Here is a 44,044-nt window from a genome sequence, read left to right on the forward strand (position 1 = left end):
ACAGCTTAAGCGTAGCATAATAAGATTAAGAGATTATTATCTTAGTTGGATTTATTAACGGTCGTAGCTAAGTGATGTTTTAATTTAAACGATCTGAATGCAATAAGTATGGGCATTTTGTTTATTTAGTAGATCGAAATGGGCAATTTATGTTAAATTGATGGGCAATTTTTGACATTAATTAGATCCAGGAGAAGAAATGCCAAACTTACAATTGGAACAGCAGCTTCAGCTTGAATGGGCTGGCCAAAATGGGCTTATAAAAGATTGGAAAGCAATACCAAAAGCGGAACGAATCTTGTTGATTGAACTTGCTGCCAGTACGTTAATTTCATTAAATGCCCCCGCTTTGGGTTTACTGGCTTTAGTGGCATCGTTGGCTCATTACGGTTATGTTTTGAAACCGAGTCAGGATGCCCTGGTCAGGGAATACAAAGAATATATGAATAGAAATATAAATAACCTGGCCTTCTTTAACCAAAATCCAAGATATCAGGAAATTGTTAAAGAAGTTGGTGGTACGCCTGCTGCTTTGCATAATGCGTGCATCTTGCAAATGAATTAGATTTGTTATTGAGTTCCTCTGTACATGACAGGTTTTTTTGTTATGTACAGAGATTGAGTTCAAATCTTTCTGAGAACATAGAGCATCACTTCTAACGGATGCTGATTGTGTAGACGTGCCGGTACTTTTTCTTGTTTGATGAGTTCAAGCTGGCATTCATTAGCCAGGTCTTTTATATAATCAGGATGATGGTTGAAGCGAGCACTGGTTTGCAGTGTCCAGGGCTCTTTTTCACTGAGTTCTGCAGAAAAGATAAAATATCCTTGTGGGTTGAGATGAGCTCTGATTAACTGGAATAGGCTACTCAAATCTCCAAAATAAGGTAATACATCTGCGGCAACTATTAAATCATAGGGTTGTTTGTTTTGATTAAGAAATTCAATGACTTCCGAATGAACCAGTGAGTCATAGATCCCTTTTTCCCTGGCATGGGCGAGCATTTTTTCTGCAATATCAATTCCTGTTAATCGCTTGCTGATTTCACGCAGTACTATGCCCGATAATCCGGTTCCGCAACCTATATCCAAAGTGTTGTTGACCTGGAGTAACTCCAGTTCATGTACGGTTCTGCCAATGTGCTGCGGCAGCGAATAATTGAGTTGGTCCTTCATGTGCTGTTCGTAATATAGAGCGTAATTATTAAACAAATTTTTGGCGTAATCCGGTGTCGTGTCTGCATCTGTTGCGCCATTAAGGGCATTGAGCATGTGTCTGCTAATGGTATCCTGGGGATTAATGGCTAAAGCCCTTTGTAAATATTCTCGTGATGTTTCTCGCATATCCATTTTTAAATAAATAGCGGCCATATTATTCAGCGAGGGGGTGTGGGTGTGGTTTAAATTCAGGATCTGTTCAAAAAAAATAATCGCCTCATTCAAATGGCCCAGAGCCATTTGAGCCACGCCTGAGTTATATAAATACTCTATATTATCAGGTTCCTTTTTTAGTAAGACATCGTAATGCATCAATGCGTTTTCAAAACGGTCATGATGCATGAAGGTCGCGGCCAGATTGTTACGAGCATCTATGTTTTCATTGTCCAGAGCTAATGCTTTGGTGAAGTAATCGACAGCAATCTGGTTTTGATCTTTTTTGAGAGCAATAACCCCGAGATTGACCAATGTTTGAACTTGTTCGTGATCCTGTTCCAGCACTTTTTGAAATGCCTGCTCTGCTTCTGTCAGCATATTATCCTCCAGATATAAGATCCCCAAATAAAAATAGGCTTCTGTATGAGCAGGATTGAGCGTAATGACATTATTAAATTGAGTTTTAGCAGCAGTTAATTGATTATTCTGAAGCAACAGCAACCCCAGATTAAAATGGGCTGCGCTAAAATCCGGTTCTGCATTCACTGCTTTTCCATAATGGATTAGTGCTTGTTGGTAGTTATTTTGTAAAGCATATACTGTCGCCAGATTATTATGTGCCTGTGCATATTCTGGTTTTAGTTGAATTGCCTTGAGGTAAAATTGAATGGCTTTATCCAGTTGATTGGACTTTTTATACGCATTGGCAAGATTATTTAATAATGCGGGATCACCAGAGTTTACTTCTTGTGCCTGTAACAAATATAAAATCGCATTATCCATGTCGCCTAACTGAGCATAAGTTAAACCCAGAAAATGCAGAGTGTTGTTATGTTTAGGGTTTATGGACAGGATGTGTTCGTAAAGGCTGATCGCTTGAGGGAGTTGGCCTTCATATTGAAATTTATAGGCTTCGGCAAAGAGATTTTCGAGTTCAACGTTCATTTTAAACTGGGAATAAATTCGCGTAAATGGAGTAATGCTTTTGCGCGATGACTGATGGTATTTTTAATTTTAGCAGGTAATTCTGCTGCTGTGCATTGATATTCTTTTATAAAAAACACAGGATCATAGCCAAATCCACCAGAGCCTGTTGCTACCAGACTGATAGTTCCATGGCAAATGCCTGTGGAAATAACTGGAGCAGGATCATGTGCGTGTTGAACCAGGGCTATAGCACAGTAAAAATAGGCCTGCCGTTGTTCATCGGGTAAATGCGCCATATTGTTTAATAAACGTTGGATATTCTCTTGATCAGTAGCTCGCTCTCCTGCATAGCGTGCGGAGTAGATACCGGGTTCGCCATTAAGAGCGGGTACTACCAATCCTGAGTCATCTGCCAATGCCGGTCTATTGGCAAGTAAGCTGGCATGTCGTGCTTTTATTATGGCATTTTCTACAAAACTTAATCCGGTTTCTTCAGCACTGTCTATACCTAAAGAGGATTGGGAAATACAGTGAATGGGTGCTAGTAAATCACATAATTCTCTGATTTTTCCAGAATTACTGGTGGCAAGAATAATTTCGTTCATTTTTTTATCTTTAGAATTTTTTGTCATTGTAACGTGAGAGAGGCAAGAACTGAACTACAGAATTACTAAATAATTTTATGGCATCAAAGAAATAATAAGGCCGGAAGTCTTGCAACTTCCGGCTTTTTAAGGAGATATCCTAAGAATAGGGTGTGTCAACACCGTTCTCAGTGAGCAGTAATCAGCTCATCTGAGCTTGAGGTTCGGATGATGGAACATCTTCTCCAAAATTAATATCGGCTCTGAATTGTTGTGACTCAATTAAGCCAGCAACTTCCTGGAGGTCTTCCGCCTCTTGCTGGGTGATTTCCATAGAATGAGCTGGAGCAAGATAATTGATTTTGATCTCTTCAGGAATGCATATTTGGGGATGAGCCTGGATGTATCGGTCTGAGCGCTCGAGATATTCGTTAATATATCCTTCATAAACAGACTTGCCATTAAGCATCTCCAATTCGCACAAATCAGCGAAATGAGCATTCACATTACCAAATTTATCTCTGCCAAATTTATTGCCCAATCGTTCTTTTGCTGCTTCACTAACTCGAACAATATGTTTACCGTCCAGTTCGTCGCGATCCTGCTTGTACTCTTCGGGACAATTATCAACCATAGGTTCTCTTTTCTCAGATTTGGTTTTACCTGATTTCATTTCTCCATGATATTTGCTGACTTTACCGGATAACGATGCGGATATCAGTGTTTGATCGCCATTGTGCTGAATGTGACATTGGTAGGGATTGGACTGAATATAATCTTTACCGGGTGTAATATGCCATCCAGTAAATTGCAATAGTGTTTTAACTATTGATTTTAATGCGTTAGGTATCCAGGTTGATTGGGTAATCATGTCGTACACTGCGGCTTTAAATGATTTAAATGCATTATTCATGACCACGCGTAGCTTGATATGGGCTTGATCTTCGAATTGCTTTTTTACTTCCAGGGCAATACCCGCTCCATAACAGTCACCTTGTAAAATGATGTCATCAGGATGAACGCCCTGTTTTAGTAAGGATTTGACGACAGAGATACCGGCATTGGTTAAGTCATTTGCTTCTCGAACCTGTCCAGTACTTTTTCCTGTGCCTGGAAAATTGAATGCATGAACTGTGGCGCCAGTTTGCTTGGCAGCAGCAGTAATATCGCGGAAGCAGGCTTGATAGTATGTATTTGCTCCAGGAAAATAAACGATGTGTTTGCCCGTTCCTGGCTTTTGTTCTGCGCCTACTGGCGGTGCGCATTTAAGAACTTCCAGTTGGCAATCTTTACCCGTGGTTAATTTTGAATCAACCATCGTTAAGTTAAAATTCAAACCTTTAAACGCTTTGTGGTATAGCGCGTTTTCATCTGTTTTTTGTTGTTGAAGAAAATCATCAAATGCTGCATTTTCTCCTGGATTAACTGTTTTGGTTCCATACCCTTTTTCTTTATACCAATCACCTTTGCCTACAGGAAACAATGCGCCTGCGACCAAAAGTTGTAAGCGGCTATGAAAAAAAGAGTCTTTTTTCACTAGATTAGCAGACCTGTCTGTCTTTGTCTTCGCCATGGGTTTCTCCAAATACAATTAGAAAATGTGAAGTTAAATTGTAGCAAGGGATCCTTAAGGGAGTATTAATTATCTTCACGTAGGTTAAATATTTATCATTATTTAAAAATTAAGGATATTTTATCAAATTTAGTAATAAAGGTGATCTAATATGAAGCAAAAATTTTTAATACTTAGCAATTGTCCAATTTTTAAGTTAAAATGGAGGGGTATTTTATTCAAAAGAACTCACCATGCCTATATCTCATATATTGTTAGCCCTGTTGGTAGTGCTAGTTTGGGGAATTAATTTTATATTCGTCAAGTGGGGTCTTGATGAAATGTCTCCCTTACTGCTTTGTGCTCTACGATTCTTGATGGCAAGTGTTCCTGCGGTATTTTTTATAAAACCACCTGCAGTCCCTTTTCGTATTATTGCAGCGTATGGGTTGGTGATGTTTGCTTTACAATTTGCTCTGCTGTTTATTGGCATGCAGGTCGGTATGACTCCTGGAATGGCCTCTTTATTGATGCAGGTGCAAGTATTTTTCAGTATCTTTTTTGCCATAATTTTTATTGGGGAAGCCCCAACTGCCGGTCAACTCGTTGGTGCTCTGGTTTCATTTTCAGGTATAGGGCTGGTGGCCATGCATTTTGATTCCAATGTATCGTTACCGGGATTTTTATTTATCATGGGAGCCGCAGCTACCTGGGGTATTGGAAACCTGATAACCAAACAGATTAAAACGAATAATTTAATTTCAGTCATTGTATGGGGCAGTTTTGTTGCGTGTTTTCCCATGTTTCTTCTTGCTTTACTATTCGAAGGGCCTGGAAGTTTCAGTTATACCTATGAGCATTTAAGCTGGAAGGGTTGTGCTTCATTGGCTTATATTGTCTATGTCTCAACGTGGATTGGTTATGGGGTCTGGAATTGGCTGATTAGTCGATATCCTGTCGGAATGATTGTTCCGTTTACTTTATTAGTTCCTGTAGTCGGAATGCTTGGTTCTATTTTGATATTGGGTGAGCCTTTTCAATTATGGAAGCTGGAGGCTGGTTTGTTAGTTATCAGTGGGCTTTGTATCAATATATTAAGTACTCGCTTCTTAATGGCAAAAACACTTCCCAAGACGGCATAAATTCTGATGAGCTCAATTAAAAACATTATGTTATGTGCGGATGATTTTGGCCTGAATCAAGGGATTTCTCTGGGTATTTTAAAGCTGGTGCGAATGAACCGATTGTCTGCAGTAAGCTGCATGGTGAACGAACCGGATTTTCCCATATATGCCAAAGACTTGCTAAGTCTGAAACAACAGATTCATACAGGCCTGCATTTCAATCTCACTGAGGGTGCATTTTTATCAAATCCCGAAATACCTTGTTATCGTTTAAAGGAGTTGATTCTAAGAACTCATACCCGAATGATTCACAAAGCACAGATTCTTAATGAATTGAATGCTCAGCTCGATCATTATGTGGGGGTGATGGGAGAATATCCTGAATTCATAGACGGCCATCAACACGTCCATCAGTTTCCAGTAATACGAGAAGTCCTGCTTGATCTGTATCATCAAAGAAACTTAAAGGAAAAAGGAATATTCATTCGATCCACGTATCCGGCAATTGCGCTTCCCCAATTTAAAGTGAAGTCAGTACTCTTGGCGAGAACTGGAGGGAAAAAATTCCATACTCAGCTGCAGCAATGGAATATCCCTCACAACAGTTGTTTTTCTGGGGTGTATGATTTTGCACCTGATTCAGATTATAGAGCCTTGTTTCGACAATGGTTGATTCAGGTGCCTCATGGTACCCTAATCATGTGTCATCCAGGAGAGGGTGACGATGCTGATGATGTGATTTCAATTACTCGAAAACAAGAACTGAATTATTTTATGAGTAATGAATTTTTGCGTGATTGTGAGGAGCATCAAATTAATTTGAGTTTAACGACAAGCCCAGAATCTTGAGAGTAAATAGCTGTATACGGCGACTAACCCTAAAACCAGGATCAAAGCAATCAAATAGTTTAAATGGGTGAAACGCAACAAGAGAAAATAAAGTGATTCATTCAGTAGTCCAGCAGAGGCTGCGACCAGAAAAAAATGCGGTAAACTTAATTGTTTTTGATCTTGAAGTTTGGAAAATGTCAGGTATTTGTGACCCATAAAACTGATGTTAAATGCTATTAAAAAAGCAATAATATTGGCAATCAGCGGGCTGATAGCGAAACTGGTGACCAAACAAAGTACGCTCATAATGTGTACAAAAGCGGATGTTGCACCAATACCTGTGTAGTAAACCAGCCGATGAGATAGTTTAAGTTCTGCTGTCATCAAAGCTGGAATCCTCATCAATAATATAATGTGGCCTGTATTTAACTTCATCAAATATACGCCCGATGTATTCTCCTACCACGCCTATAGCAAAGAGCTGCAATCCACCAAAGAAGCTTATGGCTGTGACTATGGTTGCCCAACCGGGAGTCTGTATACCAAATATCAGGGTGCTGATAATGATCCATGCCGCATAGAATAAGGCTGCTGTGGCGACCCCTATTCCTCCTAAAGCGATCATTCTTAAGGGAAAGGCGGTAAATGAGGTAATGCCTGTGATTGCCAGATCCAGCAAAGAATAAAAACTCCATTGTGACGTGCCTGATTTTCTAGGTTGCACTTCAAAAGGAATGGCAATTTGTTTGAAACCAACCCAACTGTATAACCCTTTCATAAAGCGATTGCGTTCCGGCAATTGTTGCAGGGCATTCACAATTTTTCGATCAAGTAATCTAAAATCTCCAGCATTTGCAGGGATATTGATGTGGTTTATTTTAGAAGTAAATTGATAAAAAGCTTTTGCACAGGTTCTTTTTAGCCAGGACTCGTCGGATCTGTTTTGACGAACGGCATAAACCATGTCATAGCCTTGCTCCCATTGACGCACAAATTCACTTAATAATTCAAGTGGATGCTGAAAGTCGCTGTCCATCAGAATAACTGCATCTCCACGAGCATGATCCAATCCGGCACTTATTGCTTTTTCTTTTCCAAAGTTACGGCTAAAACGAAGGTATCTAATGGGAAATTGCGTTCTTAATTGCTGAATAATCGTGAACGTATTGTCCTGACTGCCATCATCGATCAGGAGCATTTCATAAGGGTAGTTTAACCCTTTGAGCGTTTTATCCAGTGCGGCAACGAATTCTGCAATGACTTCTTCCTCATTAAATACAGGAACGACACAGGAAATCAGTTTTTTGTTTTGTGTAGTTTTTGACATAATGATTTTAATGGGCTTACCACTGATATTAAGACTGCGCATATTAACCTAATTTAGGAAGTTGCGTCTATGCCAGCAATAAAAAGGAATGCAGGTTTAGTAGTATCTTCTGTTTCTGTACGGTACTTCCCATAATAGGTGGTGATGGAGTACTCTAGAGCGAAATATCGTTTCATTGAACAGGGAACTGGTGATGCATGAATTATGGTTGTGCAAGAGTATCCTTGAGCTTGTTACTCAACAAGCAGTTGCGAAACAATATGCGCAAGTTAAAACAATTGTTTTGGAACTTGGCCAGTTAAGTGCTGTTGACCTGGAATCATTGAATTTTAGTTTTAAGGTGATAGCGCAGGGCTCTGTCGCTCAAAATGCCGAGCTGCAAGTTATTGAAGTTCCCGGTGAAGCTCTGTGTCATGCCTGTCATGCAAAGGTACCTGTTAAACAATACTACGATGATTGTCCTAAGTGTGGCAGTCATGCATTAAGTATTATACAGGGTGAAGAGTTACGAATTAAATCCATGATGGTTGAATAATGTGTGGAATTTGCGGATGTACTGAAGAATCGAATCATAGTATAGATCACGAGCATCATCATGATCATCAGGAGCATGAAGGGCATTTGATTCAGGTTGAACAAAATATTTTGGCAAAAAATAATCAGTACGCTAAGGACAATGAACGTTATTTTTTGCAAAAAAATATTTTGGCATTAAACATGATGTCCAGCCCCGGTTCAGGAAAAACGACTTTGCTTGCCAAAACAATAAGCGATCTAAACACGATCATTGATATAGCGGTAGTTGTTGGTGATCAACAAACTGATTTTGATGCCAGTGCAATTAAAGACAGTGGAGGAACTGCCATCCAAATTAATACGGGAAAAGTCTGTCATTTGGATGCTCACCGAGTGGGGCATGTGTTAGAAGGACTCCCGTTGAAGGATCGGTCGATATTAATCATTGAAAACATAGGTAATCTGGTCTGTCCCGCTTTATTTGATTTGGGTGAACTTTATAAAATCGTCATGTTATCCGTTACCGAAGGGGATAATAAACCCCTTAAATATCCCGATATGTTCCATGCCGCAGATTTATTAGTGATCACTAAAACGGATCTTCTCCCCTACGTTGATTTTGATCTGGATCAATGTAAAGAGTACGCCCATAGAATCAATCCGGAACTTGAAATCCTGCCACTTTCTACAAAGAGTGGTGAAGGGTTGCAAGAATGGTATGAATGGTTGAACACTCAATTAACGAGGCTTTCTGACTTAAAGAAGTTGTAAATGAAGCACAACAGGCTGCAGATTAAGATTCAGGGGCAAGTTCAGGGGGTCGGTTTCAGGCCTTGTGCCTACAGGATTGCGAAAAAACTGGATTTAACGGGATGGATTCAGAATAATGGCGCGGGGGTGCTTATTGAGATTCAGGGAAGTCAAAGTGCTCGGTTTTTGGATGAGCTGAAGAATAATTTGCCTCCATTGGCAAAATTGAGCCATACCCACTCACAGATCCTTCCATTAGTATCAGCAGAAACCGGATTTGACATTCGAGAGAGTACACCTGGAACCGTAAGTACGATAATTAGTCCGGATACCTGTGTTTGCCCTCAATGCCTGAACGAATTATTTGATCCAAAAAGCCATTATCTTTTATACCCCTTTCTCAATTGTACTCATTGCGGCCCAAGATATTCAATAACACGTGGTTTGCCTTATGATCGGTGTCAAACTTCAATGGATGCATTTCCGCTGTGTAAAAGGTGTCGTGCTGATTATTTAAATCCTGAAAACAGACGTTATCATGCCCAACCTACAGCTTGTAGTGATTGCGGTCCGCACCTTTTTTCATCTATTCATGATGTAGCGCAACGGATACTGCGTGGAGAAGTGATTGCATTAAAAAGCCTGGGTGGATATCAGTTAATTTGCGACGCGCGAAATGAAGCCAGTATTTTAAAGCTCAGAGAACGCAAAAACAGAGAAGCAAAGCCATTGGCATTGATGGTGGCAAACCTTGTCAGTGCGAAAGCTCTCGTTCACGTGACGGAGCAAGGTAAAATCGTATTGGAGAGTCGAGAGAGACCTATAGTTTTGTTGGAAAAAAAAGATCGAACCCTACCTGATGCGTTGGCTCCGGGATTAAATCATCTTGGAGTGATGTTGCCTTACACACCAATTCATTATTTATTGTTTCATGCATTGGCAGGAGAACCTGAGGGGAGCCAATGGCTTGATGAATTTCAAGCAATGATTTTGGTGGTAACCAGCGCTAACTTTGGTGGTGAGCCTTTAATTATCGACGATAATGAAGCGCGAGACAAACTGTCCTCTATAGCGGAACAAACGGTATCCTACAATCGTCAGATAGTCACCCGAGCTGATGATTCGGTTGTCCATATGGTGAATGATGCCCCGCTTTTTATACGTCGCTCCCGAGGATACGTTCCTCAGCCTATTCAATTGCCCCGAGCCATTCCTTCCGTTTTGGCAGTAGGGGGCCATTTAAAAAATACCTTGTGCATTACTCGCGGAGATGAAGCTTTTGTGTCACAACACATAGGGAGCTTAACCAACAAGGCAACGATTGAGTTTTTTCATGAGACTCTGGAGCATTTAAAGCGCTTTTTGGATGTTGAACCAGAACGAATTGCCCATGACATGCATCCAGATTTTTATACTACCCGATTCGCAGAAAATTATGGGGTTTCATCTTATGCCATTCAGCATCATCACGCTCATCTTGCATCAGTAGCTGCAGAATATCATATTGATTACCCCGTTATCGGTCTGGCTTTGGATGGTTATGGATATGGAATAGATGGTTCAGCATGGGGAGGCGAGTTGTTGTTATTGGACGAGGCGCGATTCACACGATTAGGGCATTTAGCCTGTATTCCGCAACCCGGCGGAGAGATTGCTGCTCGAGAGCCTTGGCGCATGGCGGCAGGTGTGTTGCACCATTTAGGCAGAAGCCATGAAATAGAAGCGCGGTTTGCCGATCACCCCTCCGCACAAGCACTACACCTTTTATTGAAACAAGGTATTAATTGTCCTCAGACCTCAAGTTGTGGGCGTTTATTTGATGCAGCAAGCGCTTTGTTGGGTGTTCAAACGCTGTCTTTTTATGAGGGGCAAGCGCCAATGAAGTTGGAAAGTCTGGTTACCAAGCCTGAAGTATTGAAACAGGGCTGGCGGATAAAGGATAATGTTTTTGATATCATGCCTGTTTTTGATTATTTATCGGATCTTGCCGATCCGGTAAGAGGAGCCAATGTGTTCCACGGGACCTTAATTGCTGGGCTTGCTGAATGGATCACCGAAGTTTGTCGAGAGAAAGCTCTCGATAGGGTGCTGTTAAGCGGTGGTTGTTTTTTAAATCAGGTCGTGGCCGAAGGATTAAGCAAGGCATTAATTCAATCCGGAATCACACCGTTGTTGCCTCGAACTCTGCCGCCTAATGATGGTGGAATTTCATTGGGACAGGCATGGATTACTGGAATAATGTAAGGACAGATGATGTGTTTAGCAATGCCGGCACAAATTACTCAAATTCTTGAAAACGATAGAGCCATTATTCAATTGGGCGGTATCACTAAAGATATTTCAATAGCTCTGGTACAAGAGATTAGCGTCGGTGATTACGTCATTATTCATGCCGGCTATGCATTAACGCGTTTGAACGAAGGTGAGGCTCAAAAAACTTTGAGCCTGTTTGCTGAAATGCTAAAGGAACAGAGCGAATGAAATACATTGAAGAGTTCCGAAATGCCGATTATGCAAAAGCTCTTGCTCATGAAATCAAAGTATTGGCCGATCCCAATCGTCAGTATCAACTGATGGAGTTTTGTGGTGGTCATACTCATGCGATTCATCGTTACGGTATCCCGGATTTATTGCCGGATAATGTAGAGCTGATCCATGGTCCTGGTTGCCCTGTTTGTGTTTTACCTATGGCAAGAACCGATAAAGCAATCAGTCTTGCCAGGATGCCGAATGTGATTTTGTGCAGTTACGCGGATATGTTGCGAGTCCCCGGTTCTGGTCGACAAAGTCTTTTAACAGCCAAGGCCTCGGGTGCTGATGTCCGGATGATCTACTCCGTGGATGATGCGCTAAGAATTGCCCAGGAAAACCCGCTTAAGGAAGTGGTGTTTTTTGCCATTGGCTTTGAAACTACAACCCCTCCAACAGCCTTGGTGATTCAACAGGCGAAACAATTAAACATCAGCAATTTTAGTGTTTTTTGTAATCATGTCCTTACTCCTGTTGCCATGGACAGCTTGTTGCAATCCGGGGAAGTAAAACTGGATGGATTCGTAGGGCCTGCTCATGTCAGTATTATTATAGGAAGTCAGCCCTATGAGGCGGTTTGCTCTACTTATAAGAAACCCATTGTCATTTCCGGATTTGAACCTTTGGATGTCTTGCATTCGATTTCGATGCTGCTTCGGCAAATTAATGAGGGTCGATGTGAGGTAGAGATTCAGTACGTACGAGCAGTGAATCGAGAGGGAAACCAGCGCTCTCAACAAATCATGGCGGAGGTTTTGGAATTACGTGAGCGATTTGAGTGGAGAGGTCTGGGGTATATCCCCCGTAGTGCTTTACAAATTAAAGCCCAGTATGCAGAGTTTGATGCGGAACGGCGTTTTGACTTACCTGAAACTGAGGGAGAAGAACACAAGCAATGCCTTTGTGGTGATGTATTGCGTGGAATAAAAAAACCGAAGGAGTGTTCGTTGTTTGCTAAAGCCTGTGTGCCAGAAAATCCCTTGGGTTCCTGCATGGTTTCATCGGAAGGAGCCTGTGCCGCTGTGTATGCATACGGACGGGTGAATGCACTATGACAGAAGCCGTGCTTAGCCGAACCCATAAGGGCCCCAAACTGAATTTTAAGGATGGCTTAGTCAATTTAACCCATGGAAGTGGCGGTCGTGCCATGGCTCAGTTAATTGACCAACTGTTTTTACCTGCTTTTAATAATGAATGGTTAGGGCAAAAAAATGATCAAGCCTGTTTTGCGGTCTCATCAGGGCGTATGGTGATGACTACTGATGCCCATGTCATTTCCCCATTATTTTTCCCCGGAGGTGATATTGGTTCATTATCCGTGCATGGCACGATTAATGACATTGCAATGTCCGGCGCAAAACCGTTGTACTTGACTGCCAGCTTTATTCTTGAAGAAGGTTTCCCTCTGGTTGATCTAAAAAAAATAGTAGAGTCTATGGCCAGAGCTGCTAAAGAGGCGCAGGTCGCCATCATTGCTGGTGACACCAAAGTCGTTGAGCGAGGGAAGGGGGATGGTGTTTTTATTACCACGACCGGGATTGGGGTACTGCCTGAGGGAATTCATATCTCCGGTGATCGTGCCAGGCCAGGTGATCGCGTTATTGTGAGTGGCTATATAGGCGATCATGGGGTTGCCATCATGGCGCATCGCAATAATTTGCAATTTCAAACTCAGGTTCAATCGGATACGGCTTCATTACATGGCCTGGTTTCACATATGGTACACGCCGTGCCTGACATTCATTGTCTCCGCGATCCTACCCGTGGCGGGCTTGCTACGACTTTAAATGAGTTGGCACTTCAATCTGGTGTTGGATTGCTGATTGATGAATCGAGCATTCCAGTTCGAACAGAAGTAGCCAGTGCCTGCGAACTGTTGGGTTTGGATGCATTGTATGCGGCCAATGAAGGAAAACTGGTGATGATTTGCTCTTCGGAGCATGCCGAATTATTATTGACTGTAATGCGTTCCCATCCTCTGGGGACCCATGCGGCAATCATCGGTGAGGTTATTGAAGATCCACGACATTTTGTTCAGTTAAAAACAAAGTTAGGGGGAATGAGGACTATAGATTGGTTGATGGGTGAACAATTACCGAGGATTTGCTAGGTCGACTTATAAGGATTTTCCGCATGCACGATAAAAGCAGTTATTTTTTACCCCATAACCGGTTGCAAGAATTATTGGATGCTTTGAATGGTGCAGGCTATTCCTGTATCGGTCCGCAAGTACGTGATCATGCCATAGTCTATGATGTCCTGACTCATGCAGATCAATTGCCCTGGAGTCTTCGCGATCATCAAGCTCCCGGAGAATATCGGCTGGAACAAATCGCAGAACGCAAAGCCTTTGCTTTTGCCAACGGCCCTCAAGCCATCAAACCGGTTTTATTTAAACCACAGGAAACTTTATGGACTGTTGTTCGTAATGACGAGGGCAAATTACAGTTTAAATCACACCATCCGGATGAACCACCGGTTGCGATTATTGGCGCCCGTTCCTGTGATTTAGCCGCGATGCGCATTCAGGACAAAGTATTTGTTGAAAGCAGTAAACCGGATCCACGATATACGAAGAGAAGAGAACAATTATTCGTTGTTGCAGTCAACTGTACCTATTCTTCTGCGAATTGTTTTTGCGTTTCGGCAGGTACTGGACCAGAAGTTAAGGATCCTTTTGATATTCTTATGACCGAAGTTGATGATGGCTTTGTGGTAAGAACGGGCAGTAAGCGAGGTCAAGAAATTATTGATGATTTAGCCTTGATTCAGGCACAAAAAGCACAATGCGCGAATGCGGCTGCTCAAGTCAAAAATGCCGGGGACATGCAAACCAAAAAGATACCTTTGGACAACCAAAAAGGGTTACGCGATTTATTGTTTGCCAATTTAAATCATTCTCGTTGGGAAGATGTTGCCGAGCGTTGTTTGTCCTGTGGTAATTGCACCTCGGTTTGCCCAACCTGTTTTTGTCACAGTGAAGTCGAAAAACCCGAGTTGGATGGTTCGAGCAGCGAACATCAAAGAGAATGGGATTCCTGTTTCACTACAGGACACAGCAATATAAACGGAACTGTTATCCGTAATGACACGCAAAAACAATATCGTCAATGGCTCACGCATAAAGTAGGAAGCTGGTTTGATCAGTTTGGAACCAGCGGATGTGTGGGGTGTGGACGATGTGCTACCTGGTGTCCTGTAGGTATTGATATTACAGAAGAACTGGCTGCCATCTCCGGGGAATCCAATGTGAGGATTAAAAAAAGTGATTAATACCTGTCCTGATCCTTATTTGCCTTATGAAGTTGAAATCGTTGATAGAATACAGGAATCAAACTCAATTTTTACATTACATCTGAGATTTACTGATACCGATCTTCATCAACACTACAGCTTTTATCCCGGGCAGTTCAATATGCTGTACCTCTATGGTGTGGGAGAAGTTGCAATATCCATTGTTTCTGATCCCAGAGAACAAAGCGTCCTTACTCATACCATTCGTGCTGTCGGTCGCGTAACACGGGCATTACAGCAATTGCAGATTGGGGATAGACTGGGTATTCGCGGCCCATATGGTCGAGGATGGCCACTTGAAGAAGTAAAAGGAAAAGACGTGGTTGTTCTAACAGGTGGCTTGGGATGTGCTCCTTCCATTTCAATTATTAATTATATTTTAGCGAGAAGAAAACACTACGGTCATCTGAGCATCTTGCAGGGGGTAAAGCATAGCGATGACTTTATCTTTCGAAAGCAATACGCCAAATGGCAGAAATCGCCTCACACTGAAGTACATATTGCCGCGGATCAGGCAGGCCCTAAATGGCCATGGAGTGTGGGTTATGTAACGGATATGATTGATAAAATACCTTTAAATCCAGAGCAGACCGTAGCGATGATGTGCGGGCCAGAGATGATGATGCATACTGCCATTAAAGTGCTTGGCGGAAAAGGGCTTTCCGACGACCAGATGTTTTTGAGTATGGAACGTAATATGGAATGCGGAATTGGGCAATGCGGTCATTGCCAGTACGGCGGACTTTTTGTCTGTAAAGATGGTCCTGTATTTGCTTATTCTCAAATTAAAGCTTTATTTAAAGAACCAGGGTTTTAATTTTTGACTGCTTGAGAATCCTATGAAGCCACGTGTTGCTGTACATAAATTTACATCCTGTGATGGGTGCCAATTGGCCTTTTTAAATGCGGGAGAAGCCTTGCTGGCTTTGGCCGAATTGGTTGATCTGGTACATTTTGCTGAAGCAGGCGCAGTAGATGTTGATGCAAGAGTTGATATTGCCTTTGTTGAGGGCAGTATTTCTACACCACATGAAGAAGAACGAATCAAAAAAATCCGGGAGCAAAGCAAATACATTATTACCATAGGCTCCTGCGCCACTACCGGAGGGATTCAGGCATTACGAAATAGTGCTGATGCGGATGAATGGATGGCCAGCGTTTATGCCTCTCCCGAGTACATCAAGACCCTAAGTACATCCACTGCCATTTCTCAGCATGTGCGTGTTGATTGGGAGCTTTGGGGATGTCCTGTTAATGGAAAGCAGGTATTGGAAGCTATTCGTTTTCTACTGTCGCATTCGACACCCCGGATAAAAAAAGATTCTGAATGTATGGAGTGTAAACGTAAGGGTAATGTGTGTGTTTTAATTACTAAAAAACAACCGTGTATGGGACCGGTAACTCAATTAGGTTGTGGCTCGCTTTGTCCTTCGTTGGGGCGTGCCTGCTATGCCTGTTATGGACCTAAAGAAAACCCTAACACTACTTCTTTAGGAACGCGTTTTGAATCCTGGGGAATCAATAAAGAAGCGGTCTCAAGACAATTTTTACAGATTAATAATCAAGCGCCCGCCTTCAAAAAAGCAGGCAATTATTTTAAGGGAATTCGGATTATCAATGAGTAATAACGTATCGATTAATGTTCCTATACTGGCGCGAGTTGAAGGTGAGGGTGCACTGGAGCTGCATATTCGTGATAGCGAAATCGAAACATTAAAATTAAAAATTTATGAGCCACCACGATTGTTTGAGAAATTTCTGGAAGGGCGTAGTTACACAGAAGTATTGGATATTGTCGCCAGGATTTGCGGTATCTGTCCTGTAGCGTATCAAATGAGCGCAACTCAGGCGATTGAACAGTGTTTTTCGATACAGCCCAGCCCCTGGGTGAGAACCATGCGTCGTTTGTTTTATTGTGGCGAGTGGCTGGAAAGTCATAGCATGCACATTCATTTTTTGGCTTTACCTGATTTTTTGGGATTTAATTCAGTTCCTGAAATGGCTAAACACCATCCTGAAGAAGTGCGCAGAGGAATGCGTTTGCAAGCCTTTGGTAATGATTTAATTAAATTATTGGGTGGACGTTCGGTACATCCGGTAGGTGCTTGTGTCGGTGGCTTTTATAAAGCGCCTCAGCGTACAGAAATCAATTTAATGCTGGAAAAAGCCAGAGAGCGGGTGGCCGATTGTGTTGGATTAATTGAATGGCTTGCAACTCTTAAATTGCCAGATAATTCCCATGAGTTCACCTCGGTGTCTTTGTATCATCCCACTGAATATCCGATGAATGAAGGCCGGATTGTCTCTGATCATGGCTTGAACATCAGGATTGATGAGTTTAACGCGTACTTCACTGAGCATCAGGTTTCTTATTCAACCGCTTTGCATTGTCTGTTACAGAACAAGCCTTATTTGGTTGGCCCCTTGGCCAGGCTTAATAATTGTTTCGGACATCTTCCTGTACCTATTCATCTTTTGTTACAGGATCTGAATATTCATTTTCCTTCTCATAATATGTATCACTGCATTATTGCCCGCGCGGTTGAACTGTATTATGCAGTCCTTGAATCCATACGTATTTTGGAACAGTATGAACTCCCTGAATTGTCACATCCTGAAATAGTACCTCAAGCAGGAGTGGGCTTTGGGTGCACAGAGGCTCCCAGAGGGATGTTATGGCAGAATATAGCCTTGGATCACGAGGGTATAGTCAGTTTCGCGCGTATAGTCCCTCCAACCAGTCAAAACCAGGCACGTATTGAGGAAGATTTGGGCATTTCTTTAAGACAGTTTGGGTTGAATAAAAGGGAAGATGAATTAAGACATTTTAGCGAAATGATCATTCGTAATTACGACCCCTGTATTTCATGCTCGACGCACTTTCTAAAGTTAACCGTAAATCGAACATGACGGATATAAAAGTACTTGGGATAGGCTCTCCTTTTGGTGATGATCAGGCGGGTTGCATAGTTGCTGAACGATTGAAACAGAGTGGGTTGATACCTTACAAGAGCAGTACGATCCTTATAGAAGCGCATGACAGACCTGGTGTACGGTTACTTGAATTAATGAGTCAAGCCAATAGAGTGTATTTGATCGATGCCATTCAATCAGGTAACCCTCCAGGAACGATTCATCGTTTTCACAATGAAGAAATTTTTGAGCTAAACTCGATGCTCTCTACGCATGATATGGGCGTCGCACAGGCGCTTGCTTTGGGCCGTAGCCTTGGAGAATTGCCTGAGGACATCATTCTGTACGGGATAGAGATTGAGGCTGTTGAATATCATACGGAACTTTCAGAACGAGTAGATTGGGCAATCAATGAAACCACTATTTTATTGGAACAGGAACTTTTAAATTGGCTTTAGGAGTACTTGCAATCTCTTTGCTGTAGCAAAGAGATTGTATCGAAGCACCAGTCAGTCATATTCTTCTTTGATAGCTTACTGTATATTCTTTATCATGAATAACATTTCATCAATGTTGATGGCGCTGAACATCAATCCGAGCGCTTGTTTCTTATCTTCTTCTGATTGTGAATTTTTAAATTCATCCATAGCAGACACCAGGATTGGAAGAGGGTTTGCGTCTCGCAATGTGGGCATAATTTGTGTTTCTTCAACAAATAAATGCTGTAGATAATGAGCAATAAACTCATTGAAGTTGAGGTAAAACAGGTTACCTAATTCATGACATAATGATCGGTCTTGACATTCACAGGTTATTCGCAACATTTGTTCGAGTTTTTGAACTTCTTTCTCTAGTTGTTCATGTTCTTGTTCCAAAGATTGATGCCCACTGGATCCTGTCAAGAGTGGATGGATATAGGTGTCTTCATGTAAGGAGTGATTTCTTAGCAAATTCATCAAATCGGAATATTGCTCAATGAACGGTTTTCTTCTGTCTTTATCAAAAAAATCAGTTTGTCCCGCAAGTACAGCAGTTTCAAATAATGCTTTTCTAATGGCTTTATGAATCGTGGTATAAAAACTGAATTGTGGCATTGTCGAGCGTAACGAATAATTATTAATAATCCACGCAGCTAAGGTAAAGCCAATTTCATGAGGGTAATCTTCAGCGTGATTGTATACACCTGGTCCCAAAAGGCAGGGCGTTACTGCACCTGCTTGTTGTACGAATAGTTCAGCCGCTTCTTTTGTGAAAAAGGCGGCAGGATCTGTATAAAAAAATAATTGTGGGATGGTTGTTTGTTTCATCCAGGAATAATTGGCATCAACAAGCCTCACAACATTGGCTGGATTATTCTCTATAGGTAATTCCTGAGGAGCTTTCCAGGCAGCTTTTCGTCGTTCTATTGCTTGAAAAGGACGAATGTAATTGTTTTTCTCTTCAGGGGAAAGTTCGCGCATGGATGCATTGACAAAAATCTGTTCGAGAAACATATTTTGATTCACAATGAGTTCCCAGCCTTCCGTTGAGCGAAATGTCTTAAACAGTTCCTGAGCTGCTGGGTTATTGGGATTAAAATTCTCCCAATTGTTCCAGGATCCCAACATAGGCTCCAGGTAGCTTAATCCTCTAACATTGTGTTCATGCTCTTTGGCGTAAGCGATGCCTAGAGTTGCTCCCCAACTGTGACTGACAATTAAAATATCCTTTAAATCGAGTTGTTCGATAAACTCAGTCAGATAGGCTAAATGTTCTGCAACAGAATATTCTATATCGGGGGAGTCCGATTTCCCATGACCAATAAGATCAAGGGCAATACAGCGTCCATAAGCTTTAAGATGAGGAATAATGTTGCGCCACAGATACGATGAAGACGGCATGCCATGAAGGAACAAAATGGGTCTGCCTTCACCTTCATCAATGTAATGTAAATTTGACTCTTTAATTTTTATAAAATGGGGTGGAAAGGGGGCAAGTGCACTTAACGATTGGTTGTTTTGCATCATCGAGTTTCTCCATAGAGTTGAGTGATATGAATCAGAGAGTTCATAATGTGATAATTGAATAAGTTCGTATTGTAAAAATGCGACAAAATTGACTTTTCTCCTAGATTCCATATTTGTGACCAAGAGCCAGGGCTATGAACGAGGGATCCACTCTTTTAGCTTTGTTATACCCTAGTTATACATAGGGAATTCAAAGCGTAGATCTTGGCCTGGTTTTTGAAGTGATGTAGATGATACCGCGTTGCGCTCGGATTCGAGATGACGTGGTAGGAGAGTTACCTGAGTTTTTATTAAAGGCGTTTGTACCTCACAAGCAAAGCTTCAAAATGCCTCAGGGACGTTGCCTGATTAAATCGGAACTAAATTCGCTAATTGAGTAGTAGGGTGTATAATAATAAATCTATTGGTTATTTTAAGAAGAGTATTTTCCTGAGTCTGTAGATGCAAGTATTACCTCTGTCTGAACTGTTACATCCTGTTTTGTCTTCTCTTGTTAAGAGTATTGTGATTGATTCTGCAGAAGAACAAAATAACATTATACCCTACAGGGTAATGCCTGATTTGTATGTCGTTATGGGTTTTCAATATTCGGGTTCTTTATTGTTACTTCAGGAAGGCAAGCAAATCAAACTGGAGCGGTGTGGTCTGAGTGGACTGCAGACGCAGTATAAAGATTATCAGTATTCAAGTGGTGTTACCCGAACATTGTTGATCACCTTTTATCCATGGGCTGTCCCTTTATTGTTTCATGAGTCTGCAAGCGCTTTGACGAATCAGGCACTTAATGTGGCTGATATTTTCGGTACAATACTTCAAGACATTCTTGAAGAACAGCTTTTGTCTTTGCAAACAGTCGATGAAATTGTGCCAGCACTGGAAGTATTTTTTAGTGCTTTGTGTCCCCATATGAGTAGGCGTGTCGATGAGCGGTTTATTATGCAGACCAAAAAAATAATGACTCTTGGCGTGAACACTAATGTGACAGATTTGGCTTATGATTTTGGGTATACCAAAAGGACTCTGGAACGGCGGTTTAAGGATTATATTGGGATCAGCCCACAAAAATTTTTGCTCATTAAACGATTCCAAAATACCTTAATGCAATTACGATGCGGGATAAGTTGGGAGGCTATTATGGAACGCAGCAATTATTATGATCAGGCTCACTTTATTCATGAATTTAAAGCTTTTTCTGGATTAACTCCCTCACAAAGTTATGATCACACCCTGGATTCACACGATTCATTGTGATGAATTAACGCACGCAGAGAGTCAGTAATAAAAAAACAGGTGTTCCAAATTCGATGAATTTAAATGATAATGATTCTCATTTTCATTTAAGGTGTCATTCATCGTGTCCGTATTATGGCCAAATTCTATTGGATAACCTGGATTAGTGCATTAGTAATGATGTGTAGTTTTATGAATTGCGCTGATTCTGCAAGTCGTTTGTTTGACCATCAAAATGTTTCTTATGATGGGCATCTGTTTTTTAATGCGACTAACTCGGCCGCTCAGGGTGAACGCTATTTGCTCAATCAGCAATTATCCAATATCAAATTAGGCTCTGAATGGCGGGTGACGGACTGGAATAAAGTAAACGCTTTATTGATATACAACACAGTACCTACTCCAATTGCGCCTTCACTTTATTTTGAACAGCTTTTTGACACCTTTACTCTGTATCCTTCTCAACTTTTTTTCGAAGCAGGAAAAAAATGGCTGGTTTTTGGGCGTTATAAAAATGATCTTATTTATAAACCATTAACCAAGGCACTTGGGCAAACCAATGAAGTTACTACAGTATTGAGTTATGAAGATTCGATTTATGCCAATGTTTCGTTTTTTGACCCTTATTCACGAATAAAGTCTTCATCTTTACCTGTATATTATAATTTAAATATTGGAGTGCGTGATGCGCATTATGATGTTGGCGGCAGTTACTTGCGCTCCTTCGCTGAAACTCAATTATCTCAATACAACAAAGGATTCGGAGGATTTTTATCTCAGCGTATTCGCAGTGATGTGCCGGGATTTTCTGGTTATGTGAATCTGTACAATAAAAAATGGAGTGCGTATCTCACTTATGTGATGGCCCTGCGTCCTTTTGCTAAGGAGGATTTGAGTTACAATAATAAAGGGGCTCAGCCTAAAGCATTCAGTATGCAGACTGCTTATGAACTGAAGATTAATACTATCCCGTTTAAAATGATTGGGTTTTATGATCATTCCTCTCAGGCGTTGGCATTAAGACTTCCTAAACAACGAGTTGGGGTTGGTTTTTCATTCAATCCATACCGTTATTTGAGTCTGCAGTTTCAATATTTTAAGGACTATGGCTATCCCGCTAACGCTACAGCATCAGGATTGAATCGATGGGTTGTTGGGAATTCTGTCAAGGTCAATAATTTTGCCGTGCAAGCTGTCGTCAATTTTTAAGTGGATCTTTGGCCTGTACACACAGAGAAAGCAAAGGGTCAACACGCTTTAAATTAGATAAATTAATTGTTGCAAATGAGAATCATTATCATTTATAGTGTATTTAATTCAGTTTATTATGGATAAATACAATGATAGTGAAGGTGAACATGTATCAGGAAATAAATCATCCATTGCATACATTACTCATTGAGAAAGGTCTGCATCACGCGCCAGAAAAGCTGGATACGTTCATTGAAACAGCTTATCAGGATTGTTTTTCAAGACTACAGCATGCCGCTCTAAGTGAGCATTTAATTGATCGTAACTTCCCAGTATGTTCTATTCATCACTATCTGAATGTATTGAAAAATCAGCAAAAAACAGCCAATCAATTGGATTTATTTGATCGCTGGAGTGGCTTGGAGCAAGAACTGGAAGAGAGCATATTAAATGAGGCTTTTGCTCTCGTGTATCGTCATCATTGGCAACAGACTTTAAAGATTCGAGCAAGAAACCATCCCACCTTATGGGCCTGGTTAATGGAGCATTATGACCGACAGGGAGTGATGGATTTTCTGGAGCAGTGGGGTTGTACAGGTCATCCTTATCATCCCAATTTTCGCGTGAAAAAAGGATTCAGCTCCAATGAAGTCATTCGCTATTCGCCTGAATTTAATACCCAGGTAAACATACATTGGGCCGCAATCCATTACTCAGTGGCTTTTACCTCAATAGATGAACTAAACTACCGATTGCTGTTCGCGAATCAATTTCCCAGGGAGTTTCAAAACTGGAATCAGATGCTCCTCTCGATGCAACTAAATCCTGATCATTATTTGCCTTTACCTGTACATCCCTGGCAATGGAATAATAAATTAAAAACATTGTGCTCTTCCTTAATTGACTCAAGGCGATTCATCATTATTCCTGATATTCAAAATACCAGGCCTTCAATGTCGTTTCGTACCATGATGCCAGCAGGAGCGAATAAACCTCATTTAAAATTAGCGGTTGGTGTGCATACGACTTCGGCAATGCGAACCGTTTCTCCTGCGTCAGTATATAATTCTTCAATTCTTTCAACATGGCTTGGTGAGGTATTAGCACAGCATCATAATTTTGGAGGGGCTTTGTACATTGCCAGAGATTTGGCTGGGATTAATGTCTCAGATCAGTCAATTCCTGAGCAGGATAGGAAACATGCAGCTATGTTGGTTCGTGAAAACCCATTGCACCATACGAAGGAATCGCAATACTTGATTCCTTTGGCAGCTCTGTTTGCAACCTCTCCAATCAGTCATGCTCCATTATTAACTGAATTAATTCAAAGCAGTACACTAAATCCCAGAGCATACTTTTCTGTATATTGTCATTGCGTCTTGGCTGGACAATTGTATTTATTATTACGTTATGGAATTGCCCTGGAAGCCCATCAACAAAACACGCTCATTATGATTCAAAACAATCGACCTGCAGGACTGGTCATCAGGGATTTAGGCGGAATAAAAATTTGTCATCATGAACTGTACCATCAAGTAACCAAGCCGGATTTACATCCTGAGTCCACAATTACTTGTTCTGAGTTGAACGGTTTGTCTCAAACATTCATCCATGGAAATTTTTTAAGTAATCTGACCCCCTGGATTAAGAGTTTAAATGCTGCTTATGGCTATCCTGTTGCTCAACTGTGGCTTCAGGTTCGGACAATACTAAAAGGCTTGTTAGAGCATTACCGGGAAGAGATTCACCCCACTGTTTATCGCTGGCATTATCAGCAATTATTGAGCATGCCCTGGCAACATAAAAGCCTGTTGACCATGAGACTGAATCAGGATCAGGATGAGATGAACTACTTTTCTCTAGATAATCCGTTGAGCGCTTTTAATGATTAAGTCAGTACAAAGTACCCTTTTATTGGGGCAGTTTTTTATGATCCTGGCATTGGAAATGACCAACCCATTTCTTCCTCTGTTGATTGCTTCCCAAAGTCATGTGTCTGTGGATGGACCTGTATTCTACAGCACATTGAGTTTTATCCTTCCAATGATGGCCAACATTTTAGCTGCACCTTTCTGGGGTAGGGTCGCTGACCGTTTTGGCTATAAACCGATGCTTCTTCGTGCTTGCTGGGCTTTGGTAGTGACTCAGGCAAGTATGCTCTGTGTTCACTCCGTTGAGTGGATATTGGTGATCCGCATCCTGCAGGGGGCGTTTGCAGGATTTATTGTTGCCATGCAAACCTATGCAGTGAGTCTTTGTGAATGGCATACTAAAGGCAGGCAATTATCCCGATTGCAATCAACTAAAGCAATCGCCACCGCAATTGCCGGTTTTGTTGGTGGAATAATATTGACGTTCGCTGATTATCAAGGCTTGTATGGAATAGCAAGCCTTGTGTGTTTAAGTATAACCTTGCTGATGCAATTTTGTTTACCCCCTTCAACTAAAAATAATGTACCTCATCGACCAGTAACAACCTCTTCACTTTCAGGTTCCAGAAGTATTTTTTATTTATTGTGTTTCTTAATTTCATTGACTCAAATAGCCAAATTCCTGCCAGAACCCGGTTTTTCACTCTATTTGAATCATTCGCTGACTGATAATTTAATGATGATTGGTTTGCTCTACTCAATGCCAGCTGTTGGAATGTTGTTGAGTTCGGAATGGTGTGGTCGTCAGTTTGATCGCTGTCGTAATAATCGGGAACTGGTCAATCGGTATTTGATACATTACAGCGTGTTGGGTATGGTTCTAATGATAATGCAGGCTTTTATCAGCAATTTTGTCCTTTTTGTTGTCCTTCGCATCCTTTGGGGCGTGGTTCTTGCTGCGTTACTGCCTGCTTTGTTTGCTTTGTGCTCCGATCGCGCTGTCTTGCCTGGTTATGCTCTGGGCATTGCTAATTCCTTCGCCAAAACAGGCAACCTGATTGGGTTGTTATTGGGCGGATTGCTAGCCGATTCTATTTCCTATCCGTTAATCTTTTTGGTCATTGCTGCAGTTTATGGGCTATTTGCTCTTTCGGTTCTGCTGTTTCAAGTGGTGTCTCCTGTACCCATCCAGGATAAATCTCGTTCATATGGTGATGCGATGACATGAAAAAAAGTGCTTTATTAATGGTATTATTGACCTGGTTTCTAGGGAATATGGACATTCATTTTCTTACTCCATCACTGCCCGCATTGGCAGACTATTTCTCGGTGGGAGCCCCTATGGCACAACTGACCGTCAGTCTGTTTTTGTTGGGTAAAGCGCTGAGCATGGTGATCTGGGGACTTGTTTCTGATTATTATGGCAGAAAATCAGTATTTATTGGTGGGTTAATTCTTTTTGTTTCCAGTAACTTGATTGCGTCAATTAGTTCGTCCATTTATTTTCTTTTGTTATGTCGTTTTGTTCAAGGTATAGCTGTTGGTGCCACTTTGTTGATGGGGCGGGCTATGATAAATGATACTCAGAATGAGCAAAATGCCACTCGATATTTTGCCTGGTTATTTACTTTGGCAGGTGTGTTTATTTGTTTTCTCCCTATGTTTGGCGGGCTTATAAACAGTTACTGGAGTTGGCGAGTTGCCTTGTTGATTATTGCTGCTTATGGTCTGCTTTTATTGCTCTTAAGTGGGTGTTTAGTAGAAACAAAGCCGCAAAATTTAGTGCCACAGGGTTTAAAAAAGAGCATGCTTCTGGTTTTTAGACATCCTGTCTTTGTCAGCTATTTAATGATTTCCGCGTTGATGATGGCTGGAGAATCTGCTTTTAATACCAGCGCCTCGTTTATTCTCATCAAGGGTGCTCATTTTACCAGTACGGAATATGGATCAATTAAAACAATTATGGCCATTATGCATCTATTAGGTACTGCATGCTGCGGTCTGATGGTAAGTTATTACCAAAGCGTTCAATTGACTGCCCTGGGCGTTCGTTTATTTGCCTTGTCAGCAGTGTTCATGTGGCTATTCTCTTTCACTTCAGACAATATAATCCTCAGTTTTGTTATTCCTATGATGGCCTATTATTTTGGTACAGGATTTATCGTTGCTTCAGCTACTGCATCGGTTGTTCGGCCTTTCCCCAAGCAAATGGCCATGGCTTTGGCGCTTACCTTGTTTTGTCAGTTTAACTGCTCTGCATTATTCAGTTTTATAACGAGTGTGATGGGGGTTGAGCGCGTTGAGTCTTTTATGATGGTACTGAGTTTGATCAGTGTGTTGAGTTTAATATCTTTAAAATGTCTTCGCGTGATGTCTCCACGCCAAAAGTTTGCTTTAAACTAATGGCGCTTGGATATGCTCTCAATTAATTGTCTAATTGCTTGTTCATTTGCGCATTTAGGGTTTCCAGTTCATGATCAAATTGTTCCAGCTTTTTAGCTGAGTTGGTTTTTACTGCTTCTTTTGTATCAAAGAAAGTGCCTTTAAACCCATTAGGAGTTGTAAGACCAATGGCTAAGGCAGGAATAATCGTTATTGCTGAAATGACTCCCAATACTGCTCTGATGAAGAGTGGAAAGTTATGCCAGCCACGATGTTCTGCCAATATGGGTTTGGCATTTTCTAGAGCCTGCTTGCACACTTTATTAAATTTTTGCAGGGATTCGGTTGTAATGTCATTATTAAAAAACTGGTTTCTTGCTTTGTTCAATTTATTGTTTAATTTATAAAGAGTTTGGTATAAGTGTGCATCACCATCGTTTGTTTGAGCAAGTAGAGACGTTTTTGCTTGAAGCTGTTCTAATTTGGCATTAAATTGTTCTTGAAAAGGAAGTACCTGGGCACGTAAATTGTTTTGGGTGAATTGATGTTGGGCTCGGATTGAATCTTCTTCACTAAAATCTTGTTTTAAATCAGGACGATGTTTCAATAAAAGATCAATTAACTCCAAATCCCCATTGTCTATTGCCTGGGTAAGATGATTTTTTGTAAAAATATCTTTGTATGATGGATTTACTGTAAATTGACGATCCAAATTTTGGTAGTAGTTTGCAAATAGTGTTTTAAATAGAGCGGCCTTTTCTGGCTCCTTTGTACTTAACTGTTCTGCCCATTGTCTGGCAGTTCTGCCTCCAAAAGGGATTTCCCCGGTTTTGTAAATATAATTTGGAGGAACAATCGTTCTCGAATGAATATTGGCTCCTGCCGTCATTAACAGTGAAGCTGCCTCAATTTGCCCCGTTCTGCATACCCAAAGAAAGGCAGTTTGTTGCATGGTATCTTTATATTCAAGCAACTCCGGTCGATGTTGCAAGATGAGTCTGATTAGTTTTAAATCACCACTTTGAGCGGCCTTTATTAATGCTTCTCCTTCAATGTATTTGGCATATTCCGGATCTTTTTTGAGAAAAAGCTGAACTAAATGGGTAGGGATAGGGTTTTGTTTTAGAGCGGTTCTAATGGCTTTAGAGGAGCATTCTAGCTGGCTGTGTTCAATGAGGAGCGCAGCTTGTGAGTATTGTTTATTCGTAATCGTTTCAGTGATAAGTTGTATTACCTGAGTATTTGACAGATCGCGAATCAAGGGGGGTAAAACATCGGGTTCTAATTGTTCTTTCAACATTTTGTTGAGTAATTCCCTGACATTTTTAAACGCAACTGCGCGGTTCATATAGTCATGGCGGTTTGTATAAAAGGTTTCAAAATGTAAAGCAGAGGCTTGTTGCTGCTGTTCCGGGCTGTTTAGGTTGCTGTCTTCAGTAATGGGTACTATGCTCCAGCAAAGGCGCCCACCCATGACCAGATAATTAGTGTTGTGAACTGTTTCTGCTGTGCAGGCCAATCGTAATTCGTCATAATGGTCTGCCTCAAGGTGATGAATTGAGATTTCAAATGTGGCTTCAATTATCAATTGATATTCTTCGTCTGAGAGTTGAAACTCTTCTGACATGATTCTTCTGAATTCTTTTTCATTGGTGCAAAGAGTGGTTATCAACTGATTTAATTGTTCTGAATCCTGAATTAGATTGATAAAAGATTTTGCAATTTCTTTATTTTTTAATCTGAGTTCCAGAATACATAAATAGAGAAAGGTCTGTAATATGAATAATTTATAGGTTGATTTTTTATCTTCGCGGTAGTTATGAGGATCTGGATGGTTTTCTTCATATTGATTTACAGCATTTTGGTAGATGGCTTCAAAAGATTTTTGCTGGATTGATGTCGGTTCTTTAAGAATGTTTGCATTGTTAAATACTGATTCTATAGCCTCAGTTATTTCCTTGTCGCTCCATTCATTAAAATCATTATCTATCTCGGTTAGATAGCCGAAATTTTCTTCCATGTTTTCAAATAGTTCTTCATTTTGATTGGCTAAAGAGCTGTCTTTTTTTTGCAGGTACTGGTAAATGTTAATAAACAGTTCTTTGGGGCTTTTGTTTTCATTTCTATTAAGATAATCGCGAATGTTGCTTATTTTTTGTATGGCCTTGGGAATTAAATCGAGTCGATTCTTTTTTGCGGGTGTTTTAGTTTGGGACAGTGCATCAAGATAGTCATTGATTAATATTTTAGGTATGAGTTTGCGGGATGGATTTTCCCCCGAGTTTGTCAGACTCAAAATATTGGGTAAATTTAATGTCCTGTTACCATCAGGTCTTACTTTAACAATAAATTCTCCTTTGGCCACAAAAAGATCTTCTCCGTGCTCGAGAGCGGATTTCATTTCTTCATAACCGGGATTACCCGTTTGAAATGTATCGACTTGTTTACTTAATCCATTCAGGTTTTCTATTAATGTGAATAAAAATTTTTGTTGATTGGGCGAGAGGTTATTATTCGAGATTAATTGGTTTAAATCTTTAATCAAGTTAGGGAATTGGTTGCTGAATGTATTGGAGTTCCATGTGAATATTCCTCCAAAGAATTTTTTTCTCTCCAGATCTGCTTTACAGGTGTTATCGCCAAATAAATGAAGCGCCATTGTTTTATCACCAGTTTTTGACATAGTCCCGGTAATTTTTTGTGCCCCGGTTAATGGAATAATAATGGTGAGCTCACCTGCTTTATCTATGTGGAGAAATGGATATTTTTGGAAAATTCGAAATAAATTATCTTTAAAAGGAATCATTTATCGGACTCTTGAGTTGATATGGTTACATTATAGATAGCGGAGATTAAGGCAAAATTAAGAGCGCTATGTTTTTATATGTAGCAATCGGTTTTAATTAAGATCGGAGCGCTTTAATTAAAACACAATAATGCAATACTGAGCAGTACAATAACAAATACGGTTGTTTTGTTATGTCTATTGCTGCCGGACTCAGCTGAATTGATGTGTTTGGCGATATGATTATGATGTTTCATGAGGATATAAGTCCCTTTCTTGATCACTCTTCTGTTTATTCTAGCTTATTAATGACACTTCATATGAAGCTCTAAGAAATAGCTCATTCGATTTGGTCTATAATTAAAATGAATTGATATTGCGATAGAAACCACGCAGGACAGGACTGACGAAAAACTGCAAGCCGAGATGTACATGATTACTGTATTGGGATATGAACTACATGATAAAATGAGGCACAATCATAATATTGACACTTATCACGCGTTGAGGCTAAAAGATAAGCGTAAAGTTTTATTAAAAATTCCCAATAATAATTTCACTTCTTCAGAAAATCTCGCTATTTTGCAGCATGAATTTCATGTGTTACAAACTGTAAATGCTCCTCCAATAATTAAAGCCTATGATTTTTTACCTAATACGCCCGCTCCCATTTTGATTCTTGAGCATGTAGAAGGGCAGTTATTAAGTTCTTATATTCTGGATCATACTCTCGAGCTTGGTGATTTTTTCGATCTGGCGATCCAATTGGTTGATATTGTTGGAGAATTGCATCAAAGGAATATTATTCATAAGGAAATACGGCCTTTCAATATTGTTATCGATACACAGAATCTGACCCTAAAATTAATCGACTTGAGCGCTTCTACAAAATTGACTGAAGAGTCCTTTGATTCGTCGAGTTTTGAACAATTTAGTGAGGGACTTGCTTATATTTCCCCCGAGCAAACAGGACGAATCAACAGGCCAGTAGATTATCGAACCGATTTTTATTCACTGGGTATTACATTCTATGAGATGCTGACCAATCAGTTGCCCTTTCAAACACGTAACAGCCAAGAGTTAATTGAACAACAGATCACTAAAAAACCGCTGTCTGTATTGGCTGTTCGACGAAACATCCCCAAAATGCTGGCAGCAATTATTGATAAATTATTAGAAAAAATGCCAGAGGATCGGTATTCAAGCTTCATAGGTATAAAGTCGGATATTGTGGATTGCTATAAGCAGTGGGTGGTCAAGCGACATGTCACCGAATACTCACTTGGAACAAAAGACATCAGGGACCATTTGAGTATGTCGCACAATTTATATGGCCGTGAACATGAAGTACAACAACTTTTTGATGCGTATAAAAGAGTAAGTCAGGCTTCATCTGAAATTGTACTTATTGCCGGGTATTCTGGTGTAGGAAAAACCGCTGTTGTCAGGGAAGTAATTAATTCAATAGTTGAGCAGCATGGATATTTTATCCAGGGTAAATACGATCAACTCCGAAGGAGTATGCCTTACAGCGCGATTGTGACTGCGTTTCAAAATCTGGTCAAACAGGTTTTGGCTGAGCATGAGGGAAAACTTGAAGGGCTAAAAAATCAATTATTGCATTCATTGGGAACCATTGGGCAAATTGTTATCGATGTTATTCCTGAGGTGGGGTTAATTATAGGTGAGCAACCTGATGTACCTCAATTAAATCCTGTTGATGCACAAATCCGGTTTAATCTGGTGTTTCAAAATTTTGTGCGCGTGTTTGCAACAGAGGAACATCCCTTGGTGATTTTTTTGGACGATTTGCAATGGGCGGACAATTCATCTCTTAGCTTTATTGAAAATTTACTAAGCGATTCAGACACTCAATATTTGTTGATTATCGGAGCTTATCGGGATAATGAAATCAATGAAAATCATCCGTTGCAACTTTGTTTAAATCATTTAAATACGAGTCATGTACCCCACACTCATTTCACTTTACAGTCATTAAATTTGAACAATGTTCAACAATTATTACAAGATGCATTAGCGAGTTCCATCGAAAGGGTTCAAAGTCTTGCTGACTGCGTTTTTGAAAAAACACAAGGAAATCCATTTTTTATTAATGAATTTTTAAAGCTTATCTATCAGCAACAGCTGCTTACTTTTTCTTATGATCAGGGGATTTGGGAGTGGAATTTAGAGGAGATAAAGCGGCAAAGTGCCGATGATAATGTCATTAATCTGATTACAGCCAAAATTCATCTGCTTTCAAAACCGGGCCAGGAACTGTTAAAACTTGCATCATGCTTTGGTCATCAATTTGATTTAAAAACACTTCTTGTTATCAACGATCATTCCGTCAGTAATACTGCCGAACAATTATGGCAGGCAATAAATGCTAATTTAATTATTCCTCTCGACGAGTCCTATAAGACTTTGGGCTTGGTCGGGTTAAATGAAACTGTTTCGGATTTGGATCTTGGTAATTTACGGTATCGATTTGCTCATGACCGAATTCAACAGGCATCATATGACCTTATTGCGTCACAGGACAGGCCTGCCATTCATTTGAAAATTGGCCGGTTATTATTAAAACAACAACCACTGGATAAATATGAAGATCGATTGTTCACTGTGCTGAAACATTTTAATCAAAGTATTCTTTTAGTTGATGATACTGAAGAGAGACATCTACTGGCTCAATATAATTACTGGGCAGGTCAAAAAGCGAAAATGGAATCCGCTTATGATGCAGCAAACGAACATCTATCAGCAGGTATTGAATTTTTGGAGCCGGTTAATTGGAGTAAAAATTATACTTTAGCATTTCAGTTGTATCAGGAATGTGCGGGTTGTAAATATCTGCTTGGTGACTTTATAGCTGCTGATCTTTATTTTTCTGAACTTTTAAATCATGCACAATGCGCTACAGATCGTCTTGAAGTCTATCGATTGAAAATAGAAATGCTCTCTGTTTTGGGTAAACATACAGAGGCTTTGCATATGGGGTTGGCGGCATTACGCGAATACAATATAAACATCCCGGAAAAGCCGAATATACTGCATTTGTTGATTGCTGTTTATAAAATTAAATTTCAGTTAAGAAATACCAAAATAGAACAAGTTTATTTGCCTCCAATGACTGACGTACAACAAAAGGCCATTGTTAACCTAATCACTCAATTGTTAAATAGCGCCTTTAATATTAATCAAAAACTCTTCGTTATTTTAACGTGTAAAAATATGAGTTTGAGTTTCAAATATGGATATACCGAAAGTACTTCGATGTCCATTCCAGTTTATGCTTTTATTATTATGCATTCACTTAATTTATATGATGAAGCCATCTCTTTTGTTCGTTTATACGACCGGTTGAAGCAAGAGTATGGAGCATCAGATTTTGAAGGAAAAAATCAGTTTGTATTAGGTACTTTTATTCAGCCCTATCAAACTTCCTTTGAAGAGTGTAACCGTACCGTCAATAATGCATTCAGATTATGTTGTGATTCAGGTGATTTGGTTTACAGTAATTACAGCAAATTATTACTGGTTCTTCACGCCATATCAGCTGGACATAATCTGGATGAGGTAAAAAAGAATATCAGTTTGGCTTTGTCGTTTATGAACCGAGTCAAGATCACTGATTTTATTACGGTAGCAAAATTCTGGGAATTTTTAGTGCAATATTTGGAGGATGGGGAATTTGCGGGGATTAACAAGACTGAATTATTTGAAGAAGAGATAAAAAATGGAAAAAGTAAAACGGAGTTAAGTTTTTTTTACAGTACATTGACTCGTTTGAATTTTTTACTAGGTCGTTATGAGGAAGCGGTTCTATCAGGTGAACAGCATGAGGTTTATGCTGAATACGATAAAGGTTTAGTGAGCCATTTGGATGGCAAATTTTTTTTTGCTCTTGCGCTATTTTCTTATCTTCCTCAAATACCTAAAGCTAAAAGAAAGGGATATTTAAAAAAATTAAAACGATTGGCGTTTTTTATTGATAAATACGCCTCCTGGTGTCCTGGTAATTACAAAGTTTATGCATTGCTTATAGCGAGTGAATTGGCTTGTCTGGATAAAGCTCATGATAAAGCACTTGCGCTCTGTGAACAATCAATTAAATTAGCACTTTCCAGTGGATTGATTCTGATTGCAGCGATAGCCAGTGAACGGGCGGCTCTTATTTGCCTTGACATGAAGATTGAACGAGTAGCTAAATTCTATTTATGTAATGCACACCGATATTATAAGGATTGGGGCGCTGTAACCAAAGTTAAATTATTGGAAGAAACCTATCCTGCCTTATTACTCAATTACTGCGGTTCGAGTGATGAGTCGGCTGTATCAAACCCTACTTATGCCTTTGGCGATACAAAAAACCTGGATATGTTGGCCATTTTAAAGTTTTCCCAGTTAATCTCGGGTGAAATTCGTCTGGATCGTCTATTGCAAAGGCTTTTGGTCATTGTTTTGGAATTATCTAATGCTGAGCGTTGTGTTCTTTTAAAGAAAATGGAGGACCGGTGGATTGTACTGGCTGAGGGGAATCTGGTACATCAAGCTATTTATCTAAATGGCCTCGAAGCTGCTGATGCAGTTAACGTATATCCAAAATTCATCCTGAATTATGTGGAACAAACGCAACAGCCGATTATTTTGAATGATGCGGCTCAATCAGAATTCTCCGGTCAGGATCCTTATGTGATGGAAAAAAATCCCAAGGCACTCTTGATGATGCCTCTATTGTTCAAAAGCCAATGTACGAGAATACTGTATTTGGAACATCGGAGTATGAGTAATCTATTTACATCTGATCATTTAAACAGTTTGCATTTATTAATGGCTCAAATCATGAATTCACTGGAAAACAGTCGTATGTTTTATGAAGTGACTCATGATGGGTTAACCGGGCTTTCCAATCGCAATATGCTGTATGAACTGTTCCAGGTATCCACAAAACAATTAACGCGAACTCAAGGTACGGTGGCTTTGATTGTTATAGAGATGAATCATTTCAAATCCATTAATGAGCGCTATGGGTATGAAGTGGGAGATCAGTTATTGATTCATATTGCATCTAAGCTAAAGGTCAATTTGCGCAAGGGGGATATTTTGGCACGCATAGGTGGGGATGAGTTTGTGGTGATGCTTACAAATGCACCATCAAACGCTTTCCTTGCATCTCTTATTGAACAATTGATTCAGGATCTAATAATACCAGTGCACATTATGGAGCAATTAATTCAAATATCAGTAAATGCAGGAGTTAGCCTGTATCCCGTTCATGGAACTGATATTCAATCCTTAATTAAATTGGCTGAAATGGCGATGAATCAATCCAGACAAATAGGAGTAAATCGATTCAAAATTTATACAGCACATCGTGATGATGAATTGAATCCAAGGGATAAAAAGCAATAGCCAACGGCCCATAATCAGCATTAAATCAGATCGAGAACCCTTTAAAATTCCAGGCTGCTAATCCTGAAGCGATGACACAATAGCTCCTGGATTATGATCTATACTTTAGATTATTACTCAATCGATATTATTGTGTATACCCCAAACGAAAAAAAAACAGGATTAGGATACGATGACGTCATCGGTATGGATCAATACCATTTAATTCCTATGATAAATGCCTATTTGGAACATCAAGGGAAAATACAACTAAAAGCGGGAAATGAGGGCATTTGTCATGGTTTGTCCACGGTTTACTGTAAATTTGTTTTAGAAGGAAAACAGGACGAATTTATTCAGATTATCCAGGCCATTATAAAAAAAGCTGGAGCAATTGGTTTGATTAAAAAAGGCCAGGTAGCTGAAGGAACGCAATTATTCAATGAACCGGGTAATATTAGCGACAGTCAGATTAATAAATTCATTGGCGATGCCCTCTTTGCTTTGTTACCTGAGGTATTCGATAAGCGTTATGCTCAGGATGATAGTGTTAATTTATTAGGAGTTTCAATACCAGTGAACGATGCACACGGTCATTTGACAGGTGCTCACGTCTCAAAACCGATGCAAAAGGTATATAATCTTGGGCTGATCGCTAAAACAGAAGAATGGTCCAGGATTTTTGAACAAATGAAGGCTAATGAAACCTCATGGACTGTTTCCTCTTTTCAACACACGATTGCGATTTCAGTACAAGATGGACAATTTCATGTTTATGATCCTAATGATAGAAAAATCAGGATCTGTAAGAACGGTGAGGAACTTGCTAGTCTGTTAGCAAGTGACAGTTTTGGTCCCGATAGAAAGAAACAATCTTTAACTCAAATGCCGTTAACCATCAATGTGATGGCTCATCCAGCGAAACAAATCAGTTATGATTTTCCTGACAAAACACAGTTAGTCAACGGACTGATAAAAGAAGATCCTGATTTCCTCAGTCGAACGATTAATATTCATTTGTCGCATTTTGATTTGTTATCAGTTGCTGCGATGCAAAATGATGTCGAGATGATTAACGTGTTGTTTGAATCAGGAGTAACCGGTTCCGACATGGCTTTGGCTCGAGCAGCGAAGCATAACCGGATGGAAGCAATTGACGTTTTATTGCGGCCAGAATATAAGGATAAAATGGAAGGCCTGGAATCCGGTTTTCTGAATTCTACATACGATAAAGCATGTGAAAATGCGGTAGAGGAAGGAAGGCTGGAAGCCTTGAAAAGACTGTTACAGAATGAAGAAATTGGCACAAGGTTTAATACGTGCATTCAGACTGCTTATATTCAAAAAAGATACATGCAGTTGGCAGCTAAATCCAACAATCCTGAATGCCTGGAATACGTCATTTCTTTGATAGAAAAAAATAATCCGGGCATTGACATTCCTAATCTCATAACTGCCTCTAAGGCACTACCCAAAGCTATTGCATCTGGAAATACTCGTTGTGTTGAGCTGTTAAAAGAGAAAGCAGGCCTTGAGCCATCAGTACAGAGAATTGCCACTTCGGTGAGCAAAGATAGTGCTTTAAATGAAAGGACTCCAATGACATTCCTTGACTCATTCACACCGTTTACTCAGTTTTTAAAAACGATGTTTACTGGTGCTCTGAACGCCTTCACAAAGCTTATCTCAATAAACAGAATTCCTGATGAAACTAAATCTATGAACTCGGAACAGATGGGCACACAAAAAAGATTTAAGGATTCCGTATTGGGTATGAGAGATCCTGAGGTTTCAGAGCCAATTCAGGAAAAAGACACTACAGATACTTCAAATAAAATGAATTGAATTGACAGGGTAACTATCTGGTGGATCAGGCGATTGTATGTCACTTTGAGTCGCTTTAATTCAATTGCCTGATGGCAAGGACGAACGGATTCTTTTTGAAAAATCATCACTATGATTAGCATCCTGAGCCGCTTTGTTAATTTGCGAACGTTGGCGCAAAATTTCAAACGGTACTGAAGTATTTAACCAGCCATTATCATAGAGATAACTGTCAAGCCAACCATTCAGATAGTGGTTCATGTTCACATGGCCAACTCGCCCTGCTTTATTTGCATAGCGTATGATGTTTATGGTGCAACTATTGCTGAGTAAATGGTAGAACTCAGCACGTTCAGCAAGTTCATTGATTCTCGCAAGATATATCATAAAGAGTTTGCGCGCATTCTCTGGAGAAATATTAATGTGATAGAGATACGTTTTCTCACCTCGATAATTCGTACGCACTCGAACCAGGTCTCGTTCATCACCAACAACATATATCAGCTCAAATTGTTTAAAAAGTGAAGCAATAAAAATAGGAAAATAGTTAAGCAAAATAAAGTTCTGAACGGTGTAAATTCACCATTAACCCTTCATCCAGAATATTTAGATGAGTTAGCGCAATATGTTAAAATCTCTAAATCAGAAAAAGATGATTTTCGTCAGGAACATTTGAGAAGAACCCAATTAAAAAAGAATCAGGATTAGTTTTTTGTGAAGAACTGATTAACCAGGCTAAGCGTCGACATATTGATGTGATCATTGTCTGGAAACTGGATAGATGAACAGCTGATGTAAAAGATATGGTTGGAAAAAAATACTCAATTTTCTAGAAAAAAATGTATATGATTTGAATCTTGATAGTGTCTCGAGCAGCATAGAAATTGTAGATCTAACCGATCACTACTATAAACTATTATAGAAATTTGTTTTGATTTTTGATGTCCTAAAATCCGATGAATATTAATAGTTATTAACCGTAAACAATTAATCTGAATTAAAATTTTAACTCCCATTAACCAAAGCTGGAATATAATGACGGGGTATTACTCTTGTTGACAATAAAGTAGACTGGCGCTATTGTCCTGAAAGTTCTTAATATTGCGAACTATTGTTTATTAAAGAGACAGAGATGATTATTTATTCCTCGACAACTTTTGAGGCGCTCACTCAGCATTTTAATCTCAGTGGGCTTTCTATGAGCTTGAGTAAAATTCTTGCTTTTTTTTTGGTGTCAGAAGATAAAGTGATTGCAATGAAGGCGATGGTCGAACAACTCGGGATTGCCAAAAGCACAGTCAGTGTAGAAGTGGCACGATTAGAACAAATGCAATTTATTGAAAAAACATTTAAACCTAATCAGCGCGGTCACTATTATCGGTTAAAACCCAACCTATGGAGTAGTGCACTTGCAAAAAAGCAAGCTGAATTATCCGCGCTCCAATCTATATTACAAAGAGCTGAGAAAGAATTTAACTCAGTACCTAACTCCCTCAAAGAGTTGCAACAATATGTCGCTTTCATGGAACAAGAGTGGCCACAGTTAATTGCCAAATGGCAACAATACAAACGAGACAACAATGACTGATAAACTTCCAATGCAATCACAAGAAATAACTATCGAAAGCGATTTCAAACTCTCTGGCACGCTCACCTTGCCTGCAACATCAAGCACAAAGCCATTTCCGGCAGTATTATTTATTCCCGGTTCAGGCAAAGTTGACCGGAATGTGAATATACCCCAGTTGCAGACCAATATTTTTAAATTATTGACAGAATTTTTTAGTGAACTTGGTTTTATCACACTACGATTGGATAAAAGAGGTTGCGGAAAAAGTGGAGGTAATTACCTTGAAGCTGCTAGGGCTAGGGGTCGGCAAGGCGGTAGACCAGAAAAACTTAATAATGAGCAGAAGGAACTAGTAAAAACCCTTTATGCTAATAAAAAACATTCCATTCAATCCATATGCAAGATGGTGGGTGTGGGAAAGACTACACTGTATAAATATATTAATCAGTAAAGTGGAGTAATAATCATAGCTTGGTTGACAGATTGGTTTCTATGACTAGGCTGTTAAATACTTGAGGCAGCCTTGTGATTGACGCTCCGCTCATTTCAATTGTGTATTTCGACATTTATCAGAACAGTATTTTACCTCATCCCATACCTTCTCCCACTTTTTCCGCCATTTGAAAGGTCTGGCACACACCACACATATTTTTTCTGGCAAATGGTGTTTTTTTATTCCCTTAGGCATAAGCCTCCCTCTATTTCTTTAAAATCAAGCGACAACTAGCGCAAGAATAAACGTGAAAATAACAATCAAAGTAGCGTAGCAACGTGTTTGAAAATAATCAGGAGTTATTTCATCATGTTTAAATAAATGATAATCAATAAACAATAAAACTAAAAAAGCAACAATAAAAACAGCCATTAGCCATTTAAAAGGAAGCAATAGAAAGGCAAACCATAGAACCAGGACAATCACGTTACTCAATATGGACAAAACAGAACACCATTTTCCCTTAAGGTGAAGATGCTGCCCCCAATGTGCTCCCGCCAAAAAAACAGCGATAACTAAAGCATAAGAACACATAATATTTTTGACTGCCCCAGGCCAGGATAGATTATCCCCATACAATAGAAGCCAAAAAGCGCTCGCAATAAAGGGGATTGTTCCTGCGTAGGTCAGGAAAGGGTAGCTTTTTTTCATTTATTTTTCTCGCAGGTTTTGAGGTATAGCGGATTAAAATTTAAATGAACGTTCTACGTCATTTAAATTTTAATCGACTGAAAGAGAACATTGATTTTATCCCAGTCTTTAGGAAGATGATAGACAATACCATTGTTATTGAACAACCCAAGACTTCGCCAAAACTCTTTAGGGTGTTGATTAGAAAACTCCAGCAATTCACTGATAAATACCCTGTCCCCCTCCTCGGTAACAACATTCAGTCTTAATGGGTGTAAGAAAGCGATAAGAGTAAACAATACCCCGTTTTGTTTACCTTTATTTCAATAAAATCAAAAAGCACTAATATTAAAGAAAGGGAAAATTCGAGTTTTAATATGAAAATTAGGAATTGGGTGATTAAAAGGGCTACGGAAAATGCTGGATTAAGGTTCGTAAAACAAGTTGTCTCAGAGATGTGGTATTCAGATTTTCAGGGATTTGATCATGAAAATGACGATGGTATAGATGGTTTCATTAATTTAAGAATAAAGGGAGTTGATACAGGAGGACTCGTATATGTACAAGTTAAATCAGGTAATTCGTATAAAAAAATAATTAAGAAGCGTCCCAATTTTATATGCCTTCATTTAGGAGAAAATCATATTTGTGATCATAAAGAAAGATGGCTTAGAAAAGAATTACCTGTCATCTTAATTTATGTAAAGCAGAATAGAAAAAAAACTAAAGCCTATTGGGTGGATTTGAGATCTGAAGAAAGTTATTGTTCTGAGAACAAACATATAATATTAATTCCTAAGCATCAAATATTTAACTCTCATAGCAAAGGGGTTTTATTAAAATTATCTGGAGTGAAATCCCTTCACTATTACTTGCCAACTATTAATATGTCTAGAGAAGAAATTTCGTTTCTCGGGCTTTCCGAACCTATTAAAACTGGAGCCAGAAAATAGTACAAAAACTGGGTTGAATTGGAAAAATTAGAAAGATTTAATACCAATTTTGGTGAAATAACTGTTAATCGTGTTGATTGGCGACATATTTCTAGGCCAGGGCGGAAACCAGAGAGAATAATTAAATCTTGGTTATTATTAGGTGCTGCAAAAAAGATTATTAAAGAAGTAAACTTTTATCACCGCTTAGGTAGAGCCACCAAAAAGGAATATGGGCAATGTGATTATAAATATTATGATGCTAGTTTAAAGCTGGTGGATTACATTGGTTTACGTGCAAAAATAAATTTCCCTCATAGGGATTCGGCAAAATCTGGTTTTATAGCGTTTATGAAAAAAGAGTTATTCATTGTGAGTATAGTGTGCTTATTACCCGTACAGATAACTAACTCCAGCCAGTTTTTTCAGGTGTAGGCAGAGCTTTTTCCCTGACAAGGATAAAAAGCACATATTAAGTATAGGTATTTATTTTATAGTAATGCGTATTCCATTGCTAATTTGATTGTTTATTGGGCATTTGCAGTGGAAGAATTTAATTTTTGTGTTATCATATATGATAACAATAATAAGAATATACTATGACTTGGAAAGTAGAGTTTTATAATGAATCAGTTGAAAAGGCTATATTAGATATGCCTCTAAAGATTCAAGCTCGGATGCTCAAATTATTAGAGTTAATCGAAGAGCATGGAGCAAATTTAGGTTCGCCACATACAGAACCTATGGGAGATGGTCTTTTTGAAATTAGAGCTAAGGCTCAGGAAGGAATAGGAAGATCCTTATAATGTTATATGAAAGGACATCATATTATTGTGTTACATGCTTTTGTTAAAAAGAGCAATAAAACTCCTAAGTTTGAACTTGATTTAGCAAAGAAAAGAAAAGCGGAGGTCGAAAATGAGTCTTCAAAGTCTAAAAGATAAGGCATTTCTAAATCCTGAAGTAAAAGCTGAGTATGATCTATTAGAATCAGAATTTGCTTTAATAGATACACTCCTTTCTATGCGGAAAAAATCTGGGTTAACTCAAGATGAAGTTGCTAAAAGAATGGGTACTCAAAAAGGTAATATTTCCAGATTAGAAAAAGGTAGTAGTAATCCAAGTTGGAAAACTATACAAAATTATGCTCATGCATGCGGATTTGAAATTTCTATGAAAATTAAAACAATGTATCCGAGTCATAAGCGAGTGCTTTAAGATCAATAGAGTTGACAATGTATTTTATTGATACCCATGTGTCAACCTCTTAAACTCTAGTCTGACACTTTTATGTTTTCATGGTTAAAATAATTTCAGGAAAGAAAATTGCCTGGTTCCGGCAAATGTGGGTCAGCAGTCCGGTATCGGGCAAGCATCAGATGAGTTCGGTTTTGTGCTCGTTTAACAACGGCAGTGTCCTGTACTCTGTTACCCTGCCCGAATCCGACGCGGTACGTGCCTCGGTTGCCAGCTGGCGCGATGAACAGGGCAAAGCGGTTACCATGTCACAGTTTTTAACGGTGCAGGGCGGCGCCGACAACCATTGGCGGATCCGGGTTCCTGCTCCCAAAGTTGATTTATCTCTTGATAATCTGCTGGATAAAATTGACATTGGTCAGCAACGGATACTTGGCTTTACCGAGGCTCCCTTACCTGGCATTTGCGCCATTAGTTTTGATGAGATCAACTAGAGCGCCGATTGATTTAACAATGTACATAAGGCCGTAGGTTGGATCTAGGCCCAACAATGGATCTCCTTGCAGTAGCAGGATCTTTAACATATCGAACGATACAAATCGTTCTACTCAGGATTCAATGAATCAGGGTCTGTTGACAATAGCTTTCCATCAGCCTGCGTACCGGGCTTTATGCGCGGTATCCAGACAATATTGAGCAATTCCCGGAATCTTATTGCACACTTGGACCCCGCGAACGAGTCGCGGGGTGTAGGGATCTGAATTGTCAACACGCCCTAATCAAATCATGCTTCTTTTTTCGAGACCACCCTGGTAACACAGGAGTCGTATCAGAAAATACAGACTGGATGGCACTGCAGGGAGATCCCTCGCTGCGCTCGGGATGTCGTGATGAGTTACCAAAAAAGAAAGATGGACAATAATGAAGCAGCAGTAGGTTGTTAAATCATTCGGCGCTCCAGGCAATGACCCTGACGCTGTTTTTAAATGACAGGAGAGCTGCTTGCCGCCGGGCACTCCTCTTCAGCCGACTCTCTCTCAGAGAAAGAAAATAATCCGATACGAAGAAGAGGGACTGGGGCTACGATTGTCGTCGGTTGAGTGGCCCTTATAAGCCCTTTGGACTCAGGAAACAGTGCATCAAATGTTTCTGGTGAGAGGCTGATAGAGGGTACGTTAGTACCGAACAGGTTATAAGCCAGCGATATTTTTCCAGTATCTTGTATCTCGGCCAGGCCTTCCCGTACCTTGTTCATAACAAACTCGGCTTGCCTGGGGTTTGATTTTTTATACACCCTTAATACCTGCCGATTCATGTACGCCCAAATGGTTTCGTTTGGATTGCTATCCTCAATATTATTGAGTCGCTGCACGATTTTGGCATAAAACATAATCATAAAGTCTTTGAGTATTGCTTTATTTCGGGCCTGATTGCTTAGTGGGGTGGCAGGATTTTTGTGTTCATCAAATGACTTCCAGAAATTACCCATGACATGCTCGTTAAAATAGCTTTTTTTGGCTTCCGGATCAGAAATAGCAGCAACGTCCAACAGATTGATTTTTGCCAAATGTCGATAGTCGGTTATGTTTCTAATCGAAAATTCTTTACAGTGTTCGATTGAATCCATTACGTTTTGTCTGGCCTCGCTGATTTTGTTTTGAGACAGGTTGAGATGCCAGGAATAAGTCAGTGCTTCCATTTTAAAATCTGGGTTTGGAAGAATGAGCAGAAGATTGTTTAATTTTTCTGTAGCCTGGCTGAGTACATCGCCCTGATTTAATACTAAAGCGACATGCCCCAGCAGCACGCATGCGCGTTGCAGCTCCATAATGAGTACTTTATTATGATGTTCAGTGCTTACTGCACTATCAAAACCCGCTAAATAATCCTCGTATGTTTTAATAGAATCCAGTAAGGCATCTAAGGCCCTCTGATAACGCTCGGCCCTTGGTATGGCATCATCACGTATAATTGTGCTGGCATATTTACGTTGGCAATACGCTTTATCTGCAGGTAATTCACTGGCATTAACCGCAGCCAGGTAGAGAGCGGATGCTTTCTTGATAGCTCGTTCATCAGAGCGATCAGTGGGGTTCTCCAAAAACATCGTGAATTGTTTTGTTGCTTGCCGAATGAAATATAAGCTTTCCCTCGAATCAACATTGTAGATCAGTGTTATTGGTTTAAAACGGCCAAGCCTGAACATATTTAATATAGCCTGATTATTTAATGATGCGGCTGATCATACAAGCTAATTATTAAGGTAATATTAAGTCAGACGGATTAAAAAAGACGCTCTATTAGCCTTGAATTTTACCTGATACCCTAAGACGCCTGCGTACCGCGGACAAGCACCGGTCATATCATTACCCACAAGTATCTAAACCATTGTTTGTCGTTCCCGCGAAATCGGGAATCTATCCATTACTTGAGCACTTTGCCTGATTATGAATAGATTCCCGCCTGAGCTGAAACGACCTTTACGCTTTATGACTTGGTTTTAGTCAGCTGTATTCTATTTGAACTCTGATGAAATCGCCCTGAAGACGCTTGGTGCGACTTCATTAACAGAGCACTTCTGGAAGTCCATTAAGCTCACTCAGAGTCCAGAGAAAAGACTAGATGGGAGATTGTATCAGCGGGGATTGTTCACTCAAAGGCTCCGCCACATGTTAAGGCTGAGGATTAAAAAAGCTCATAATTTTCTGATGCAGAAGCTTCCCGATGATAAGAAAAATAAAACGGATCTTTTAACGCGATATAAATTTATGCCTCTAAAGCTGTCGTCACTTTTTGTAGTTACTTAATGCTTCTGGAT

Annotated in this window: 40 protein-coding genes and 1 pseudogene; 28 read left to right on the forward strand and 13 right to left on the reverse strand. The window is 39.8% G+C overall.

Translation table 11 applies throughout. From position 1 onward, the window contains the following. The first annotated feature begins 199 nt into the window (after nt 1–199). Nucleotides 200–565, forward strand: a complete 366-nt coding sequence (locus G543_RS0106115) for a hypothetical protein (protein WP_028383757.1) — start codon at nt 200–202, stop codon at nt 563–565. 59 nt (nt 566–624) lie between these two features. On the opposite strand, the gene G543_RS0106120 is transcribed toward G543_RS0106115, so the two are convergent. The 3 genes from G543_RS0106120 to sdbB all read right to left on the reverse strand — a co-directional run bounded on the left by G543_RS0106120 (nt 625) and on the right by sdbB (nt 4,458). Further along, nucleotides 625–2,319, reverse strand: coding sequence for a tetratricopeptide repeat protein (locus G543_RS0106120; RefSeq protein ID WP_028383758.1), 1,695 nt, complete (start codon nt 2,317–2,319; stop codon nt 625–627). Continuing rightward, nucleotides 2,316–2,906, reverse strand: coding sequence for an RdgB/HAM1 family non-canonical purine NTP pyrophosphatase (gene rdgB / locus G543_RS0106125; protein ID WP_028383759.1), 591 nt, complete (start codon nt 2,904–2,906; stop codon nt 2,316–2,318). The genes G543_RS0106120 and rdgB overlap by 4 nt, the downstream gene beginning before the upstream one ends. 181 nt (nt 2,907–3,087) lie before the next feature. Then, nucleotides 3,088–4,458 carry a Dot/Icm T4SS effector alpha/beta hydrolase gene (gene sdbB / locus G543_RS17205; RefSeq protein ID WP_051190602.1) on the reverse strand — a complete coding sequence of 457 codons (1,371 nt, stop codon included), beginning with the start codon at nt 4,456–4,458 and terminating at the stop codon, nt 3,088–3,090. A gap of 233 nt (nt 4,459–4,691) precedes the next feature. Here sdbB and G543_RS0106135 point away from each other — a divergent pair, with 233 nt between their 5' ends. Further along, entirely contained in the window at nt 4,692–5,579 is an 888-nt protein-coding gene (locus G543_RS0106135; RefSeq protein ID WP_028383760.1) for an EamA family transporter, read from the forward strand. A 6-nt stretch (nt 5,580–5,585) separates the two neighbouring features. Beyond that, a complete protein-coding gene (locus G543_RS0106140) occupies nt 5,586–6,410 on the forward strand; it encodes a ChbG/HpnK family deacetylase (protein ID WP_028383761.1) in 825 nt (274 codons plus the stop codon). Here the strand turns inward: G543_RS0106140 and G543_RS0106145 are convergent. Both G543_RS0106145 and G543_RS0106150 read right to left on the reverse strand, forming a co-directional pair. Then, the gene (locus G543_RS0106145) at nt 6,387–6,776 is read right to left on the reverse strand and encodes a GtrA family protein (RefSeq protein WP_028383762.1); all 390 of its coding nucleotides are present in this window, start codon (nt 6,774–6,776) and stop codon (nt 6,387–6,389) included. The two genes, G543_RS0106140 and G543_RS0106145, sit on opposite strands and share 24 nt — an antisense overlap. Then, nucleotides 6,760–7,719 carry a glycosyltransferase family 2 protein gene (locus tag G543_RS0106150; protein ID WP_028383763.1) on the reverse strand — a complete coding sequence of 320 codons (960 nt, stop codon included), beginning with the start codon at nt 7,717–7,719 and terminating at the stop codon, nt 6,760–6,762. The genes G543_RS0106145 and G543_RS0106150 overlap by 17 nt, the downstream gene beginning before the upstream one ends. Nucleotides 7,720–7,912: 193 nt before the next feature. Between G543_RS0106150 and hypA the strand changes: the two genes are divergently transcribed. From hypA to G543_RS0106205, 11 genes are read left to right on the forward strand one after another with little or no spacing between them, the layout of a single operon-like run. Continuing rightward, on the forward strand, nt 7,913–8,254 hold the full coding sequence (gene hypA, locus G543_RS0106155; RefSeq protein WP_028383764.1) for a hydrogenase maturation nickel metallochaperone HypA: 342 nt from the start codon (nt 7,913–7,915) through the stop codon (nt 8,252–8,254). After that, nucleotides 8,254–9,006, forward strand: a complete 753-nt coding sequence (gene hypB, locus G543_RS0106160; RefSeq protein WP_028383765.1) for a hydrogenase nickel incorporation protein HypB — start codon at nt 8,254–8,256, stop codon at nt 9,004–9,006. The genes hypA and hypB overlap by 1 nt, the downstream gene beginning before the upstream one ends. Continuing rightward, nucleotides 9,007–11,229, forward strand: a complete 2,223-nt coding sequence (hypF, locus tag G543_RS0106165; RefSeq protein WP_028383766.1) for a carbamoyltransferase HypF — start codon at nt 9,007–9,009, stop codon at nt 11,227–11,229. Nucleotides 11,230–11,235: 6 nt separating this feature from the next. Next, nucleotides 11,236–11,466, forward strand: a complete 231-nt coding sequence (locus G543_RS0106170; RefSeq protein WP_238584679.1) for a HypC/HybG/HupF family hydrogenase formation chaperone — start codon at nt 11,236–11,238, stop codon at nt 11,464–11,466. Further along, a complete protein-coding gene (hypD, locus tag G543_RS0106175) occupies nt 11,463–12,569 on the forward strand; it encodes a hydrogenase formation protein HypD (RefSeq protein WP_028383768.1) in 1,107 nt (368 codons plus the stop codon). Before G543_RS0106170 ends, hypD begins: the two co-directional genes overlap by 4 nt. Beyond that, nucleotides 12,566–13,624, forward strand: coding sequence for a hydrogenase expression/formation protein HypE (gene hypE / locus G543_RS0106180; RefSeq protein ID WP_028383769.1), 1,059 nt, complete (start codon nt 12,566–12,568; stop codon nt 13,622–13,624). Before hypD ends, hypE begins: the two co-directional genes overlap by 4 nt. Before the next feature lie 23 nt (nt 13,625–13,647). Then, nucleotides 13,648–14,787, forward strand: a complete 1,140-nt coding sequence (locus G543_RS0106185; RefSeq protein ID WP_028383770.1) for a 4Fe-4S dicluster domain-containing protein — start codon at nt 13,648–13,650, stop codon at nt 14,785–14,787. After that, a complete protein-coding gene (locus G543_RS0106190; protein ID WP_028383771.1) occupies nt 14,780–15,625 on the forward strand; it encodes an FAD/NAD(P)-binding protein in 846 nt (281 codons plus the stop codon). The genes G543_RS0106185 and G543_RS0106190 overlap by 8 nt, the downstream gene beginning before the upstream one ends. A gap of 22 nt (nt 15,626–15,647) precedes the next feature. Continuing rightward, nucleotides 15,648–16,433 carry an NADH-quinone oxidoreductase subunit B family protein gene (locus G543_RS0106195; protein WP_028383772.1) on the forward strand — a complete coding sequence of 262 codons (786 nt, stop codon included), beginning with the start codon at nt 15,648–15,650 and terminating at the stop codon, nt 16,431–16,433. Then, the gene (locus tag G543_RS0106200) at nt 16,426–17,718 is read left to right on the forward strand and encodes a Ni/Fe hydrogenase subunit alpha (protein WP_028383773.1); all 1,293 of its coding nucleotides are present in this window, start codon (nt 16,426–16,428) and stop codon (nt 17,716–17,718) included. Before G543_RS0106195 ends, G543_RS0106200 begins: the two co-directional genes overlap by 8 nt. Beyond that, nucleotides 17,715–18,179, forward strand: a complete 465-nt coding sequence (locus G543_RS0106205) for a hydrogenase maturation protease (protein WP_028383774.1) — start codon at nt 17,715–17,717, stop codon at nt 18,177–18,179. Before G543_RS0106200 ends, G543_RS0106205 begins: the two co-directional genes overlap by 4 nt. 75 nt (nt 18,180–18,254) lie before the next feature. Here the strand turns inward: G543_RS0106205 and G543_RS18350 are convergent, their stop codons facing one another. Further along, entirely contained in the window at nt 18,255–19,727 is a 1,473-nt protein-coding gene (locus G543_RS18350; protein WP_051190603.1) for a haloalkane dehalogenase, read from the reverse strand. A 441-nt stretch (nt 19,728–20,168) separates the two neighbouring features. Between G543_RS18350 and G543_RS0106215 the strand changes: the two genes are divergently transcribed. The 5 genes from G543_RS0106215 (at nt 20,169) to G543_RS0106235 (ending at nt 26,422) form a co-directional block, all read left to right on the forward strand. Next, the gene (locus tag G543_RS0106215) at nt 20,169–20,978 is read left to right on the forward strand and encodes a helix-turn-helix domain-containing protein (RefSeq protein ID WP_028383775.1); all 810 of its coding nucleotides are present in this window, start codon (nt 20,169–20,171) and stop codon (nt 20,976–20,978) included. Nucleotides 20,979–21,092: 114 nt separating this feature from the next. Beyond that, nucleotides 21,093–22,166 carry an LbtU family siderophore porin gene (locus tag G543_RS0106220; protein ID WP_051190604.1) on the forward strand — a complete coding sequence of 358 codons (1,074 nt, stop codon included), beginning with the start codon at nt 21,093–21,095 and terminating at the stop codon, nt 22,164–22,166. A gap of 131 nt (nt 22,167–22,297) precedes the next feature. After that, nucleotides 22,298–24,040 carry an IucA/IucC family protein gene (locus tag G543_RS0106225; RefSeq protein WP_028383777.1) on the forward strand — a complete coding sequence of 581 codons (1,743 nt, stop codon included), beginning with the start codon at nt 22,298–22,300 and terminating at the stop codon, nt 24,038–24,040. Continuing rightward, a complete protein-coding gene (locus tag G543_RS0106230; RefSeq protein ID WP_028383778.1) occupies nt 24,033–25,247 on the forward strand; it encodes an MFS transporter in 1,215 nt (404 codons plus the stop codon). The genes G543_RS0106225 and G543_RS0106230 overlap by 8 nt, the downstream gene beginning before the upstream one ends. Next, nucleotides 25,244–26,422, forward strand: a complete 1,179-nt coding sequence (locus G543_RS0106235; protein ID WP_028383779.1) for an MFS transporter — start codon at nt 25,244–25,246, stop codon at nt 26,420–26,422. Before G543_RS0106230 ends, G543_RS0106235 begins: the two co-directional genes overlap by 4 nt. A 22-nt stretch (nt 26,423–26,444) precedes the next feature. Here the strand turns inward: G543_RS0106235 and ankF are convergent, their stop codons facing one another. Together ankF and G543_RS19410 are read right to left on the reverse strand one after the other, a co-directional pair. Next, entirely contained in the window at nt 26,445–29,207 is a 2,763-nt protein-coding gene (gene ankF, locus G543_RS0106240) for a Dot/Icm T4SS effector AnkF/LegA14/Ceg31 (RefSeq protein WP_028383780.1), read from the reverse strand. A gap of 113 nt (nt 29,208–29,320) precedes the next feature. Next, on the reverse strand, nt 29,321–29,443 hold the full coding sequence (locus tag G543_RS19410; RefSeq protein ID WP_274519370.1) for a hypothetical protein: 123 nt from the start codon (nt 29,441–29,443) through the stop codon (nt 29,321–29,323). Nucleotides 29,444–29,618: 175 nt separating this feature from the next. On the opposite strand from G543_RS19410, the gene G543_RS17215 reads away from it, so the two are divergent. Together G543_RS17215 and G543_RS17220 are read left to right on the forward strand one after the other, a co-directional pair. Further along, nucleotides 29,619–34,601, forward strand: a complete 4,983-nt coding sequence (locus tag G543_RS17215) for an AAA family ATPase (protein WP_051190605.1) — start codon at nt 29,619–29,621, stop codon at nt 34,599–34,601. A gap of 93 nt (nt 34,602–34,694) precedes the next feature. Beyond that, nucleotides 34,695–36,425: an ankyrin repeat domain-containing protein gene (locus G543_RS17220; protein ID WP_035921560.1), complete on the forward strand. Its 1,731-nt coding sequence runs from the start codon at nt 34,695–34,697 to the stop codon at nt 36,423–36,425. Between the two features lie 60 nt (nt 36,426–36,485). Here G543_RS17220 and G543_RS17225 read toward each other — a convergent pair whose 3' ends face one another. Next, the gene (locus G543_RS17225) at nt 36,486–36,959 is read right to left on the reverse strand and encodes a lipoprotein N-acyltransferase Lnb domain-containing protein (protein WP_051190606.1); all 474 of its coding nucleotides are present in this window, start codon (nt 36,957–36,959) and stop codon (nt 36,486–36,488) included. Nucleotides 36,960–37,602: 643 nt separating this feature from the next. On the opposite strand from G543_RS17225, the gene G543_RS0106255 reads away from it, so the two are divergent. Both G543_RS0106255 and G543_RS19315 read left to right on the forward strand, forming a co-directional pair. Next, nucleotides 37,603–37,992, forward strand: a complete 390-nt coding sequence (locus tag G543_RS0106255; protein ID WP_133141330.1) for a hypothetical protein — start codon at nt 37,603–37,605, stop codon at nt 37,990–37,992. Beyond that, complete coding sequence (locus tag G543_RS19315) at nt 37,985–38,425, forward strand: helix-turn-helix domain-containing protein (protein ID WP_028383782.1); 441 nt, start codon at nt 37,985–37,987, stop codon at nt 38,423–38,425. Before G543_RS0106255 ends, G543_RS19315 begins: the two co-directional genes overlap by 8 nt. 90 nt (nt 38,426–38,515) lie before the next feature. Here G543_RS19315 and G543_RS19485 read toward each other — a convergent pair whose 3' ends face one another. The 3 genes from G543_RS19485 to G543_RS19100 form a co-directional block, all read right to left on the reverse strand. Continuing rightward, nucleotides 38,516–38,662: a DUF2256 domain-containing protein gene (locus tag G543_RS19485; protein ID WP_081675632.1), complete on the reverse strand. Its 147-nt coding sequence runs from the start codon at nt 38,660–38,662 to the stop codon at nt 38,516–38,518. Between the two features lie 24 nt (nt 38,663–38,686). Beyond that, the gene (locus G543_RS0106270; protein ID WP_028383783.1) at nt 38,687–39,118 is read right to left on the reverse strand and encodes a DUF3429 domain-containing protein; all 432 of its coding nucleotides are present in this window, start codon (nt 39,116–39,118) and stop codon (nt 38,687–38,689) included. Between the two features lie 62 nt (nt 39,119–39,180). Continuing rightward, nucleotides 39,181–39,396, reverse strand: coding sequence for a hypothetical protein (locus G543_RS19100; RefSeq protein ID WP_133141331.1), 216 nt, complete (start codon nt 39,394–39,396; stop codon nt 39,181–39,183). Nucleotides 39,397–39,474: 78 nt separating this feature from the next. Here G543_RS19100 and G543_RS0106280 point away from each other — a divergent pair, with 78 nt between their 5' ends. The 5 genes and pseudogenes from G543_RS0106280 to G543_RS0106300 all read left to right on the forward strand — a co-directional run bounded on the left by G543_RS0106280 (nt 39,475) and on the right by G543_RS0106300 (nt 41,720). Beyond that, nucleotides 39,475–40,050, forward strand: coding sequence for a DUF4365 domain-containing protein (locus G543_RS0106280; RefSeq protein WP_028383785.1), 576 nt, complete (start codon nt 39,475–39,477; stop codon nt 40,048–40,050). 18 nt (nt 40,051–40,068) lie between these two features. Continuing rightward, a complete protein-coding gene (locus G543_RS0106285) occupies nt 40,069–40,464 on the forward strand; it encodes a hypothetical protein (RefSeq protein ID WP_028383786.1) in 396 nt (131 codons plus the stop codon). A 218-nt stretch (nt 40,465–40,682) separates the two neighbouring features. Then, nucleotides 40,683–40,973: pseudogene (locus G543_RS17230) on the forward strand (type II toxin-antitoxin system RelE/ParE family toxin). Continuing rightward, complete coding sequence (locus tag G543_RS0106295) at nt 40,948–41,247, forward strand: helix-turn-helix domain-containing protein (RefSeq protein WP_028383787.1); 300 nt, start codon at nt 40,948–40,950, stop codon at nt 41,245–41,247. Before G543_RS17230 ends, G543_RS0106295 begins: the two are co-directional and overlap by 26 nt. An 80-nt stretch (nt 41,248–41,327) precedes the next feature. Then, a complete protein-coding gene (locus G543_RS0106300) occupies nt 41,328–41,720 on the forward strand; it encodes a hypothetical protein (RefSeq protein ID WP_133141332.1) in 393 nt (130 codons plus the stop codon). A gap of 488 nt (nt 41,721–42,208) precedes the next feature. On the opposite strand, the gene G543_RS0106305 is transcribed toward G543_RS0106300, so the two are convergent. Continuing rightward, entirely contained in the window at nt 42,209–43,333 is a 1,125-nt protein-coding gene (locus tag G543_RS0106305) for a hypothetical protein (RefSeq protein WP_133141333.1), read from the reverse strand. Nucleotides 43,334–44,044 lie beyond the last annotated feature (711 nt).

This window comes from Legionella moravica DSM 19234 (assembly GCF_000423305.1).
GTDB lineage: Bacteria > Pseudomonadota > Gammaproteobacteria > Legionellales > Legionellaceae > Legionella > Legionella moravica.

Excerpts from the sequence above, each read along its gene's own strand:
- G543_RS17220 (WP_035921560.1), top strand. The coding sequence starts at position 34,695 with ATGATCTATACTTTAGATTATTACTCAATCGATATTATTGTGTATACC.
- G543_RS0106115 (WP_028383757.1), top strand. The coding sequence starts at position 200 with ATGCCAAACTTACAATTGGAACAGCAGCTTCAGCTTGAATGGGCTGGC.
- G543_RS0106150 (WP_028383763.1), bottom strand. The coding sequence starts at position 7,719 with ATGTCAAAAACTACACAAAACAAAAAACTGATTTCCTGTGTCGTTCCT.
- G543_RS0106255 (WP_133141330.1), top strand. The coding sequence starts at position 37,603 with ATGAGCTTGAGTAAAATTCTTGCTTTTTTTTTGGTGTCAGAAGATAAA.
- sdbB (WP_051190602.1), bottom strand. The coding sequence starts at position 4,458 with ATGGCGAAGACAAAGACAGACAGGTCTGCTAATCTAGTGAAAAAAGAC.
- G543_RS0106295 (WP_028383787.1), top strand. The coding sequence starts at position 40,948 with ATGAGTCTTCAAAGTCTAAAAGATAAGGCATTTCTAAATCCTGAAGTA.
- G543_RS0106140 (WP_028383761.1), top strand. The coding sequence starts at position 5,586 with ATGAGCTCAATTAAAAACATTATGTTATGTGCGGATGATTTTGGCCTG.
- G543_RS0106215 (WP_028383775.1), top strand. The coding sequence starts at position 20,169 with ATGCAAGTATTACCTCTGTCTGAACTGTTACATCCTGTTTTGTCTTCT.
- G543_RS19485 (WP_081675632.1), bottom strand. The coding sequence starts at position 38,662 with ATGCCTAAGGGAATAAAAAAACACCATTTGCCAGAAAAAATATGTGTG.
- hypE (WP_028383769.1), top strand. The coding sequence starts at position 12,566 with ATGACAGAAGCCGTGCTTAGCCGAACCCATAAGGGCCCCAAACTGAAT.
- G543_RS0106220 (WP_051190604.1), top strand. The coding sequence starts at position 21,093 with ATGGCCAAATTCTATTGGATAACCTGGATTAGTGCATTAGTAATGATG.
- G543_RS18350 (WP_051190603.1), bottom strand. The coding sequence starts at position 19,727 with ATGATGCAAAACAACCAATCGTTAAGTGCACTTGCCCCCTTTCCACCC.
- hypB (WP_028383765.1), top strand. The coding sequence starts at position 8,254 with ATGTGTGGAATTTGCGGATGTACTGAAGAATCGAATCATAGTATAGAT.
- hypD (WP_028383768.1), top strand. The coding sequence starts at position 11,463 with ATGAAATACATTGAAGAGTTCCGAAATGCCGATTATGCAAAAGCTCTT.
- G543_RS0106205 (WP_028383774.1), top strand. The coding sequence starts at position 17,715 with ATGACGGATATAAAAGTACTTGGGATAGGCTCTCCTTTTGGTGATGAT.
- G543_RS0106270 (WP_028383783.1), bottom strand. The coding sequence starts at position 39,118 with ATGAAAAAAAGCTACCCTTTCCTGACCTACGCAGGAACAATCCCCTTT.
- G543_RS0106185 (WP_028383770.1), top strand. The coding sequence starts at position 13,648 with ATGCACGATAAAAGCAGTTATTTTTTACCCCATAACCGGTTGCAAGAA.
- G543_RS0106135 (WP_028383760.1), top strand. The coding sequence starts at position 4,692 with ATGCCTATATCTCATATATTGTTAGCCCTGTTGGTAGTGCTAGTTTGG.
- G543_RS0106280 (WP_028383785.1), top strand. The coding sequence starts at position 39,475 with ATGAAAATTAGGAATTGGGTGATTAAAAGGGCTACGGAAAATGCTGGA.
- G543_RS0106300 (WP_133141332.1), top strand. The coding sequence starts at position 41,328 with ATGGTTAAAATAATTTCAGGAAAGAAAATTGCCTGGTTCCGGCAAATG.
- G543_RS0106230 (WP_028383778.1), top strand. The coding sequence starts at position 24,033 with ATGATTAAGTCAGTACAAAGTACCCTTTTATTGGGGCAGTTTTTTATG.
- G543_RS17215 (WP_051190605.1), top strand. The coding sequence starts at position 29,619 with ATGATTACTGTATTGGGATATGAACTACATGATAAAATGAGGCACAAT.
- G543_RS0106120 (WP_028383758.1), bottom strand. The coding sequence starts at position 2,319 with ATGAACGTTGAACTCGAAAATCTCTTTGCCGAAGCCTATAAATTTCAA.
- ankF (WP_028383780.1), bottom strand. The coding sequence starts at position 29,207 with ATGATTCCTTTTAAAGATAATTTATTTCGAATTTTCCAAAAATATCCA.
- G543_RS19410 (WP_274519370.1), bottom strand. The coding sequence starts at position 29,443 with ATGAAACATCATAATCATATCGCCAAACACATCAATTCAGCTGAGTCC.
- G543_RS0106145 (WP_028383762.1), bottom strand. The coding sequence starts at position 6,776 with ATGACAGCAGAACTTAAACTATCTCATCGGCTGGTTTACTACACAGGT.
- G543_RS0106195 (WP_028383772.1), top strand. The coding sequence starts at position 15,648 with ATGAAGCCACGTGTTGCTGTACATAAATTTACATCCTGTGATGGGTGC.
- hypF (WP_028383766.1), top strand. The coding sequence starts at position 9,007 with ATGAAGCACAACAGGCTGCAGATTAAGATTCAGGGGCAAGTTCAGGGG.
- hypA (WP_028383764.1), top strand. The coding sequence starts at position 7,913 with ATGCATGAATTATGGTTGTGCAAGAGTATCCTTGAGCTTGTTACTCAA.
- G543_RS0106200 (WP_028383773.1), top strand. The coding sequence starts at position 16,426 with ATGAGTAATAACGTATCGATTAATGTTCCTATACTGGCGCGAGTTGAA.
- G543_RS0106170 (WP_238584679.1), top strand. The coding sequence starts at position 11,236 with ATGATGTGTTTAGCAATGCCGGCACAAATTACTCAAATTCTTGAAAAC.
- rdgB (WP_028383759.1), bottom strand. The coding sequence starts at position 2,906 with ATGAACGAAATTATTCTTGCCACCAGTAATTCTGGAAAAATCAGAGAA.
- G543_RS0106235 (WP_028383779.1), top strand. The coding sequence starts at position 25,244 with ATGAAAAAAAGTGCTTTATTAATGGTATTATTGACCTGGTTTCTAGGG.
- G543_RS19315 (WP_028383782.1), top strand. The coding sequence starts at position 37,985 with ATGACTGATAAACTTCCAATGCAATCACAAGAAATAACTATCGAAAGC.
- G543_RS0106225 (WP_028383777.1), top strand. The coding sequence starts at position 22,298 with ATGATAGTGAAGGTGAACATGTATCAGGAAATAAATCATCCATTGCAT.
- G543_RS0106305 (WP_133141333.1), bottom strand. The coding sequence starts at position 43,333 with ATGTTTTTGGAGAACCCCACTGATCGCTCTGATGAACGAGCTATCAAG.